Source organism: Lactiplantibacillus daowaiensis (assembly GCF_005405085.1).
In the GTDB taxonomy this organism is placed as follows: Bacteria; Bacillota; Bacilli; order Lactobacillales; family Lactobacillaceae; genus Lactiplantibacillus; species Lactiplantibacillus daowaiensis.
This window is the reverse complement of sequence record NZ_BJDJ01000004.1, coordinates 1-57671: the sequence shown is the minus strand read 5'-3', so window position 1 is coordinate 57671 and position 57671 is coordinate 1. Positions and strand designations below refer to the sequence as shown.

The following is a 57671-nucleotide window of genomic DNA, read 5'->3' as shown; positions in this document are numbered from 1 at the left end:
AAGTCATGATTATTACGAGTCGGCCTAAAACGGTGATCGATAGTGTTCAAAACCGGATTCGTCGGGGGGTCACGATCGTCCATAACGCTGAAGGTGCCTATAAACATGATGATAAGACCATCTTGTTTACGGTGATTACCCGTTATGAAATGTCAGAATTAACGGCTGCGATGGCTGAATCTGATCCACATGCATTTGTCAGCATATCAAATACAGTTAAAATTCTTGGTCATTTTTATGAGCCGGAGCCATAATTAAATCAGAATTGGGTCGTTGGGCAACCAGCGGCCCAATTTTAGATTAATCTTAAGCTTTTGGCCATCGCTCTAGGTGCTGAACTAAAGTATGCTATAATACATGGGTATATTTTGCTGAATAGAAGGGGCTGCCCGTGAAAAAAACGTTGTATATGTGGTTAGTTACCTTGGTCTCGTGGTGTTGTCATTTTAAAGCCACTGACCAGGTGATTTATTTAATGAGTTTTGCGGATAACTTGGACTTTATTCGGGCGCTGCAACAGCGCTTAGGTGCACGATTAGTCGTATATTACTTACCTGCAGCGCGTGCTGGGGCTGCGGTGCTAGCAGCCGATGGTGTGGCGGTTCAGCCATTTCATGACTCATTACGGTTTGCGGTTACTGGGATTCCGACGGTGACGCAAGCGGCAGTCGTGTATTGTGATAATTATTATGCGTTTTTAGGTGGGGTGACAATGTCACGTCATCAACGTATTATTCAAGTTTGGCATGCGGCTGGTGCGGTTAAAGCGTTTGGTTGGGGTGACCCACAAACAAGCCAGCGTGCGGCAGCTGATCAACGGCGATTCCAACGTGTTTATAATCATTTTACAGATTATGTGGTGGGATCTGAAAAGATGGGCCAAGTCTTTGCGGCTAGTTATCATGTTGATCGTAGTCGCATGCGCGTGTTAGGTTATCCCCGTTCAGATCGCTATCGTGATGCAACGTGGATCGACCAGACACGTGCGGCCATCTATCAAGCCCATCCAGATTGGCAGGATCGGCGCATCGTGTTGTATGCACCGACTTACCGTGAGGGTGTGACGTTTACATTGCCGACTGACTTTGGTCAACTAAAATTGGCCCCAGATCAGGTGCTAGTCTTGAAACTACATCCGCATTTACAAGCACAAACGGCGCAGTTGTTAGCCCAGTATCCAGACTTATTGACCACGGCAACAGACTTTAGTACTGATGAGCTATTAACGGTAACGGATACCTTGATTAGTGATTACTCATCTGTCATTTTTGACTATGCCCTCTTGCCAAATTGTCAAAAAATGGTATTCTATGTCTTTGACTGGCAAAACTATCAACAGCGTGTGGGACTACAACCTGATTTTGAGCAATGGGCGCCGGGCCCGTTAGTTCGGACTGTGACGGCTCTTAATCAGGCGTTAGCTCAACCGGCCACCGTGGCTTCGCGGCAAGCATTTAATGCATTGTGGAACGCCAAAAACGACGGTCAGGCGGTACAGCGCACTGTTGCATACTTTCACCAACAAAAACCATATCAGAATTAAGAGATAGGAAGTGGCTGAGCCTTGAAAGAGGTCGTAACGATTATTAAAGAACAATTCCAAAACTGGGGGATTATTTGGCGGATTTCCAATTATGAAGATCAAGCCAGTTATCAAAACCATTATTTGGGATTGGCTTGGGAATATTTATACCCGCTAATTCAAATTGCCATTTATTGGATCGTCTTCAGTGGTGGTTTTAAAAAAGGGAGTGACCTTGATGGGGTCTCTTACTTAATGTGGATGGTCATCGGGATTACCCCTTGGTTCTTCATGAATCGCGCTGTTTTAGATGGTTCCAAAGCAATTTATCAACGTGTCGGCATGGTTTCCAAAATGAAGTTCCCAGTATCAGTCTTACCATCGATTCGAATCGTTGGTAATTTGAATTCATTCTGGACGATGCTGGTCTTCTCAATCGCCTTAGGCTTCTTTAATGGCATCTATCCATCATTAGCTTGGTTACAATGGATTTATTACTTCTTTGCGATGATGTGCTTGATGTTTGCGTTAAGTACGTTTAATTCGACAGTTTCCGTCTTAGTGCGGGACTGGCAAATCTTGTTACAATCAATGATGCGGATGCTCTTTTATTTATCAGGTGTTTTGTTTAATTTCCAAACAACTGGTTTTCCCGCACCGTTTGTGCGACTATTAGAATTGAATCCGTTTTGGTACATTATTTCCGGTTTCCGGCAATCAATGTTTAACCAAGGCAGCGATTCCTACATGTGGAGTCGCCCACTATTGACGGTGATTTTCTGGGGCTTCGTGCTCTTAGTCTTACTAGTCGGGTCGCACTTACACTATAAGTTCCGGTCACGATTTGTTGATTTAATTTAAAAAGGGGTAACTTAATGGCTAGTATTAAACATCGTTTAATCATGGCAATTAAGATTCTCATTCGAGGTGGACTCATCGTGTTAAACGATGGGTTCATTTTGTTACCAGTCAAAAAACACAGCTTCGTCTTTGAGAGTTTTAATGGCAATGATATTAACGATAATCCGATGGCACTTTATCAAGCATTATTGCGCCAGCATCCTGAATACGCGGACCGCTGTTACTTCAATGTGAAGCCCAAGCAATATACGGTGTTACATGCGAAGTATCCAGAGATGCAATTGCTAAAACGATTCCATTTAAAATGGATCTGGGTCATGGCGCGCGCCGAATTCTGGGTCTTTAATTCACGCATGCCACGGTGGTGGCGCAAAAATGATCAAACGACTTATGTTCAAACGTGGCATGGGACCCCGTTAAAACATTTGGGGTTAGATATTGCAGATGTTGAGATTCCGGGGACCGATACGCAAACCTATCATCAAAAGTTTTTAGATGAGGCCCAGCGTTGGGATTATTTGATCGCGCCAAATCAATATTCACATGATATCTTTACCCATGCGTTTGGGTTTAGCAATCAATGGTTGGATACGGGATATCCGCGAAATGATCGGTTATATACGACAACCACTGAAGAAATTGCAACTTTGAAACAACAATTGTTAGGACGACAACCAGCAAATGTGATTTTGTATGCACCAACTTGGCGTGACGACGACTTTCAATATGTGGGTCGGTATAATTTTAAATTACCATTTGATTTGGCCACGTTTTTTGATCATGTGGCAGCTGATACGATCTTAGTTCTACGGCCACACTACTTGGTTAAAGATCATATTGATATTCGTGGCTTCGAAGATCGGGTCAAAATTCTGGCTGAGACGGATATCACCAATTTATACTTAATTAGTGATCTAATGATTACCGACTATTCATCAGTGATGTTTGATTTTGCCAATTTAAAGCGGCCACAGCTGTTTTATGCGTATGATTTAGAACATTATCGTGATCAATTGCGGGGCTTTTATTTTGATTACGAAGCTGAATTACCAGGACCATTAGTCACGACCGATACGGCTTTATATCAAGCCTTAGATGCGTATACAGCGGGACAATGGCAACCAACTTCGGCGACAGCGGCATTTTATGATCAATTCTGTCGTTGGGAAGATGGTCATGCCAGTGAAAAAGTCTTAAAACAAATTGGAATTGAGGGATGACGATGTTACGGTTAGGTTCACACGTTTCAATGAAAGCACCCAAGATGTTGTTAGGCTCGGCTGAAGAAGCCGTTAGCTATGGCGCCAATACGTTTATGGTTTATACCGGAGCGCCCCAAAATACTAAGCGTAAGCCGATTGATGAGTTAAATATTCCGGCGGCGCAAGCGGTGATGCAAGCCCATGATTTGCAACAAATCGTGGTCCATGCGCCATATATTGTGAACTTAGGCAATACCACGAAACCCGGTTACTTTGAATTTGCGACCGACTTCTTAGCGCATGAGATTCAACGGGCTGAAGCCGTAGGTGCGACACAATTGACTTTGCATCCGGGGGCTCACGTCGGTGCGGGCGCCGATGCAGCGATTGCGCAAATTATTAAAGGGTTGAATATGGTTATTCAACCAACACAAACGATTCAGATTGCGATTGAAACGATGGCCGGCAAAGGCACTGAAGTCGGACGCACATTTGAAGAAATTGCAGCCATGATTGATGGCGTCACTTATAATGAGAAGTTATCAGTCACGTTTGACACGTGTCACACTAGCGATGCGGGTTATGATATTAAAAATGATTTTGATGGTGTCCTGAATGAATTTGATCATGTGATTGGTTTGGACCGCTTAAAAGTGATTCACTTGAACGATTCTAAAAATCCACAAGGGGCTCACAAGGATCGGCATACGAATATTGGTTTAGGCACAATTGGGTTTGATACCTTGAATTATGTCGTCCATCATCCACAATTAGCTGATATTAGTAAAATTTTGGAAACGCCGTATATCGGTCCAGATAAAAAACATCAACAACCACCGTATAAGGTTGAAATTGCCATGCTAAAAGCGGGCGTCTTTAATCCCAATTTAGTTGCAGATGTTGAACAACAACGGTAAACCATAAAAAGCCAGCTGATGAAAGGTTGAATTTCATCAGCTGGCTTTTTATGTGAGACTAATTTAGTGATGCGCAGGTTCGTTGTAGCCTAAACTTTCAGTAATTAAAGTGGCTGTTTCTTCGATTGATTTGTTGGCAACGTTAATAACTAAACAACCGATCTTTTTGAAGATGTCGTTGGCATAGTCCAACTCAGCTTTGATTTCGTCGGTATTAGAGTACATTGTATCTGGGTCTAAACCGTATTGAATCATCCGTTGGCGCCGAATGGTGTTGAGCTTTTCAGGATCGTTAGTTAAGCCGAAGATCTTTTTCGGATCAACTTTCCAAATCTCATCAGGAATTTGTGCTTTCGGGACTAATGGCAAGTTTGCCACCTTGAGATTCCGATTAGCCAAGTACAACGATAATGGGGTCTTAGAGGTTCGTGATACCCCGAGTAAGACGACATCGGCTTCTAAAAAGCCAGTGGGGTTCTTACCATCATCATAAGTGACCGCAAATTCAATCGCATTAATACGATCAAAGTAGTTGGTATTTAAGTCATGCATCTTACCAGGTTTATTGGCCGGTTGTTTGTGGGTAATACCGGAGAATAAGTCTAACGTTGGTGTCATCACATCATTATAAGGTAAGTCGTTGTCACGACAGAAATTATTGACCGTTTGACTCAATTTGCGATCAACGAAAGTGTGATAAATGGTCGCATGTGCTTTTAACGCTTGCGACAAAATCGTTTGTAACAAGGATTCAGTACGGACAAAAGGAAAGCGTTGGTAAGTGACTTCTAGGTCGGCAAATTGTGCGGCACCAGCTTGTGCAACTGCATGGGCCGTTTCACCAACTGAATCAGATAAGATAAAAACTTTGATGGCTTGCATGTTAGACAACCTCATTTCAGTATCAATAGTGACTATAGTGTAGCATAGCGACCTAGTTATGAAAACGATTTATTCATGGTGAAAGGGGTGTTTGCGCGAATAATTTAAATTAAGTCAAAACTTTTGTTGACGCCGTTTTTCTATTTATGTATAATTTACTAGAACAGTTGTATTATGTAAGTATGCATAATTTGACGGTTACTTTTTAAGCTCGGAGGGAGGGAATTTTATATGGCAAAAACAGTCGTTCGTAAAAACGAATCTCTTGATGATGCTCTTCGTCGCTTTAAACGTACCGTTTCAAAAAGTGGTACTTTACAAGAATACCGCAAACGGGAATTCTACGAAAAACCAAGTGTTAAGAAGAAGTTAAAATCAGAAGCCGCTCGTAAGCGTAAGAACCGTCGTCGTTTCAAGTAATTAGTTTTTAAACTAAGACACTTGAAATGAAGGAGGGGTAACCAATGAGTTTAGTTGATACACTCAATGGTGATCTTAAAGCTGCGATGAAAGCACGCGATAAGCAAAGCCTTAGTGTTGTGCGGATGCTGAAGTCAGCTTTGATGAATGAAAAGATCAATGCTGGGCATGATTTAACGACTGAAGAAGAAGTGAGCGTGGTATCACGTGAACTGAAACAACGGCGCGAATCATTAGCAGAATTCGAAAACGCTAATCGGGAAGATTTAGTAACTGGTGTAAAAGCCGAAATTGCGATTGTTGAAAAGTACTTACCAAAACAACTGTCTGACGATGAAGTTAAACAGATCGTAGCGGATACGATTGAACAAGTCGGAGCAACCGGTAAAGGTGACTTCGGTAAAGTGATGGGTGCTGTAATGCCTAAGTTGAAAGGTCAAGCCGATGGCAAGCTGATCAACCAAACAGTTAAATCATTATTGAATTAACAGTTAACCAGGACATTTTGTCCTGGTTTTTTTTTGACACTAATTCTCGGTCCCAGTCAGTCGCTAAGCTGGTCGTGACGGGGCTTTTATGCTATGATTAGTTAACATCAAACCCACAATATGGCATTTATTTAACGTCTTATTTGTGGGGAACATTACTTTGGTAATGTTTCATAAATCTGTTAATAAAGGAGTCCATGTTTTTGACCGAAAACTCAAAATATGAACAGAAGTTTTTAATCGCAGATCCGGCACAATCAGTGGCGTTATTAGGCCCTGAAGACCAGTATATTGCGATGTTAGAAGACGGGTTGCACGTTAGTCTCCACGTATTTGGTGATCAAATTACGATTAGTGGCGACGACGAAGCAGCCGTTCATAAAACCCAAGCAGTGTTAGAAAATCTAGCACATTTAATTAAACAAAGCATTCAAGTTGGTGCCCCGGATGTGATTAGTGCGATTAAGATGGTCAATCGCGGCACTTTAGACTATTTTCAAGATTTATATGCAGAAACCTTAATTAAAGATAATCGGGGGCGTCCGATTCGGGTCAAAAACTTTGGTCAACGTCAATACGTACAAGCAGTCGGTAAAAGTGATATTACGTTTGGCATTGGCCCAGCTGGGACTGGGAAAACTTATCTAGCGGTTGTTATGGCGATTGCCGCACTAAAACGTGGTGATGTTGAGAAAATCATCTTAACCCGGCCAGCGGTTGAAGCTGGTGAAAGCTTAGGCTTCTTACCAGGGGATTTGAAAGAAAAGGTTGATCCATATCTACGACCAATCTATGACGCGTTATACGACATCTACGGTGCGGAGCATACGCAACGGTTAATGGACCGCGGGGTTATTGAAATTGCACCACTGGCTTATATGCGTGGTCGGACGTTAGATCATGCTTTCGTCATCTTAGATGAAGCCCAAAACACGACTAATGCACAAATGAAGATGTTCTTAACCCGACTGGGCTTTGGCGCTAAAATGATCGTGAATGGTGATATTTCGCAAATTGACTTACCACGCAATACGACGAGTGGGTTAATTCAAGCGGAGCGCATTTTGGATCATATTAGTAATATTTCGTTTGTGAAGTTTACTGCTGATGATGTGGTCAGAAATCCCGTCGTTGCGAAGATTATCACCGCATATGACGACGTGGAACAACGATAGACGGAGGCTGGCATGGATTTAGAATTGTTTGACCAAACCCAAGATGGTGCGCAAGCGAGTGATTTGCAATTAATTCGTGATTTAATTGTGTTAGCTGGTAAAGAATTACAATTGCGTGACGATACGGAAGTTTCGGTCACTTTGATGAATAATGATGATATTCAAAAAATTAATGAACAATATCGGGGCGTTGATCGACCAACTGATGTGATTAGTTTTGCGATGCACGATGATGACGATGATGATTTAATCGTGATGGATGATGAGTTAGCCGCCGAAATGCCTTTGAACTTAGGCGATATTATGATTTCGGTTGATAAGGTCGACGAACAGGCGCAATTTCTCCAGCACTCGCGAGAACGTGAACTTGGTTATTTAGTTGTTCACGGGTTCTTACATTTAAACGGCTACGACCACTTACAGCCGGCGGATGAAAAAGCGATGTTCCAGTTGCAAAGGAAGATTTTAGATGACTATGGACTCGCAAAATAAGCCCAAACACCCTCAAGTTGGTAAGAATCATTCATTTTGGCAGTCGTGGCAACACGCTTGGAATGGCTTAAAGACCGTCGTCAAAGAAGAACGTAATATGCAGACGCACTTGGTCTTAGGTGCCGTGGCGCTACTAGCAGGTTGGTATTTTCAATTAACGACGTCAGAATGGCTTTGGTTATGTTTGGCAATCTTTTTAGTGATGTTATGTGAAATCAACAATACCATTGCCGAGAACATTTGCGACTTGGTGACGGGACCACATTACCATCCCTTAGCAAAAAAGGTCAAAGATATTGCGGCCGGTGCCGTAGTCTTTGCGGCCGGCTTTGCTGTTTTAGTTGGCTTAATTTTATTTGTACCCAAGATTTGGCAAATTGTCTTAACTTGGTAAAAGAAAGGATAGTTACATGGCAGAAAACACAGCATTTCATTCAGGGTTCGTGGCGATTATCGGCCGGCCCAATGTTGGTAAATCAACGTTATTAAACCGGATTGTTGGTCAAAAAGTGGCCATCATGTCAGATAAAGCACAAACGACACGGAACCGAATTCAAGGGATTTATACGACTAGAGATACTCAAATGGTCTTTATCGATACCCCGGGGATTCATAAGCCACACAGTCGGTTAGGCGACTTTATGGTGAAGTCAGCGCTCTCAACTTTAGGTGAAGTGGATGCAGTCCTATTTATGATCAATGCCGATGAACGGCGTGGGGCTGGAGATAACTTTATCATCGATCGTTTGAAGAGTGTTAAGAAGCCGATTTACTTGGTCATTAATAAGATTGATCAGGTTCATCCAGATCATCTGTTAGAAATCATGGATCAATATAAGGATGCGCTACCATGGGCGGATGTTTATCCAATCTCCGCTTTGGAAGGTAATAACGTTGATGAATTGTTGACGACTCTGAAGGGTAAATTACCTGAAGGACCACAATATTACCCCGCTGACCAAATTACGGATCACCCGGAACGATTCATTATTTCTGAATTGATTCGTGAAAAAGTTTTAGAATTGACGCGCCAAGAAGTGCCACATTCAACCGCAGTCGTCATTGATTCGATTAAACGTCAAGATGAAGAAAAAATTCATATTCAAGCGACGATCATTATCGAACGGTCTTCACAAAAAGGGATTATCATCGGTAAAGGTGGTAGCATGTTGAAGAAAATTGGGTCGTTAGCCCGGCGCGATATTGAACATCTCTTGGGTGACAAAGTTTATTTGGAGCTTTGGGTCAAGGTTCAAGAAAATTGGAAAGATCGAGAAAATTTGTTGGCTAGTTACGGCTACCGGCAAGATGACTACTAGAAGCGTCAGGTGATCGCATGGCCCAACAAATGATTGCCAATTTTAATGGCATTTTATTGTATCGGCGTGATTATCGGGAACGCGATATGTTGATTAAGTTCCTGACAGCAGAATATGGTAAGAAGATGTTCTTCATTCGCGGCGCCCGCAAACGAGGGTTTAAAATGGCAGCTGAGTTATTGCCGTTTACCATGGGCGAATATGTTGGTGACTTACGTGATCAAGGGCTGTCTTATATTAACAGTGCCAAGTCAGTTCAATATTTTGAACAAATCAGTCAAGACATTGAACTCAATGCTTATGCCACGTACATCATGAATTTGATCGATGTGGCCTATCCAGATAATCAGCCGGTTGGTAGTTGGTATCAACAAATAACGAGTGCATTACAATTAATTGATCAACACGTAGCGCCGGCGCTAGTGGCCAACGTTGTTGAAATTCAATTGTTAGGGGCATTCGGTGTGGCACCGGAATTACGGTGGTGTGCGGTTTGTGGTCGGCAAGATTTACCGTTTGATTACTCGGAAAGCTATGGGGGGTTATTGTGCCAACAACATTGGCATCTTGATCCCCATCGATTGCATGCTAGTCAGGCCGCTATCTTTTATTTGCGTCAATTTTCAGTGCTGGATTTAGCGAAGGTCCATTCGATCAACGTTAAATCGACGACGGCAACGCAACTGCGCCGAATCTTAGATGAAATTTATGATAATTCGGTGGGGTTACATTTAAAGTCGAAACGCTTCATTGATCAGATGGGGAGTTGGTATCAACCGTTAAAACCCCGTTCAACTGATGTGACGCCAGAGTCAGGCATTGACAAACCCTAGGCAGTCAGCTATGATGATGAAGAACTGAATAGTTAAGTATTGATGAGAGAGAGTTACTAGGCAAACCCTTTAGTGAGACCATGGTGGTGGAAAATGGTTAGGTGACCTAGTGATTGGCGCTTTCGGAGCTTTTTACAATTAATCAAGCTGCTGAGGTTTTCTCAGAAGTAGGGTGGAACCGCGAAATCAATCGTCCCTATGTCGTTATGTTGTAACGGCAGGGGACTTTTTTTGTGCCGTGCTGTCCGATTCAGTCACTAATTTTTGGGAGGAAGAAAATGAGCAAAAAGTTATCAGTGCAAGAGATTATCTTAACCTTGCAAGAATTTTGGTCAGACCAAGGTTGTATGCTAATGCAATCTTACGATACGGAAAAAGGGGCCGGGACGATGAGTCCATATACCTTCTTACGGGCCATTGGACCAGAACCATGGAATGCGGCTTACGTTGAACCATCACGGCGGCCAGCTGATGGGCGTTATGGTGAAAACCCTAACCGGTTATATCAACATCATCAATTCCAAGTCGTGATGAAACCATCACCCGAAAATATCCAAGATTTATACTTACAAAGTTTACAAAAATTAGGTATTAATCCACTAGAACATGATATTCGCTTCGTTGAAGATAACTGGGAAAACCCATCCATGGGGTGTGCCGGTGTTGGTTGGGAAGTTTGGTTAGACGGGATGGAAATCAGTCAATTCACTTATTTCCAACAAGTCGGTGGTCTAGAAGTTGATCCGGTAACGTCTGAAATCACGTATGGCCTTGAACGCTTATCCTCATATATTCAAGATGTCAACTCAGTCTTTGACCTTGAATGGGGCGACGGTGTGAAGTACGGTGATATCTTCTTGGAACCTGAATTTGAAAATTCAAAGTATGCCTTTGAAGATAGCAATGAAGACTTATTGTTAATGTTGTTTGATGAATATGAAAAAGAAGCCAAACGACAAATTGAAAATGGTTTAGTCCATCCAGCGTATGACTATTGTTTGAAATGTAGTCATACCTTTAACTTGATGGATGCACGTGGGATGGTCTCAGTGACTGAACGGGCTGGTTACTTAGACCGAATTCGGAATATGGCAAAATCAATTGCCAAAGAATTCGTCGCACAACGTGAAAAACGGGGCTTCCCATTACTCAAACATGCACAGGAGGAAGCGAAATAATGGCTAAAACTTATTTACTCGAAATCGGGTTGGAAGAAATGCCGGCGCATGTCGTCACTCCTAGTATTTTGCAATTAAAAGAACGGTTGACGAAGTTCTTGCAAGAAGAACGCTTGGATTTTGACCAAATTAACTTATTCTCAACGCCACGGCGGTTAGCCGTTCAAATCGAAGGCTTGGCTGATAAGCAAGCTGATGTGAAAAAAGAAGTTCGGGGCCCAGCTAAAAAAATCGCGCAAGACGCTGATGGTAACTGGACTAAGGCAGCGATTGGTTTTTCTAAAGGTCAAGGGGCCTCAACCGATGATATCGTCTTTAAAGAAATCAAAGGAACTCCTTATGTCTTTGTCCAAACTTTTACGGCTGGTAAAACGGCCCAAGCTGTTTTAGCTGCTGGTATTAAAGACGTCATCACTAAGATGAACTTCCCAACGATGATGAAGTGGTCAACGTTTAGTTTCAAATATATTCGGCCAATTCGTTGGTTAGTGTCGTTATTAGATGATGAAATCGTCCCAATTCAAATCTTAGATGTTGAAGCTGGTCGGGTGAGCCGTGGCCATCGTTTCTTAGGGCATGATGTTGAAATCGCGACTGCTGCTGACTATGAAGCTGATTTGGCTAAGGAATTCGTTATTGCCGATGCGGCTAAACGAAAAGCGAAGATTCGCGATCAAATCGCGGCTTTAGCGCAAGAACATGATTGGCACATTGTCGTTAATGAAGACTTGTTGGAAGAAGTTAATAACTTAGTTGAATACCCAACCGCCTTTGCTGGGGACTTTGATACGAAATACTTGACGATCCCAGACGAAGTGTTGGTTACCTCAATGCGTGATCATCAACGTTTTTTCTATGTGACTGATGCGGATGATAACTTATTGCCACACTTTGTTTCAGTACGTAACGGTAATACTGAAAACTTACAAAATGTGGCGTTAGGGAATCAAAAGGTCTTAACGGCTCGTTTGGAAGATGCTGCTTTCTTCTATCATGAAGACCAACAACATTCGATTCAAGAATATGTGGAACGCTTAAAGAAAGTTAGCTTCCATGATAAGATCGGGACGATGTATGAGAAGATGCAACGGGTCATGTATATTGGTGACTTTTTAGCCAAGCGCTTTAACTTAAGCGAAACTGAAAAGAATCAATTGCATCGCGCTGCCCAAATCTACAAGTTCGACTTAGTCACCGGGATGGTTGGCGAATTCCCAGAACTCCAAGGGGTCATGGGTGAAAAGTATGCCGTCTTAAAGGGTGAAGATCCAGCCGTTGCCCAAGCGATTCGGGAACATTACATGCCAATCAGTGCCGATGGCGACTTACCAGCTTCAAAGGTCGGGGCAGTCTTAGCGTTAGCTGATAAGATTGATTCGATTACGAGTTTCTTTGCGGTTGGTTTAACGCCTAGTGGCTCAAATGATCCATTTGCTTTACGGCGTCAAGCCTTCGGGATGGTCCGCATTATTCGTAATCAAGGTTGGGACTTCCCAATTCGCGATTTCGAAAAGGATATCCAAGCTGAATTGGTCGCTCATGATGCGACCTTTGACCTAGACTTTGCCAAGCAAACGAAACCGGTCGCAGATTTCTTAACTGATCGGGTCAAGCAATGGTTCAGCAATCAAAAATTGCGCTATGACATTGTCGATACGGTCATTAGAGGGAGCCGTCAAGATATCCGGGAAATGTTCAAGGCTGCCGATGTATTGAACGCACAGCAAAACAATCCTGAATTCAAGGATACGATTGAAGCCTTTACCCGACTCTTACGGATTACAGCCAAAGCAGATATCGATATTGCAGATTTACAAGTTGATCCAAGCTTGTTTGAAAACGATGCAGAACAACATCTATATGATGCCGTGCAACAAGTGCAACAACAAATTACACCAACGATGAGCATGGATGACCGTTTCAAAGCCTTAGCTGGCTTACGGCCATTAATTGCGGATTACTTTGAACAAACGATGGTCATGAGTAAGGACGAAAAAGTCCGTGACAACCATTTGAAGCAACTCTTAATTATTGCTGATATGGTCAAGGTCATGGGTGATTTGAACCAATTAGTCGTGAAATAAGTTTGGCGGTAGTATAATCAAGAACAAGGTCCTTCTTTACGAAGTGACCTTGTTCTTTTTTGTTAAAAATTAAGACATACTTGACAAAAGTGTCTAATAATCGCAACTTATTGTTGCACACCTGTCAACCTTGTGATAAGATATATTTTGTAGAAATTCGCACGTTAATAGTCGCATCTCGTATTCGTGATGCGGCTTTTGAATGTTTAGCGAATTTTGGTGGATTTGTCAGTCGATTGACGTGAGAAATGGGGTGGCAAAGTGGCCAATTTGATTCCAGAAGAAAAAGTTGATCAAGTCCGGTCCGCAGTCAATATCGCGGACTTTATTGGCCAGTATGTCCAGTTAAAAAAAGCTGGTAAAAACCTATTTGGGCTATGTCCTTTCCATGAGGAACGGACGCCATCGTTTTCAGTTAATGAACAAAAACAAATTTTTCACTGTTTCAGTTGTGGTCGTGGTGGTAATGTCTTTTCCTTCATTATGGAATTGGAAAATCTTAGTTTCCCAGAAGCAGTGAGCAAGGTCGCTGATTTTGGCCATATTGACTTACCAGCAACTTATACGGCACAAGCACAACCGGCGAAGCCTAAAGATCAATTGCAAAGTGATTTGTTGGATCTTTATGCTGACAGCGCCAAGATGTATCAACATATTTTGGTCAATACCGAGTTGGGTGAATCGGCATTAGCTTATTTACATGAACGTGGGTTAGATGATCAAACCATTGCAACATTTGGAATTGGTTATGCGCCTAAAAACCAATTGTTATTGGATTTCTTTAAAGCCCATAAGACTGATTACCAATTGTTACGACAGTCGGGATTATTTATTGAAAATCAAGCTGGCGAGTTACGAGATCGGTTCGTTGATCGCGTCTTGTTTCCGATTAAAGATGCCAGTGGTCGCGTCATTGCTTTTTCCGGTCGCATTTTAACGAAGTCACCGGATGAACCCAAATATCTAAATAGTCCTGAAACTAAATTATTCAACAAACGCTCAGTGCTGTTTAACTTTGACTTGGCACGCGGTGCGATTCGCCAACGCAAAAGTGTGGTTTTATTTGAAGGCTTCATGGATGTGATTGCGGCTTATCGGGCCGGTATCCAAAATGGGGTCGCTTCAATGGGGACCAGTCTGACTAACGAGCAAATTTACATGTTGGAACGGGTGACCGACCAACTTTATATTTGTTATGATAGTGATATGCCCGGACAAAAGGCAACGGATCGAGCACTGAAGTTGTTAGGTGACAATAGTCGTTTAAACCTCGGTGTGATTCAGATGCCAGACGGGATGGACCCGGATGAATATTTGCGTGCTGCGGGTACTGAAAAGTTTGTGCAAGTCTTTGATGACGGCAAACAAACACCAACAGCCTTTGAAATGCAATATTTGCGGCATGACTTAAATTTGCAAAATACGCAGGATCAATTGACTTATTTGGCGGCCGTGTTAAAACAATTGGCCGGGTTATCGTCCAATGTGGAACAAGACCTATATTTAAATCAATTGGTCCAAGAATTCGGGTTAGATAAGGCAGATTTGCGGCAACAATTGCGGTCAGTGGTGGGCCAACAAACGGTTCACCGCCAGCCGACGCAAGCGGCACCGCCACGGTTATCGCCAGAAGCGGCGGGGCTCACCCCGCCACCGCCAAGCATTGATGGCACGCCGACTAATATGAACGCGGCGCCATTAAGTCGGGTCGAACGGGCGGAACGGCTGCTATTGTACCGACTGTTACATGATCACGATGTTTGGTTACGTGTGATGGCGTTGGCTGATTTTCATTTTGTGCATGATCAATATCAAAATATTTTAGCGGATGCCGAGGCCTATTTTAATACGCATAATCGGTTTGAATTGGCGATCTTTACGGACTTTATGACGGATGAGCACTTAAAACAAGTGGTGACCAGTTTAGAGTTCATGGATATTGCCAGTGAAACGTCAACCGAAGAAGTGGCGGATTTGGTGAATGTCATCATGAATCAACATCCCGTCGCTGAGCAAATTAATGGTAAGAAGACCGAATTAACCGCTGCTAAACAATTAGGTAATCAAGATTTAGTCCAACGGTTAACGTTGGAACTAATTGAATTATATCGACAACAACAGCAAGTAAAACAAGCTGACAACTTATAGGAGGCTACTCTTCATGGCAAAAGCAACAACTGATTATGATAAGGCCGTTAAAGCCTTAATTAAGAGTTACAAGAAAACTGGTAGCATTAAGTATGACGAATTATCAGATAAACTCGCCGCACCATACAAATTGGATGCTAACGGGATTGACAAGTTACTACAAAAGGTTGAAGATGCCGGTATCAGTGTCGTTGATGAAAACGGTGATCCTGATTCACGGGCCGTTAAGAGTGTTAAGACGGTCAGCAAGAAGGAATTAAAAGATGCTGGTTCTGCGACTGGGATCAAGATCAATGACCCAGTGCGGATGTACTTGAAAGAAATCGGTCGAGTTGACTTATTGACTGCCGATGAAGAAGTTGCATTGGCCTTGCGGATCGAACAAGGTGACGAAACTGCAAAACAAGAGTTGGCGGAAGCTAACTTGCGGTTGGTGGTTTCAATTGCGAAGCGGTATGTTGGTCGGGGCATGCAATTCTTGGACTTAATTCAAGAAGGTAACATGGGCTTGATGAAAGCCGTTGAAAAGTTTGATTACCGTAAAGGGTTTAAGTTCTCAACGTACGCCACTTGGTGGATTCGGCAAGCGATTACGCGGGCTATTGCGGACCAAGCGCGGACGATTCGGATTCCAGTACACATGGTTGAAACGATTAACAAGTTGATTCGGATTCAACGGCAATTACTCCAAGACTTAGGGCGTGAACCAACACCAGAAGAAATTGGGGCTGAAATGGATATGCCAACGGAAAAGGTTCGCGAAATCTTGAAGATTGCGCAAGAACCAGTTTCATTGGAAACGCCAATCGGTGAAGAAGATGACTCACATTTAGGTGACTTCATTGAAGACCAAGATGCGACGTCACCAGCCGATGCGGCGGCTTATGAATTATTGAAGGAACAATTGGAAGGCGTGCTCGATACATTAACTGATCGGGAAGAAAACGTCTTGCGGTTACGGTTTGGTTTAGATGATGGTCGGACCCGGACTTTGGAAGAAGTTGGTAAAGTCTTTGGGGTAACCCGGGAACGGATTCGTCAAATCGAAGCGAAAGCCTTACGGAAGTTGCGCCACCCATCACGGAGTAAGCAACTTAAAGATTTCTTAGAATAACAATCGTCAAAAAGCCTGTGTGATCAGTTAGAAGCTGGTCACACAGGCTTTTTTTTGGATCGATTTAAGGCTTTAGGTGGTTAAATGTAACGTCGTCCGCTGGCGTTGTTCGTAGCGCCAATAGGCAACCAGTAGCAAAATGATAATTAAGACTTGCATCGAAGATAAAACGAAATCAGTTAACCCATACGCTAAAATAATGGGTAATGTCATCCCAAAATACCGTAAGTTAGGCATTGGTTGATGTTGTTGCCAGCGCTTGGCCAGATGCCAGCCATTGGCGGCAATTAAAGCCACAAAACCCAGTCCCCCTAAAATGCCAAATGACGCCAGTAGCATGATAAAAATATCATGGGCGTGTGGGACATAGGTGCCGGTCAGTTTGAGGTATTGTTTGGCAAAGCCGAAATAGGTGACGCCAAACCAAGGGGCATTTTTAAATAAGGCGAGGCTGTTTTGCCAAATCGTTAAGCGTGACGACCAAGCTGTTCCCCAAGAATAACTACGGGGCAGTAAATTCAAGGCGATGGCGCTCATTAAAGCAGTGCTTAGGGTGGTCATGACACCGTAACGCCAATTTAAATGATAGCTGGTGCCGATGACCAATACTAACATTAAGATCAGCCCGGTTCGCGATTGCGTTTGATAGATGCCGATCATTAATAGGCTAGTTGTCAGCCAATCTAAGTAGCGTTGGTGGTGTGATGAACCGATGACGTTGGTTTGGTGACCGAATTGAGCTAAGAATAGGCCGAGTGCGATTAGGAGCAAGCAACAGGCGTCATTGGGATTATAGGCAGAACCGAATAGCCGGTCTTGATTAGCCGCATAGCCCCATAATAGGTCACCAGCTAAAAACTTGAGCCAAGTTGGCAGGTTGACCCATTGATTGAGCCAGTGGAAGATATTGCCACTAATGGTGATGTAGATGCCGAATTGAATAATAAATTGTCGAATCTGAGCCAATGTGAGCAGGTGGGCCGAGCGACGACATAACAGCCATAAGTTCATTAATACGATTAACATTAAACAAGATAAGATGTCACTGTGATAGTCATGGCGATTGAAGTTTAAAACGGTAATCCCCAGTAACAATAAGATGAAACATAAGACTTGGTCATGCCAGATCGATTTGGGGTGGCGAAATAGTTTGAGCCATTGCCAGCGGCTTAAGTACACGAGCCACCCAATGCCGATGGGTGGCAAAATGGCGAGGAGTTTTAAGCCAAGTAAAAATTGATCAGCCGTTAACTCGTGTTTTTTTAACATGTTTAACGCAAGCTTTCTCTCTAATTTTTAAAGTCATCTGTCCATTATGCCATGTTTTTGTCACCGGCCTGGAGTTCTTAAGCAAAACTTAGCTTTCTTCACCAGAACTTATGATTTAGTTGACTTAGCAACTAACACTTTCCAGTTGTTAATTTAAAAATAAACGGTTTTGAACGGTTAATCAGTTTCGCAACATGGTAAAATGAAACCAGTTACTTAATTTAATTTAAAAAGGGGTTATGTCGGTGGATGCCAAACATTTATCAAAACGATTAGCAACGGTGGGCGCCTTTGTGCCTGCGGGAGCCCGGGTGGCCGATATTGGCTCGGATCACGCCTATTTACCGGCGAATTTAGCGTTAAATCACCAAATCAGTTATGCAGTGGCGGGCGAGGTCGTTAAAGGCCCATTTGAAAATGCCCAACATGAAATTAAAAAATTAGCCTTAACTACGATCGTTCAGACACGTTTGGCCGATGGGTTAGCGGCGATTCAACCAGCTGATCAGATCGATACGATCACGATTGCTGGGATGGGTGGTCCATTGATTCGTCATATTTTAGCGACCGGTGAGGCTCAGTTGATCGGTGTTAAACGGTTGGTCTTACAACCAAATGTTGGTGCCGAAACGGTTCGCGATTGGTTGATGACGCATCAATTTAAATTGGTGGCCGAACGAATCTTGGCCGAAGATGGGCATACGTATGAAGTTTTAGTGGCTGACCGGACGACAACGGCGGTAACCTATTCAGCCGCTGAATTATTGTTTGGTCCATATTTATTAGCAGAAAAGTCACCGGTCTTTGTCGAAAAGTGGCAACATGAATTACAACGGGCCCAAGCGGCGGTCCAACAAATGCAGCAAGCGAAAGTCGCACCAACCGCCCATTTAGATGCGGCCCAAGCCAAAATTGCGTTAATCAAGGGAGTCTTGGAAGATGCTGGCAAGTGAGTTAATTGCTCGATTTGAAGAATTTGCACCATTGAAGTTGAAGTGGCACCATGATCCAACAGGGTTACAGATTGGTGATCCTAATCAAGAAATCCATAAAGTTTTAGTGACATTAGATGTGCGCCCAGAAGTTGTCGACGAAGCCATTGCGGTGGGCGCGGATATGATTTTTGCCCATCATCCCGTGATGTTTCGCCCCGCTGATAATTTAGACTATCAAGATCCACAAAAGGCCATGTATGGCAAGATTGCTGCCCATCATATCCTAGTGTATGCCGCACATACAAACTTGGATTGTGCGGATGGTGGCATGAATGATTGGCTCGCCCAAGCGTTGCGCTTGCAACAGGTGACCGGGTTAGTGCCTGGTTATCGAGAACCAGCTGTGCGCTTGACGGTGACCGTGCCAGCTGCCCAATCGGAACGGGTACAAGAATGTTTAACTAAGCGTCATCAGGCAACAGTCGATCGGTATGCCTTTAATTCGGGTGCCCAGTTTAGTGTTGACTTGTTGCAAGCTAACCTGAGTGGGGCACTTGCTGAAATTAAGACGCTCATTGGGAGTGATGCTTGGGATTACCAAGTCATGCCGTTACTAACTGGTGGCCATCAATATAGTATGGGCCGTATCGGCGACTTAGCAAAACCAATGACGGTGCAAGACTTTGCAGCCGAATGTAAACGCGTGTTTCACGTTGATGGCTTGCGGCTTGTGAGTCAGCATCCCGATCAATTGATCCAGCGGGTCGCAGTATTAGGTGGTGACGGTGGTAAGTTTTATCATGACGCCTTACAAAAAGGCGCCCAAGTCTACGTGACTGGTGATGTTTACTACCATACTGGCCATGATATGCTAGCGTCAGGGTTATCAGTAATTGACCCTGGTCATCATATTGAAAGTATTTGTAAACCCCACTTGACGCAATTGTTTAAACAGTGGCAAGTGGCCGAAGATTGGCCATTAAAAGTGGTAGCGTCACAACTTAATACAGATCCATTTACCTTTATTTAAAACCATATTTTGGAGGATGATTGACATGGCAAAATACCCACATTTAATTTCTGACTTTTTGAGTTTTGTAAAGATTAATAGTCGTTCGGATGAAAGTTCGACCACGATTCCATCATCACCACGCGAAACCGCGTTTTTAACCCAATTAATGACTAAATTAACGGCCTTAGGGTTAAGCGATGTTGAACAAGATGAACAAAGTGCTTACGTCTTTGCGACGGTACCAGCGAATACTGATGCGGATGTGAAAACATTAGGGTTCATTTCACATATTGATACCGCTGATTTTAATAGCGAAAATATTCAGCCACAAATCGTAGAAAACTATGATGGTCAATCGATTATCAAACTTGGTCAAAGTGGCTATGAACTTGATCCTAAGGTCTTCGGTAATCTAAAAAACTATGCCGGTCATACATTGATTACGACTGACGGGAACACATTATTAGGTGCCGATGATAAATCTGGGGTCGCTGAAATTATTAGTGCGGCCGAATACTTATTAGCTCATCCAGAAATCAAACACGGCAAGATTCGCTTGGCCTTTGGTCCAGATGAAGAAATCGGGACGGGGGCTGATCACTTCAACGTGCCAGCTTTTGGTGCGGATTGGGCGTATACCGTTGATGGTGGTCCATTAGGTGAATTGGAATATGAAACCTTCAATGCGGCCCAAGCTGTGGTAACGGTCGCTGGGGTTGATGTGCATCCAGGTGAAGCTACTGGGGTGATGGTTAACGCATTGCAATTAGCCGTTGAATTCCAAAGTGCCTTACCAGCACACGAAAATCCAGCCGAAACGAGTGGTCGCGAAGGCTTCTATCACTTATTAAGCTTGAATGGGACGGTCGACAATGCGAAGTTAGTTTATATCATTCGTGACCATGATCGTGCGAAGTTTGAAGACCGTAAAAAGACGTTCCAAGCGGCCGCTGATGCCATCAATGCGCGCTACGACGTTGAACGGGTCCATGTTGACATGAAAGATCAATATTACAACATGCGTGAAGTGATCGAAAAAGACATGACTGTTGTGGAATTGGCTAAACAAGCGATGCATGAATTAGATATTGAACCAAAAATCTTCCCAGTTCGTGGTGGGACTGATGGCTCTAAAATCTCATTTATGGGCTTACCAACACCGAACTTGTTTGCTGGTGGTGAAAACATGCACGGCCGATTTGAATTTGTTTCCGAACAAGTGATGGCTCGCGCCGTTGACGTAGTGCTTCAAATTGTGGCGGATAATCTCAAAGAAGCAAAATAATAGGCAAGACCGTCGATTCGTTATATAATGTAATGGTCAATAAAGGTCAAACTAAATTTGGCAGCTGACGAAGCTGCCTTTTTGCTACCATTTTTGAGGAGGTATCGGAGATGAATCCAGAACAATTTACAGAAAGTTTGCAACAAGCCTTAGCGGAGGCACAACAGATTGCCCAAACACGGCATCATCAAGAAATTGGGATTCCCCATTTATTTAAATTCTTAACGCAACCAGGTGAGTTAGTGCGGCAGATCTTCAGTGAAGCCGGTACTGACTTAGACCAATTACAAAGCGAACTTGATCGGGAACTCGATGATATTAGTACGGTGAGTGGTGCGAATGTGCAATATGGTCAAAGCTTTAGTAGCAGCTTAAACAGTTTAATGCAGACTGCTGAAGCCAAACGTAAGTCATTAGGCGATGATTTTTTAGCCACTGACACCTTGGCATTAGCATTGATGGACCAAAATGGTGATCAATTAACGAAATACTTGCAACAACATGGGACGACTGCTGGGCAAGTGAAAAATGCGGTCGACCGTATTCGTGGCGGTCAGCGGGTGACATCACGTAATCAAGAAGATCAATATCAAGCTTTGGAAAAATATGGGGTTGATTTGGTCAAAGCGGCGCGTCAGGGCAACCAAGATCCAGTGATTGGTCGGGATGAAGAAATTCTCGATGTGATTCGAATTTTATCGCGTAAAACGAAAAACAATCCGGTTCTGATTGGGGAACCCGGTGTTGGTAAAACGGCGATTGTGGAAGGTTTAGCCCAACGGATCGTCCGCGGTGATGTCCCAGAAAATTTAAAAAATAAAACTATTTTCTCACTAGATATGGGGGCTTTGATTGCTGGGGCCAAGTATCGTGGGGAATTTGAAGAACGGTTAAAAGCGGTCTTAAAAGAAATTAAAAAGAGCGACGGCCAAATTATTATGTTTATCGATGAAATTCATAATATTGTGGGTGCCGGTAAGACCGAAGGCAGTATGGACGCTGGTAATTTATTGAAGCCGATGTTGGCTCGTGGTGAATTGCATTTGATTGGGGCCACGACGCTTGATGAATATCGACAATATTTAGAAAAAGATAAAGCGCTCGAACGGCGGTTCCAACGAGTCTTAGTCGCTGAACCCTCCGTTGATGATACGATCAGTATCTTACGGGGCTTAAAAGAACGTTTTGAGATTCATCATGGCGTGCGCATTCATGATAATGCGTTAGTGGCAGCCGCTAAATTATCCGACCGCTACATTACGGACCATTTCTTACCGGATAAAGCGTTAGATTTAATCGATGAAGCTTCCGCTGAGATTCGCGTGGAAATGAACTCAAATCCGACTGAACTTGACCAAGTTAATCGCCAATTGATGCGGTTAGAAGTCGAAGAAGCGGCCTTAAAGAAGGAAACTGATGATGCGTCGATTAAACGGTTGGCTGATTTGCAACAAGAATTGGCCAGTGCTAAAGAAAAGCAACGGGCATTAGCTGAGCGCTGGAATAGCGAGAAGAAGAGTCTTAAAGCGTTAAGCGATAAAAAAGCGGCTTTGGATAAGGCTAAGCATGATTTAGAAACGGCTGAAAGTCAATATGATTTAGAAGCGGCTGCTAAGTTACAACATGGCACGATTCCCAAGCTGGCGGATGAACTCAAGCAAATGGAAGCAAACGATCATCATGATGACTGGTTGGTTGAAGAATCCGTAACCGCCGATCAAGTTGCCAATGTGGTGTCACGAATGACCGGGATTCCAGTGAATAAATTGGTCGCTGGCGAACGCGAAAAGTTATTGCATTTGGCCGACAACTTGCATCAACGGGTTGTGGGGCAAGATACGGCGGTCAATGCGGTGGCCGATGCGGTCTTACGGTCACGAGCAGGGTTACAAGACCCTAATCGACCATTAGGATCATTCATGTTTCTCGGTCCAACTGGGGTTGGGAAGACTGAATTAGCTAAGGCCTTAGCTGAGAATTTATTCGATGCTGACGATCACATGGTTCGGATCGATATGAGTGAGTATATGGAAAAAGAATCCGTTTCACGACTGGTCGGTGCGGCGCCAGGCTACATTGGCTATGAAGAAGGTGGCCAATTAACGGAAGCGGTGCGGCGAAATCCATATTCAATTGTCTTATTTGATGAAATTGAAAAGGCGCATCCAGATGTGTTCAACATCTTGTTGCAAGTGTTAGATGATGGTCGCTTAACTGATGGTCAAGGTCGCACGGTCGATTTTAAGAATACGATTTTGATCATGACGTCAAACTTAGGTTCAGAATTGTTGCTAGCAGGCATGGACGATCAAGGTCATTTGAGTGATGAGACACATCAACAAGTCATGCAATTGGTCCAAAGTCGCTTTAAACCGGAATTTTTGAACCGAATCGACGATATTATTATGTTCACGCCACTACAATTGAGTGCGATTGAACAAATTGTGGTGAAGTTGATTGATCGTTTGTCAGCTCGCTTGCAAGACCGTGAGATTACGTTGAAGATTTCGGCAGCTGCTAAACACTGGATCGCGCAACAAGGGTATGAACCGGCATATGGTGCGCGGCCGCTGCGGCGCTTTATTACCAATCATGTTGAAACCCCACTCGCCAAAGAAATTATCGCGGGTCGCGTGGCGCCAAAATCAACAGTTGAAATTAATTTGTTAGATGATCATTTGGTTTTTGAAAATCAAACCGCACAATCTAAATAAGCAAAATTTGCCCCGCTTTGAGTGCCTCGTGCACTCAGAGCGGGGCTTTTTATGGTCACTTACCGGTGAATTAATATCGTTTCGAACAGCCGTTTGCTATAATAAGAACAAAACCTAATTGAAAGGAGTTTCCTAATGGCATATATTCCGTTACAAGTTTTAAGCACCTTTAGCTTATTACAAAGTACGAGTACGGTGACTGAATTGGTACAACAGGCTAAGCAACAAGGCTACCCAGCACTAGCGTTGACTGATATCGACGTCATGTATGGCATCGTCGATTTTTATCATGCGTGTCGGCAAGCGGATTTGACGCCAATTTTGGGCATTACATTGAAATTAGCAAGTGATCGCTTAGCCGATCGTGATTTTAGCCTAGTGGTATTGGCAAAGGACTGGACTGGCTACCAAGCGTTGATGCAATTGTCGACGTTAAAACAGACTGCGACGAAAGATGATCCCTTGAAGTTGGCACAAGTACTGCCACATCTGGGACATTTAATTGTATTGACCCCGGCTAAGGATAGCGAACTAATTGCATTGCTGATGCAAGATCAGCCACAAGCCGCAACTGAATGGGTTAAGCAGGTTCAAACCGCAACTGACCCCGATAGCTTGTACTTGGGTGTCTCACTCGACCAAGCCCCAGCATTGCGGACGACATTAGTCGCCTTTGCTGACCAATTATCAGTGCCAGTGGTGGCGCTAGACCCAGTTGATTATGTGGCACCAACGGATTACTTTGCGGTATCGGTTTTACGTGCCATTGAAAATGGACAGCAAATCGAAAAAACGGAAGCTTTACGCGATGTGCAAGGCGGGCATTATTTACGAGCGCCGCAAGACTTGGCGGCAGCTTATGCTGAATTGAATTTGACACAAGCAGTGACGGCAACTGAAACGATTGCGGCCGCTTGCCAAGTGGAACTGGTCTTTCAAAAACCACAATTACCCGCATTTCCAACGCCAAATCAGCAACCAGCTAATCAATATTTACGGCAGTTGTGTGAACAAGGGCTTAAACAACGGTTAGCGGCGTTAGCTGACACAACCGATCCAGCGCCGTATCAGCAACGATTAGACCATGAACTAACGGTTATTGATCAAATGGGATTCGATGATTATTTCTTGATCGTTTGGGATGTGATGAACTATGCCCACAAATCAGCAATTACCACGGGACCTGGACGGGGTTCAGCGGCTGGCTCGCTGGTGGCGTATGTCCTACAGATTACGGATGTCGATCCGTTACAATATGGGTTACTGTTTGAACGCTTTTTAAATGATAAACGGGCGAACATGCCAGATATTGATTTGGATATTCCAGATAATCGACGTGAACAAGTTTTAACCTATGTTCATGATAAATATGGACATGATCGCGTGGCCCAGATCATCACGTTTGGGACGCTAGCGGCCAAGCAGGCATTGCGTGATGTTGGCCGCGTTTTTGGGTTGTCCACGTTTGAAATGAGTGACTGGAGTGCGGCGATTCCTAATCAGTTACACATTACGTTAGACCAAGCTTATCAAGGTTCACAGAAGTTACAAAATTTAGTGGCGGATTCAAGCAAGAATCAGTTACTATTCCAAACGGCGCGGCGCATTGAAGGCCTACCACGACATTATTCGACCCATGCAGCCGGGGTCGTTTTGAGTCAAGTACCATTGATCGAAATTGTGCCATTGCAGGCGGGCAGCGAAACCATGTTGATGACGCAATATACGAAAGATACGGTCGAAGCGGTCGGCTTACTAAAGATGGACTTCTTAGGTTTACGTAACTTGTCCTTAATGGCCAGTGCGCTACATTATGTTCAACGACAAACCGGCCATGATTTAGTCATTAACCAGATTGATTTGAACGATCCAGAGACGTTAAAACTGTTCCAAGCAGGTGATACAACGGGGGTCTTTCAATTTGAATCGGCTGGGATTCGGAACGTTTTGCGACGGTTACATCCGGATAATTTCGAGTTAGTCGCGGCGGTCAATGCGTTGTATCGGCCAGGACCGATGGAAAATATCGATCACTTTATTGCCCGTAAGCAAGGCACTGAACCGGTCACTTACCCTGATCAAGCGTTACAGCCAATTTTAGGACCAACTTATGGTATTTTGGTTTATCAAGAACAAGTCATGCAAGTGGCCGCAGTTATGGGGGGCTTTAGCTTAGGCGAAGCCGATTTGTTACGTCGTGCGATGAGTAAGAAGAAAAAAGCGGTCATTGACGAGATGCGACAAAAGTTTATTACTGGTGCCACTGCCAAACAATTTGCCCCGGCAGTTGCGACGCAGGTTTATCAATATATTGAACAATTCGCAAATTATGGCTTTAATCGCTCGCATGCGGTAGCCTATAGTAAAATGGCATTCGAATTAGCGTATTTAAAGGTACATTACCCCGGGGCCTTTTTCACGTCGTTAATGAATTCTATTTTAGGTAATGGCACCAAGTTAAAACAATATTTAGCCGAAGCTAAGCAACATCAAGTTAAAATCGTGCCGCCAGATATTAATCAAAGTGGGATGTACTTTGACTGGGATGGCCAAGCCATTACGTTTGGCTTGAGTTCGATTAAAGGGTTGCGGCGAGACTTTATTAAGAGTGTCTTAGATGAACGTCAAGCCAATGGACCGTTTAAGAATTTACAACAGTTTATGCAGCGGCTGGAACCGAAATGGTTAAAAGCTGAACTAATGACTGCTCTAATCTACGCTGGGGCCTTTGACCACTTTGGTTTGAACCGGGCGGAGCTATTAACTGGTGTGCCGGAATTAATGTCTAGTGCCGAGCTGGCTGGTAATAGTATGAGTTTGTTCGCATCGCTGGCACCAAAGATTAAAAAGCAACCAGAATTGCCGCTAGGTGAGCGATTAGCGAAGGAAGCCGAGTATCTTGGCGCGTATGTTTCGGGTCATCCAGTGGAGTCTTACAAATGGCTTGCCCAGCAACAAACGGTTTCATTAGTGAGTGCGCTCACTGCTGAGCAACGTGCCAAAATATTGGTCTATATTACTAAAGTTCGGGTAATCCGAACGAAACGTGGTCAACCGATGGCTTTTGCAACGGGGAGTGATTTATCTGGTGAGATTGATTTAACGATTTTTCCACAAACGTATCAACGATTACAAGCTGTTTTGCAACCGGAAACGATTGTCCTAATTAGTGGCAAAGTGGAACAGCAACGGAATTTACAAGTGATTGTCGACCAGTGGCAACTCGCGGACAGTTTCCCGGCACCAACTGGAAAATTATTTTTGCGTTTAACTGCTGAACAAACTAATGCGCAAATTCAAAAAGAAATTTTGACAACTTTGCGGCATTTTCCGGGACCAAACCCGGTTTTGATTTATTCAGCGGCGGCACACAAGACTGTTGAACTAAATTCACAGTATTGGGTAACCAATAATGCAAAAATGATTGGAGCGCTTACAACCTTGTTAGGTCGGGATAACGTCGTCATGAAAAGCGAAAACCCCTGATGTGACAGCGTTTTTAATCACATTTAATTTCAAAAAAGCACAGACAACTTTTATGAAAAGTGTTAGAATCACTTATGGAGTTACGAACTCAATTTATTGCCTGAGGTGAAAAAATGAAACGCATTGGTATTTTGACCAGTGGCGGCGACGCTCCTGGTATGAATGCGGCCGTTCGTGCGGTTGCTCGCAAAGCAATGGCCGAAGGGTTAGAAGCATACGGTATCAACTACGGCTTTGCCGGGTTAGTTGCTGGTGACATTCATAAATTAGTGGCTGCAGATTTAGATAACGTGATTAACGAAGGTGGGACTTTATTGTATTCCGCCCGTTATCCTGAATTTGCTCATGAAGAAGGTCAGTTGAAGGGTATCGAACAATTAAAACGTTTCGGTATCGATGCTTTAGTTGTTATTGGTGGCGACGGTTCTTATCATGGGGCCTTACGTTTAACTGAACATGGCTATAACACCATTGGTCTTCCCGGAACAATTGATAACGATATTCCATTTACTGATTTCACGATCGGTTTTGATACGGCAGTTAACACTGACGTTGAAGCTCTTGATCGGATTCATGATACGGCACTTAGTCATGACCGGACTTTCGTTGTGGAAGTTATGGGTCGTGGCGCTGGTGACGTTGCCATGTGGGCTGGCGTTTCAGCTGGTGCTGACGCCATCGTGATTCCTGAACTTGATTGGGATATGGAAACTATTGCCAACAAGATCAAGCGTAATCGTGCTAACGGCCATCGTTGCAACATTGTTGTTTTGGCTGAAGGTGTGATGAGCGCTGCTGAATTCGTTGAAAAGTTATCTGAATATGGTGACTTTGATGCCCGTGCCAACACAATTGGCCATATGCAACGGGGCGGCCGTCCAACTGCTAAAGACCGTGTTATGGCCAGCAAGATGGGCGCTTATGCCGTTGAACTCTTACTTAGCGGTAAGGGTGGCTTAGCCGTTGGGATTCAAAACAATCAATTAGTGACCCACAACATGTTGGATCTTTTCGATTCTAAGCATGAAGCGGAACTTTCATTAAGCAAGTTGAATGAAGAAATCTCATTCTAAGCTAACTGATTCGATTTACTATTACTTTGATAAAAATGACGTCAATGTCTTTTTATAAAAAACTTTCAAGGGAGAGATTTTTCTTATGAAGAAAACCAAGATTGTTTCAACACTTGGTCCTGCCAGCACCGATACTGACACTATTGTTAAATTAATCGAAGCCGGCGCAAATATTTTCCGCTTTAACTTCTCACATGGTGACCATGAAGAACATTTGGATCGTTTAAACAAGGTCCACGAAGCTGAAAAGATTACGGGTAAGACCGTTGGTATCATGCTTGATACTAAGGGTGCTGAAATTCGGACGACTGTTCAAAAGAACGGTAAGTCAGAATACAAGATCGGCGACAAAGTACGTATTTCAATGGACGCATCTTTAGATACGACCAAAGAAAAAATTGCCGTTACTTACGATGGTCTTTTTGATGACGTCCATGTTGGTGGCCACGTCCTCTTCGATGATGGTTTGTTAGACATGAAGATCGATGAAAAAGACGAAGCTAACCGCGAATTGGTTACGACGGTACAAAATGCCGGTGTCTTGGGCTCACGTAAGGGTACTAACGCTCCTGGCGTTTCAATCAACTTACCTGGGATCACTGAAAAAGACTCAAGCGATATTCGCTTTGGTTTGGATCATGAAATCAACTACATCGCTGCTTCCTTCGTACGTAAACCACAAGATGTTTTAGACATCCGTGAATTACTTGAAGAAAAGCACATGGAACACGTTCAAATCTTCCCTAAGATCGAATCACAAGAAGGTATCGACAACATCGATGAAATTCTTAAGGTTTGTGATGGCTTGATGGTTGCTCGTGGTGACATGGGTGTTGAAATTCCTGCTGAAAATGTACCATTGGTACAAAAGAGCTTAATCCGTAAATGTAATGCATTAGGCATGCCTGTCATTACTGCTACGCAAATGCTTGATTCAATGCAAGAAAACCCACGTCCTACTCGTGCCGAAGCTTCTGACGTTGCCAACGCTGTCTTTGACGGTACTGACGCAACGATGCTTTCTGGTGAAAGTGCTAATGGTCTTTACCCTGTTGAATCTGTTGCCATGATGGCTAAGATCGACGAAAAGGCTGAAAACACTTTGGCTGAAAACGGTAACTTACAATTAAACCGTTTCGACAAGACTAGTGTGACTGAAACAATCGGTATTGCGATTGCTCGGGCTGCTAAGAACTTAGGTATCAAGACGATCGTTGCTGCGACTGAATCTGGCTACACTGCTAAGATGATTTCGAAGTACCGTCCAAATGCTGATATCTTAGCAATCACTTTTGACGAACGGACTCAACGTGGTTTGATGGTTAACTGGGGTGTTCAACCAATCATCGCTGACAAGCCTGAAACCACTGATGACATGTTTGATTTAGCTGCTTCTAAAGCCGTTGAACTTGGCTTTGCTAAGGAAGGCGACTTAATCTTGATCACTGCCGGTGTGCCAGTTGGCGAACGCGGTACAACTAACATCATGAAGATCCAATTAATTGGTTCTAAGTTAGCTGATGGTCAAGGTGTCGGTGACGAAACTGTTATCGGTAAAGCAGTTATCGCAACTTCTGCACAAGAAGCTATCGACAAGGCCGTTGAAGGTGGCGTCTTAGTTACTAAGACCACTGACAAAGACTACTTGCCAGCTATCGAAAAATCAAGCGCTTTGGTTGTTGAAAACGGTGGGTTAACTTCACATGCAGCCGTAGTTGGTATCTCAATGGGGATTCCAGTTATCGTTGGTGTTAAGGATGCAACTTCCGTTGTTGCTGATGGTCAATTAATCACTGTCGACTCACGTCGTGGGATTGTTTACCGCGGTGCATCAAACGCTTTATAAAATCAAATTTAATTTGATGATGAAAAGTCGTCGCGTTTGCGACGGCTTTTTATATACATAGGATTAAGCGTGTAGCCTGAATAAAATCGGGTGGAACCTCGCTATCGAGCACGTTTTCAGTTACAATTAATATCACGAGAGGTGTCGTATGGAAAGTTGGCTATTTTTAGGTGCAATCTTAGTGGTCGCTTGGTTAGGGAAAAATCAGTCCTTACAAATTGCCACGGTGGTTGTGTTAATTATTAAATTGATTCCGAACACGAGTAAGTTGTTGACCACGATTGGTCAAAAAGGAATTAACTGGGGCGTCACGGTGATTACGGTGGCAATCCTAATTCCGATTGCGACTGGTCAAATCGGCTTTCGTGATTTGTGGCATGCGTTTAAATCACCGGTTGGTTGGATTGCCGTTGCCTGTGGGGTGTTGGTATCAGTATTGTCATTTCATGGGGTGGGCTTGCTATCAGCATCACCAGAAATTACGGTGGCACTGGTCTTCGGGACCATCATGGGCGTTGTCTTACTAAAAGGCATCGCTGCTGGGCCCATTATTGCCGCTGGTATCACCTATTGCATTATTCAAGTCTTGCATTTAAGTTTGCAATGATATTAAGGAGCTAATGATAAAGATGGAAAGTATTATTGGAACGGTCGTCACGGCCAAAGTTACAGATGAAAACGATGACGCCTATTTTGTTCAAGTTGAAGGCGAGACTTTATGGGTCGACAAGATGGAACCAGAAAAGCCATTACATATTGGTGGTTTGTATGAAGGGTTTGTCTACGAAAATGAAGATCATCACTTACAGCTAACACGTTTTGTCCCTGAAATTTCTTTTGAACATTATGTTTGGGGGACCGTCGTTCGGACCCGGCATGATTTAGGCGTCTTTGTTGATGTTGGTTTACCAAACAAGGATTTAGTTGTTTCATTGGATGAATTACCAACAATTAGTCGCTTGTGGCCGAAAAAAGATGACCGTTTACTGGTTAAATTAACTCGTGACAATAAGCAACGCTTATGGGGCACGTTGGCTGATCAAAGTGTCTTCGCTGAAATGGCTAAACCATATGACCGGGCCGGGCTTAAAAATGCCGATACGATGGCAACGGTCTTCCGGTTGAAAATGGCGGGTACTTCCGTGATTACCGATGATGGCTATTTGGGCTTCGTTCATCCTTCTGAACGTGATCAAGAACCACGTTTGGGTCAACATGTGAAAGCACGGGTTATCGGTCACTTACGTGATGGTGAATTGAACTTGTCCTTAAAGCCCCGTGGTTATGAAGAAATTGGCGATGATGCGCAAATGTTATTAGCAGCGTTGCAACACCAAGCCAATCATACGTTGCCATTCTGGGATAAGAGTGATCCTGAAGATATTCGGACTTACTTTGGGATTAGTAAATCACAGTTCAAGCGGGCCGTTGGTAATTTGTTAAAGAACCGGTTAATTAGTCAACAACCTGGTGAAATCAAATTGATTGAAGCTGACACTGATGACGAAACCAACGATTAATCAAGCTATGCAGGATCAACTCGCGGATTACTTGCACTTTTTGCGGGTCGAGCGGGGGTTGGTCACTAATAGTATTAAAAGTTATCGGCAAGATTTAACTGAATTTTGTGGTTATTTAAGCACGCAAAAATTGACGACGTTTACCCAAGTTGATCGCTACGTCATCTTAAACTACTTACAAGTTTTAGATGAAGGCGGTAAATCGCGTAATACGATTATCCACACGGTATCAAGTTTGCGGAAGTTTTTTCAATATTTGGCGCAACGGCATCAAATCGACAGTGATCCGATGCTGAAAATCGACACGCCTAAACGTGCCCAACATTTGCCACAAGTTTTATCGGCACATGAAGTGGAACGCTTATTGGCGGTGCCGAAGTTAGAGACACCATTAGGCCTACGTGATCGCGCGTTATTAGAAGTGATGTATGCAACGGGTCTGCGAGTCAGTGAAACGATTAATCTAACGTTAGATGATTTGCATCTGGACTTGGGGTTGATTCAAACGATTGGGAAGGGCGATAAAGAACGTATCATTCCAATCGGGGATGTGGCGATTGACTTTGTTGAACAGTATTTAAAAACCGCCCGGCCCAAGCTGGCGAGTCCTAAACGGCGCAATGATTACATTTTTTTAAATAATCATGGCGGTCAGTTAACCCGCCAAGGGGTTTGGAAGAACTTGAAGGCCGAAGTAAAAGCCGCGGGGATTGAAAAAAACGTTACCCCACATACGTTGCGCCATTCGTTTGCGACGCATATTTTAGAGAATGGTGCTGACTTACGGGTCGTTCAAGAATTACTAGGGCATGCTGATATATCAACGACCCAGATTTATACGCATATTACGAAGAAACGCTTGGCGGAAGTTTATCAAAAATTTCATCCCCGGGCGTAGTCGAGGAGGATTGAGATGTTAGTCAAATATCGCAAGGATTATGAAAAAGTCGCGATGGGCTTATTATCGTTTATTCCTGATTTTAAAGATTTAAGTCACTTGAAAACTGAAATGCAATGGTATCAAGCGACCGATGATCACCAACTGTTACTGTGGCGTAAAGCCGACGGTGATTTTAGTGGGGTAATCGGGATTGAAATTGGTTCGGACTTCGTGTTAGTCCGCCACGACTCGTTATCACCGGAAGATCGAACAACGGCTAATCAAGGTCAGATGCTAGATGAATTAGCGACGTTATATCCAACAAAGCGGGTGATGGGTACGCTAGAAATGGCCCCAATTATTGGTGAATGGGAGCGAAACCGTGACAAACAACGAACAACCAATCACAATTAAGATTTCAGAATTTGAGGGTCCCCTCGATTTACTTTTGCATTTGATTCGGCAAAACAAGATGGATATTTATGATATCCCGATTGCTGCCATCACGCAGCAGTATTTGGACTACTTACATTCGATGCAACAGTTACAATTAGATATTGCTGGGGATTATTTGGTTATGGCAGCGACATTAATGACGATTAAAAGTCGTTATTTATTGCCGCAGCCGGCAACCGAACCCGATGATGATGAGGCTGACAGCGATGATCCAAGAGATTCGTTGGTGGCAGAATTGCTGGCCTATAAAGTGTATCAAGAGGCCGCTGGTGAGTTGCGGGTTAAAGAACAAGCGCGTCACCAACACTTTACCCGTGAGGCGGCATCAGTGCCGACTGAACTACCAGTACCGACGTTAACTGCAGGTATTACCGTGGCTGATTTACAAGCAGCTTTTCGACAATTAGTGGCCAAACGTCGACGGGCGCGGCCGTTAATTAAGACGGTCACTGCTGATCCCATCAGTATTGAAGATCGGATGCACCAAATTACAACTCAGTTACAACAACGCCCTCAAGGCACTGATTTTGCGTTGCTATTTACAGCGGATGCCAGTGACGAGATGCTCGTCACGACATTTATGGCCGTGTTAGAATTAACGAAACAAGCCCAGTTAAAATTGACGCAAACTGATCCGATGGGGCCGTTACACTTATATTTACGACAGGATGAGCACGATGACGAACATTGAACAAATTGAAGCCTTGTTATTTGTGGCGGGCGACGAAGGCATTACTGTAGCTGAAATCGAACATGCGACAGGGTTTGCCAAACCAGCGATTAATACGTTGTTGACCGATTTGGCGGCGAAGTATGAGCAGGATAGTGACAGTGCGTTGATGATCTTATCGACGGCCAGTACGTATCGGTTGGCGACTAAAGCGGCCGTTGCGCCAGTCTTGAAGAAATACTTTGAAGCACCGTTAACGACGAATTTGTCACAGGCTTCGTTAGAAGTTTTGGCGATTATTGCGTATCGGCAACCATTGACCCGAATTGAGATCGATGAGATTCGTGGGGTTCAAAGTGGGTCAACGATTCAAAAATTAGTTTTGCGGCAATTAGTGACCGAAACGGGGCGCTTGAATGAGCCCGGCCGGCCGATTTTGTATGGGACGACGGAATTGTTTTTAGATTATTTTGGCTTAAAAGCATTAGACGACTTACCGGCCATTGATTTAGATGCATTGACCGATACGGAACATCCGGCACCAGAAACGGATCTCTTTTTAACCGCCTTTCAAGATAAATTAACGGGTGCAGACACAAAATCAGATAGTGAGGAATAACAATGGCAGAACGATTACAAAAAGTTATGGCCGAAGCAGGGGTGGCTTCACGGCGTAAGTCTGAAGTTTTGATTACTTCAGGTCACGTCAAAGTCAACGGTAAAACGGTCACGACGCTTGGTGTCAAAGTTGAACCAAGTGACCAAATTGAAGTTGATGGTTTACCAGTGATGGCCGAAAAATTGGTCTATTATTTATTTTACAAACCACGTGGTGTGGTGACGACCGTGCATGATGAAAAGGGTCGTAAAACAGTTTTAGACTTCTTTGAAGATGTTCCAGAACGGATCTATCCAGTCGGTCGTTTAGATTATGATACGTCAGGACTCTTAATTATGACGAATGATGGTGCCTTAGCGAACCGGTTAACGCATCCAAAGTATGAAGTCAAAAAGACTTATTTGGCTAAAGTTGAAGGGGTGCCAACCAATGCTGATTTAAAGCAATTGCGGTTGGGGGTCGAAATTGATGGGCGCACAACCGCGCCAGCCAAGTCCAACTTGTTGGATAGCGACCACAAGAAAAACAATGCCTTGGTTCAATTGACGATTCATGAAGGACATAATCATCAAGTTAAGAAGATGCTGGCAGCCGTCGGTCACCCCGTTACGAAGTTAAAACGGGAACGATACGGTATCTTAGACTTGCAAAGTTTGCAGCCTGGGGAGTATCGTAAGTTAAAGCCAATTGAAATTAGTAAACTAAAGGGCGAAAGATAGCGCTTGCATTGTTGATGGAAATTGGTTAAGATGTAGTTGTAAAAAATTTTATATTGGTTCATCTTCAGGGCAGGGTGTAATTCCCGACCGGCGGTTAAAGCCCGCGACCTATGCAACATATAGTGATTTGGTGTAATTCCAAAGCCGACAGTTAAAGTCTGGTATAAAGAAGATCGAGCTTATTTGACATGAACTTGCAAATAACTCGCCCTGATGAAACGGAAGCGTTTTCAGGACGAGTTTTTTTGATGGCTTATGGCAATGCGGTTCATAATGAAGATGACCCATAGGAGGGTGCGTTATGCAACAAACGACGTTACGCCGACTAGTGGGCATTGCCTTACTCGGCGCATGTGCATATGTGTTAATGTTACTGGAATTTCCAATCATCCCTATTGCTTCATGGATGAAGATTGATTTCTCGGATATTCCGATTTTGATTGGGCTATTTTTATTCGGTATGGGTGGTGCGTTTACCATCACTATTTTGAAATTAGTCTTATACTTAGCGATGCGAGGCTTTGCACTACCAGACTTGATTGGTTCACTAGCCAGCTTTATGGGCTCAGCAGTCTTGATCTTGGCATTTGGCTTAGTCTTACGGTACTACCATGGTAATGAAAAATGGCGGATGCCAATTGCAATCGGGATTGCGACGATCGGTCTGGCGGTCATTGAATCGTTAGCCAATTTAACATTTGTGTTGCCATTCTATATGCAAGTCATGGGAATGAAGCTGGGCTTTTCATTAAATTACTTAGTCTTAGTTGCCGTTGTACCATTCAACTTGATCAAAGGGTTACTGGTCGGCAATGTGTTCTGGTTAGTTTATAACCGGTTAGCCAAGTGGTTAAGTAAGCAAAATCAATTATTGAGTCGCGTCTCACACTAAATCAGCGCAATTTACGGAGTTTGGCTTAAAGGCCAAGCTCTTTTTGTTTCCCATTGATTTGACTGACCTAGGCTTTCATTCGCGTCGGGGTGCTGAACATGCTATGCTAATGTTAACTATTTTTTGAAGGGACGTGGCAGCGTGTTTGCCGATTATTTACTCTTACTGTTTGCAACCGAGCCACGACGTGCCAAAGCCATCTATAATGTCTGTCGGGGCCGACGAACAGTGTCGACGTTATTTGCTGGTTTAACTTATCAGCAATTAGCTTGGCTCGACAGTTGGCATGGGGTGCCGCTAGCGAAATTTGAAGCGGCGGCCCAAACGTTGATTGCGGCTGGTTGGCTACAGGCGCCAACTGATGGTTACTTGGCACTGACGGCAGCCGGTCAAGCGCAACAAGCCGAGCTACAGCAGCGACTATATCAACCAGTTGCTTGGCAGCAATTCCGGCAAGCCGATGTGCGCCGCTTTACAGCGTTGAGCCAATTGGCGTTACAAGTTGTGTCAGAATATAGCCATCAAACGAAGCGTTATTATCCCGTTACGACGGATCCTGGTGTCCAAGCAACGGTTAAACGCTGGTTTCGCCAGTGGCGCAAGCCGATGATCGTGACGCAAGTCGTTACCGAACTACATGCATTTTTAGCAACCTTAGCACCAACACAAGCGACTATTTTTATGAATAGTGTGACGGGCTATGACTTTCCAGGGCAAACGGATCAACAACTGGCAACTGCATTTAAGCGGACACCAGTCGAGATATTAGTGATGCGTAAGGATTTGAGTTGCCAATTAGTTGCGTGGTTACGTCAACAGCCAACCGGACCACTAGCGGCTTTGGTTAAGCCACTTGTGAAGGCAAATCCCGTTAGTACCAGTGCTTGGCAGACTTACCAAGCGTTTCAGCAAACGGCAGATTTGTCGCAGATTGCAACTCAGCGCCGATTAAAGCTAAGCACGGTGCGTGAGCATTTGTTGGAAACGGCGATTCTAACGCCAGGATTTCCTTTTGAGACGATTTTGACGCCTGAGCTGCTCGCCCCCTTAACTGCGGTGTTTGGTGAGTCAGCATCAGTGGCAACGTGGCGGTTTGAGCAAGTCCAATCGGTTGCGCCGACACTAGATTTTTTTTGCTTCCGGTTATATCAAATAATGAGGTGTCAACGTGCAACAGCGTGAGATTTATCAGTTATTAAAACAAAAATATGGCTTTGACGAATTCCGACCGGGCCAGTATGAGGTTATTGCAGCGTTACTAACGCACCAAGATGTTTTGGCTGTTTTACCGACGGGGACCGGGAAGTCCTTGATTTACCAGTTCGTGGGAACGGTGATGCCTGGACTGGTCGTGGTCGTATCACCGCTGATTTCACTCATGCAAGACCAAGTCGCCCGGTTAAACTATCAAGGTGAAAAGGCAGTGGCCGCTTTAACGTCACAAGTGGATTTTGGCACGCGGCAAGCGACCCTCAACCATCTTGCACAAGTGAAGTTTTTATTTGTGTCACCAGAGATGCTGAAGCAGACCGCCGTATTAACCGCATTACAGACGGTCAAGATCGCCTTATTTGTCGTTGATGAAGCTCATTGTATCTCGACTTGGGGGCCAGACTTTCGGCCGGACTATTTAGGGTTAGGCCAGTTAAAACAACAATTAGGCCAACCGTTGACCTTGATGTTGACTGCCACGGCGACGGCGCAAGTCCGGCAAGATATCGTGACCCAACTACAAGTCCCAACGGCCAAACAAGTCGTGTACTCGGTTAATCGCCCTAATATTTATTTGGCCGTTGAACAAGTGAGCAATGAAGCCGCGAAGCGTGAACGGCTACAGCAACTAGTAACGACCGTGGCGACGCCGGCAATTGTTTATTTTAGTTCGAAAAAACAAACTGATTTGATTGCTGAGTGGTTGCGACAAACGACCGGACTTCGGGTCGCAGCATATCATGCTGGCTTATCGGCTGAAGATCGCTTCAAGATTCAACAACAGTTTATGACTGGCCAATTAGATGTGATTTGCGCCACGTCCGCTTTTGGCATGGGTATTAATAAAGCGGATATCCGCATGGTCGTTCATTATCATCTCCCGACGACGTTAGCGGACTATGTGCAAGAAATTGGTCGCGCGGGTCGTGATGGTCAACAATCACTAGCCATGTTGTTGTATGCGCCCGGAGATGAGCAACTCGTCCGCAATTTGAATGAGTTGACCGCTGCTAGTACGACACAAATCCAAAATGACTATCAACGGTTTCAACATCAGCAAACCCCACCAGATGAATTGGCCGCCGTTTTACAGTTTTATTGGGAACATCAGTATTCGGTGGCTCAAGTTGAGGCGTTGTTTACGGAGCGGCAACAGCAAAAACAACGTGAATTACAGCAATTATTAGCTTATGTGCAGACGACAACTTGTCGGCGGGCAACATTGTTAGCTCACTTTGGTGAACCCAAGCCGTCGCATACGGCGACATGTTGTCAAAGTGCGGGGAGCAGTTTACCCCTTGAAACGTTAGGGTTGCAAGCGGCAACAAAAGTTGAACAGACACCAATTACTAGCTGGGAAACCTTGCTAGACCAGTTGTTTTTACAAAAAATTTAAAGAAATTGATTAGGCGTTATGTTACAATATTTGATGAAAGTTTTTTGAGGAGGAACCCCCTATGAGTCAAAAAAATGATAATGAAAAGTCTCAAAATGATAAACCCTGGGACAAAACTTTTGAAGACGATCGGGATGACTCGGGCAATTTATCGCGAACTCAAAAACGTAAACAAGATAGTAGTAATTCCACGTTAACCACGGTTTTAGTGGTTTTAATTTTGTTGCTCGCTTTAGCACCAATTGGCTATTTCTTGGTGCGGAAAAATTCGCTCAATAATAACCCGCAGACTGAACAAGTCGCTAGCTCTAGTTCTAAGAAGAAAGCGTCTAGTTCAGCCGTCGCCAAAGCCTCTTCAAAAGCCGCTGCCAAAAAAAGCCAGTCGGTGGCAGCCGCAAAAAAAGCGAAGGCTAAAAGTAAAAGTAGCAGTTTAGCCGCCGCAAGTTCGACATCTAAGGCTAATTCAACCACAACGAGCAGCACTAGTGCTGATGAAACCAGTAGCTCGGCGAGTACGTCAAGTAGCAGTAGCAGCAGTAGTTCGTCATCAGCTTCTGGGACGAAGTATGTGACGGTTGAAGCTGGCCAAGGGGTCTACCGGGTTGCAACTAACGCGGGGATCTCAGTTGATAAACTGTTGGAATTAAATGGGTTATCATCAGATTCGACGATTTCGGCTGGTCAACGGTTACGTGTCCGTTAAAAACGCGATTTTTGGATTGTGAGGGTAATGGTTAAATGGCTAAGCAAGGGTTACAAGTTGCCATCGATGGACCAGCTTCAGCTGGTAAAAGCACCGTGGCAAAATTAGTCGCCAAACGCTTCGGTTATATTTATGTGGACACTGGTGCCATGTATCGAGCCGTAACGTATTGGGCAATGCAACAACACGTTGAATTGACCGATGAAGCCGCCGTGGCCAAGCTAATGCAAACATTAACGATTAGCTTTAAGCCAGGTGAACCTGATCAGTTAGTTTTTGCTAACGATCAAGACATCACGATGGCAATCCGGCAACCGGATGTGACGAATAACGTCTCAACGATTGCCGCATTGCCAAAAGTACGTGAAATCTTAACCGACCAACAACGGCAAATTGCCACTGCTGGTGGGGTGGTCATGGATGGTCGTGACATTGGCACGACGGTCTTGCCACAAGCTGAAGTCAAGGTTTTCTTAATCGCTTCAGCAGCGGAACGGGCTAAACGCCGCTACGCTGAAAATATTAAAAAGGGTATCGACACGCCCTTGGCGCAGCTTCAAGCTGAAATCGAATTACGAGATCATAAAGATTCTACTCGTAAAGTGTCACCGCTGACTCAGGCAGCCGATGCGGTCTTGGTCGATACGACGCCAATGTCGATCGAACAAGTAGTAGATACCATTGCCGAAATTATAAAAAAACAAAGTTCAACAATCTAATTGCATTACTTAATGCTTTTAGCTAGCTTTTCATTGCGTTTTCAGCTATGATATAGGTTAGAGTTATTGTTGACAGGAGGAAATTTGCATGAGTGAAAACGAAAACAGTCAAAATGGGAAAAATGAACTTTTAGACGCTTTAAACAGCGTTGAAGAAGTTAACGTCGGTGATGTAGTTAAGGGTGAAGTCTTAGCTATCGACGACGACAAACAAGTTATTGTTGGGATCCAAGGTACCGGTGTTGAAGGGGTCGTTCCTTTTAAAGAACTCTCAACACAACGGGTTGAAGATGTCAATGAAGCCGCTAAAGTTGGCGACGTATTAGACTTGGTTGTCATTTCTCGGATTGGCAACGACAAAGAAAACGGCAGTTACTTACTGTCACATCGTCGGTTAGAAGCTCGCAAAGTTTGGGACGACGTTGAAAAAGAATACGAAGCAGGGCATACGATCAAAGCTCCCGTTACGCAAGTTGTTAAAGGCGGCTTAGTCGTTGATGCTGGCGTTCGTGGTTTCATCCCGGCCTCTATGATTGATGATCATTACGTTGAAGACTTGAATGCTTACAAGGGTCAAGAACTTGAACTTAAGATTATTGAAATCGAACCTAGCGAAAACCGGTTGATCTTGTCACACCGTGCCGTTGTTGAAAAGCAACGTGAAGCACAACGTGAAGAAGCATTACAAACCTTACAAGCTGGCGAAGTTGTCAGTGGTAAAGTTGCACGTTTGACTAACTTCGGGGCCTTTGTTGACCTTGGCGGTATCGATGGGTTGGTTCACGTTTCTGAAATTTCATACGACCGGGTTGAAAAGCCTGCTGACGTCTTGAAAGTTGGCCAAGAAGTTAAGGTTAAGATCTTATCTGTTGATGCTGACCGTGAACGGGTTTCATTGTCAATCAAGGCAACGTTACCAGAACCATGGGATGGTATCGAAGAAAAAGCCCCTCAAGGCGCTGTACTTGATGGGAAAGTTAAACGTTTGACGAGCTTTGGGGCCTTCGTTGAAGTCTTCCCTGGCGTTGAAGGTTTAGTTCATATTTCACAAATTTCACACCAACACATTGCGACACCTAATGATGTCTTAAAAGTTGGTCAAGAAATCAAAGTTAAGGTTTTGGATGTTCGTCCAGACGAAAAGCGTTTAGCTTTATCAATCAAAGCCTTAGAAGAAAAGCCACAATCAGCTGAAGGCGAAGAAGAAAACCACAGCAACAACAACCGTGGGAACAATCGTCGTAACAACAACCGTTCAAACCGTTCCGCAAGCGAACGTTCAACGGCTAATGCCCCAGAAGAATCAACTGGGTTCACTTTAGGTGATTTGATCGGTAACGAATTAAAAAATGCCGAAAAAAATGATGACGAAAACTAATCATCGTTAAGTAAAAAATACCCTTCAAGCTTGCCTTGAAGGATATTTTTTTATGTAAAGGAGGAATTTGAATGCCAAAACCAGTTGTCGCAATCGTTGGCCGGCCAAACGTCGGTAAATCGACCATTTTTAACCGGATCGCCGGTGACCGAATTTCAATCGTTGAAGATACGCCTGGGGTGACTCGGGACCGGATCTACGCGAACAGTGAATGGTTAGGACAAAAATTTAGTATGATCGATACCGGGGGGATTGATATTGATGACGCCCCGTTTATCAAGCAAATTACCGAACAAGCCGAGATTGCGATCGATGAAGCCGATGTGATCGTTTATATCGTGAGCGCTAAAGAAGGCGTGACCGATGCGGATGAACATGTGGCTCAAATCTTGTATCGCTCAGATAAACCGGTTGTTTTAGCGGTTAATAAAGTCGACAATCCTGAATTACGGTCTGAAATTTATGATTTCTATTCCTTAGGCTTTGGCGATCCCTATCCAATTTCAGGGGCGCATGGGCTAGGTTTAGGTGATTTGTTAGATGCTGTGATCAAGAACTTCCCGGATAAGACGGGTGAAGATGAACCTGGTACGATTCGCTTTAGCTTGATTGGCCGCCCAAACGTTGGGAAATCATCGATTGTTAATGCGCTGTTAGGTGAAGACCGGGTTATCGTCTCTAACGTTGCTGGGACGACGCGGGATGCCATTGACACGAAGTTTACGGATGCTGATGGCAACCGCTTTGTCATGGTCGATACAGCCGGGATTCGAAAAAAAGGTAAGGTTTACGAAAACACTGAACGCTATAGTGTGATGCGGGCCTTAAAAGCCATTGATAATAGTGATGTGGCCTTGTTTGTCATTAACGCGGATGAAGGTGTTCGTGAACAAGATAAGCGGGTAGCAGGTTATGCCCATGAAGCTGGGAAAGCCATTGTGATTGTGGTTAATAAGTGGGATTTGGTCAAAAAAGATAATAAGACGATGCAAGAATTTGAAGCGTATGTGCGCGATGAATTCGTTTACTTGAGCTATGCACCAATTATCTTTGTTTCCGCTAAGACGTCACAACGCTTAGCCCAGTTGCCAGCTTTGATTCAAAAGGTCAATACGAACCATTCACGTCGAATCCAATCATCAGTCTTAAATGACGTTATTATGGACGCGATTGCGATGAATCCAACGCCAAGTGATAACGGGAAGCGGCTCCGGGTCTACTATGCAACGCAAGTGGCCATTCAGCCGCCAACCTTTGTGGTCTTTGTTAATGACCCTGATATGATGCATTTTTCGTATGAACGTTTCTTAGAAAATCAAATCCGCAATGCCTTTGATTTTACTGGGACACCAATTCATATGATCGAACGGCGTCGAAAGTAGCCGAAACGGCGTAAAACCGGCATTTTAGCATAAGCACGAAAAGTTGTAAACGATTAATGCTTAATTTTGATATTTTACGCAAAAACCCTAAAAAAGCTTGCTATTACGGCATTCCTATGCTATCTTTGATGAAGAAATGATGCTTGTCATCGTTTCTCTCATTTTTGGACCACTCAAAAATGATCATCTGGATGTACGTACAAAATTACATACATCTTCACTCTGTAAAGGGGAGGTGAATCAAACATGGCAAACAAAGCTGAATTGGTTAACAACGTTGCTGCTGCAACTAACTTAACTAAGAAAGACGCAACCGCTGCAGTTGACGCAGTCTTTGCATCAATCCAAGAAACTCTTGCAAAGGGTGAAAAAGTTCAACTGATCGGATTTGGTAACTTCGAAGTACGTGAACGTGCCGCTCGTAAGGGCCGCAACCCACAAACTGGTCAAGAAATCCAAATTCCTGCAAGCAAAGTACCTGCATTTAAGCCAGGGAAAGCTTTAAAGGACGCAGTTAAATAATTACCTTAAAGTGTAAGCTTTAAGCCAGTATAACAACCGTTATACTGGCTTTTTTGTTGTCATTTGCGTTATGATAGTAAGTCGAGTGACACGACTATATCGCTAAAAGGATGGGTGTTATGACTTATTCAGAAAAAATGTTAGCCGCGCTTTCAAACGGGCAACTAGAAACGGCTAAGAAACATTATGCGTGGGCATTACGTAAAGATGATGATGATACGCTCTATAGTTTAGCTGAAGAACTGTATGGGTTGGGCTTTTTAAAGCAAGCCACCCGAATCTATAAAAAATTACTTGCTAAATATCCTGATGAGGATAATTTACGAACGAGTTTAGCTGATATTGCGATCGATGAAGACGATACCGATTTAGCAATGGATTATCTGCATCAAGTTAAACCCGATTCACCGGCTTACGTGCAAGCTTTATTGGTAGAAGCTGACTTATATCAAACACAAGAATTGTTTGAAGTCAGTGAACAGAAATTGGTTGAAGCGTACCAAATCGCACCGGATGAACCGGTGGTTGAATTTGCATTGGCTGAATTTTACTTTTTGATTCGGAACTATAATAAAGCGATTCGCTTTTATTTAGATTTAATCAAAAAGGGCCAATTGGAGATCTCTAAAGTGAACTTGGTTGAACGGCTCGGGGTTTCATATGCGGAAGCCGGTCGCTTTGAACAAGCCGTTGGGTATTTAGAACAGATCAAACCAGCAAAACTAACGCCAGATAGTCAATTTGAACTTGGGTTTACCTATTTACAATTAGATGAACCGCGGAAGGCAATTGATACGTTGAATAAGTTACGTGAGCAAGATTCGCAATATGCGACTGTTTATCCGTACTTAGCAGAAGCCCATGTGAAATTAAATGAGCTAGATCAAGCCTTATTGACGCTGCAAGAAGGTTTAGCGGTTGATCAGTATAATGAACAGCTTTACTTGCAAACGGCGCGTATCGCGCTTAAATTGGACGATCGCGACTTAGCTGAGAAGTACTTGCGTGAAGGGTTGAGTATCGATCCAGATAATTTAACCACGGTCTTGGAATTATCTAACTTATTAGTCCAACAAGAACGTTATCAAGATAATATTGATTTGTTGGATCAGTACTTACAAAGCAATGAGTTTGACCCCCAATTTTATTGGAACTTAGCGGTCTCAAATGATCGGTTAGATCATGTCAAAGCCGCCCGTGATAACTATCTAGCGGCTTATCCGTTCTTTGAGCACAACGAAGACTTCTTAAAACCAGCAATTTACTTCTTCCGTGAAGCCGGGATGGCTGATGAAACCGTGGCAGCTTTACGGAACTATCTCGTGATTGAACCAGATGATGGTGAAATGGTGGCAATGCTAGAAGATTTCGAAGATCAAGGCTACTAGATGATTGTAAATGCTTCCAACTTTGATAAAATATAAGTTAATTAATATTTTATTTGGAGGGGAATCGTTTGAAAGTCGCTTTAATTGCATCGGATTTAGATGGCACTTTTTTGCGCGATGATCATCAGTTTGATCGCGCTCGGTTTCAAGCGCAATTGAATCAAATCAACGCCAATGGGCAACATTTTGTGGTTGCTAGTGGCAATCAGTTGCAGCATTGTATCGATGTCTTTGACCAGATTGATGGTGAAATGACCTATGTCGCTGAAAACGGGGGCTTAGTCATCGACAAAAATGGGCATGTTTTATATGAAAGTGTGCTGACCCCACCAGTTTTGACCGATTTATTACGGGCTGTTGCGACTGAACCGGCATTGGCCGGTGCTGGAATGTCGTTGTCGGGTAAAAACGGCGCGTACATTCGGCCAGTTGATGATAATGCCTTAATGCGGTATTTCTTGAGTGATATTCATGTGGTGTCTGATTTAACGACCGTTGATGATCACATCTATAAAGCAACGTTTAGTTGGGAAGATCGCGATATTAATGATCAAGCGGTGTTACTCAATACGTTGTTTGCCGGTCGCTTGCGTGCGACGGTTAGCGGTGGTCATGGCTTAGATGTGATCAACCCGAATGTCAACAAAGCAGCGGGCTTAGCTTATTTGCAACAACATTGGCAGATCCCAGCTAGTCAAACAGCGGTATTTGGCGACAATCGTAATGACTTGGAAATGTTGCATGAAGCGGACTACAGCTTTGCGATGCGGAATGCGTCAGCACCGGTTAAGGCGGCAGCAACGTATCAAACGGCTTTAGATAATAATCACGATGGCGTCTTGCAAGAAATTGATCGTTTAATTGATTAAATAACTGAGTTTGGGACAAACTCCCAAACTCTTTTTGCATCTCCGAATGTTTATAGCCGAAACGTGGGACAAAAGGCTGCTCCCTCCGCTTAGCTACGAAAGACGAACGATTGAAAGTACACAATCACTCGTCTTCCTAGGCTATGCTCGGTAGCAAAACGCCTTTTGTCCCACTCTCGTTTTTTTTAGATTTTAGGAACCGAACCCTGCCGCATTTCGCAGCAGTCTGCTAAAATGAATAAGATAACAAAATTGATGTACCTTAATGAATCTTGAGGAGGAATTATATTTTGGCAAATGTAAAAGTAATGGTGGCTGGCTATCACGGTCGGATGGGTAGCACAGCAGCTCAAATGGTGATCGATACACCTGAATTTGATTTAGTAGGGGTCTATGATGCCCGCGGTGCAGATACTAACTTGAGTGAAACCACCCAATTCAAGGATCAAGACGTGCCAGCATTCCACGATTTAGACCAAATCAAAACGGATGCAACGGTATGGATCGACTTTACGATTCCAACGGCCGTTTATGAAAACGCCAAGTTTGCCCTTAATCACGGCATTTCACCAGTCATTGGGACTACTGGGATGACTGATGACCAAGTCGCTGATTTACAAGCACTAGCGAAAACCAAACAAGTTGGGGGCTTAATTGCGCCTAACTTTGGTATCAGTGCGGTCTTGTTAATGCAATTTGCTCAACAAGCGGCTAAATATTTCCCAGATGTTGAAATTATTGAAATGCATCATGATGATAAAATCGATTCACCAAGTGGGACGGCTATCAGTACGGCTAAAAAGATCGCTGAAGTGCGCAAGCCTAAGCCACAAGGCAATCCTGATGCAACTGAAACGTTGCCTGGTGCACGGGGTGCTGAATATGAAGGGATGCGGATTCATGCCGTTCGCTTACCTGGTTTAGTGGCTCATGAAGAAGTGATGTTTGGTGGTCCTGGTGAAGGTTTAACGATTCGCCAAGACTCTTTTGACCGGATCTCATTTATGACGGGGGTCAAAGTTGCGGTTGAAAAGATCAATCAATATCATGAATTAATGGTTGGTTTGGAAAACTTATTATGATCTTAAACGCATTACCAACGGAATTTCAGCAAGCTAAACCGATTATTGACACGATTGAAGCAGCCGGCTATGAGGCTTACTTTGTCGGTGGCAGTGTCCGTGATACGATTTTAGGGAAACCAATTCACGATGTCGATATTGCGACGAGTGCCTTTCCAGCTGAAGTTAAAGGATTGTTTAAACGAACGGTCGATACTGGTATCGAACATGGGACGGTGATGATTTTAGATCACGGTCAAGGTTATGAAACCACGACCTTTCGGACGGAATCTGGCTATCAAGATTTTCGGCGGCCAGATCAAGTCACGTTTGTTCGCTCGTTAAAAGAAGACTTAAAGCGGCGGGATTTTACGATCAATGCTTTAGCAATGCGTGCTGACGGTGAAGTCATTGATTTATTTGATGGCTTAGCTGACTTACAGGCTGGGGTCTTACGCGCGGTCGGTGTGGCGGAAGATCGATTTCATGAAGACGCGTTACGAATGATGCGGGCAGTACGGTTTGCGAGCCAACTAGGGTTTACGATTGAAGCCGATACCCAACAAGCCATCACCGATAATGCGGCGTTATTGACCAAGATCGCCGTTGAACGGACGCGGGTTGAATGGGAAAAGTTGTTAATGGGACAACAACCGGTGCGTGGGTTGCAAGCGTTAGTCGCAACTGACTTATATCGTTATATGCCACAAATGGCGGCACAACACGCAATGTTGACCCAACTGATTGCACTACCAGCTTGGCATTTACCGACGATTGAAAGCACTTGGACGTTGCTAGCGTGGTTAATGAAGTTGCCAGATGGCGCGGCAATTCGCCAGTTACTGAAAGCTTGGAAGACGAGCAATGAGTTGATCGACCATGTCGTGGCGGCCTGGACGGCGTTAAACGCGTTGCAACAACATGGTGAGCTTCAACCCATGGCACTGTTTAAGACCGGCTTAGCCGCGCTCACAACGGCGAATACGGTGGCGACAATCCTTGGCTTTGGTCAACCACAAGCTAAGTTGACGGCGGCTTATACCGCGTTGCCAATCCAAGATAAGCGCGACTTAGCTTTAAATGGTGGCGATTTGATCAAGCAAAAGATCGTCACACCGGGACCGCAAATGGGTCAAATCTTGGCTCAATTATTGACGGCAGTCGTGACTGGTCAAGTGGCTAACGAACCGCAAGCTTTGACTGAGTTAGCACGGATGGTAGCGGATACAAAAAACGATTGATATTTTCTATAAATCTGTTACGATTAAATTGAAACTAATTCAATGAGGTGATCGAAAATGGATAGAGCACTAGAAGCATTAAAGTTTTATTTCCGAAATGGCGATACGTGGGTCGTTAACCATAAGGATATTTCCGACCTTTGGATTGGCCGGGTAACGACTAGTTATGGCCGTATTAAAGGCGGTAAGATGACGGTCATTCACCCTTGCAAATCTTTCAAGGCTGAATTTGAACCAGATGCCGATGCAGTTGATCCAAACACGACTCATTTATCCACAGTTACAAGTGGGATTTTTGAACGGGTAACGCATTACCAAGATATTGAAAAGATTGATATTTTATTTGGCGATGACCGTGGTAGTGAACAAATCTACTTACCATTCAAGGCTAAAGACGTGGATGGATTAGATAATGTTTACCAAAGCAGTTCACTTTCTAGCGATGGCTTATTACATTTAGTTGTTGATGCTGAAAAGACTGTGTTAGATGTTTACGGTGATCAAAAATAAGTGATCGTTTTAAGAGGATGTTGACGCGATGACGTCAGCATTCTTTTTTTATACGACGAAAAGCTTTCCGCCAGTCGCTGGGCGTGGATGTGGTAAGATATAATGTGAATGTAAACAAGTTAAAGGGTGGATAGCAAGTTATGCAAACATTAAGAGCAGAAAATCTGACCCGTACTTACGGTGAGAAAACGTTATTTAACGATATTTCGTTTATTGTAAATGAACACGACCGCATCGGCGTGATTGGCGTCAACGGATCGGGAAAAACGAATTTATTAGACGTTTTGGCAGGAGTTACCGCGCCCGAAGCCGGTGAATTGATTAAACCAAAGAATTATGAAATCGGTTATTTAACGCAACAACCTGCTTTAAACGAAGAATTAACGGTGATCGATGCCGTTTTAGCTGGGAGTCAGCAAGTCTTTCGGACGATTCGTCATTATGAACAGACCTTAGCGGCTTATGCTGAAAAGCCAGAAGATCCAGCGACACAACGGGCTTATAGCGATGCCGAGACTAAGATGAACCAAGAAGATGCTTGGAACGCTGAAAGTGATGTCAAAACGATTTTGACGCAATTACACATCACTGACTTAAACCAAAAAGTTAAAACGTTATCTGGGGGTCAACGCAAACGGGTTGGGTTAGCCCAAGTGTTGATTCAATCACCCGATTTATTATTATTGGATGAACCGACCAACCACTTGGACTTTGATTCGATCGAATGGCTAGAAACATACTTGGCCGCCTACAAGGGTGCCTTGATCGTCGTGACTCATGATCGGTACTTCTTAGATCAAGTTGCCAATCAAATGTTTGAACTCTCATTTGGGGAACTGTATAAATATACGGGTAATTATCAAGATTATGTTCAAGCTAAGGCCGAACGGGTAGCGCGTGATATTACGGCAGAACATAAGCAACAACAGTTGTATAAAAAAGAACTGGCTTGGATGCGTGCGGGGGCTCCGGCACGGAGCACGAAACAACAAGGGCGCATCAATCGCTTTAATGATTTAAAAGGCAATCTGAATACGTTACAAGTTGACCATGATGTTGATATTTCACTGGGACAACAGCGATTGGGTAAGAAAGTCATTGAACTAAAAGCAGCCAATTTGACGTTTGACAGCCAACCGATTTTAACCGACTTTTCGATGCTGATCCAAGCTAATGACCGTATCGGGATCACTGGGTTAAATGGCGCCGGTAAATCAAGTTTATTGAACGTGATTGCTGGTAAACTCCCACTAGATAGTGGGACGGTCACAATTGGTGAGACGGTCAAAATGGCTTATTACACGCAGCAAACTGAACCGATTCCGGGTGACAAACGGATCATCAATTATTTACAAGATGTCGGTGAAACGGTCTTAAATAAACAAGGTGAACATGTTTCCGTGACCGAATTACTAGAAGAATTCCTCTTCCCACGGTCGATGCACGGCACCTTGATTCGCAAGTTATCCGGTGGGGAAAAACGGCGGTTATATTTGTTGAAGTTATTAATGCAACAGCCGAATGTCTTATTACTTGATGAACCAACGAATGATTTAGACATTGGGACGTTGACCGTCTTAGAAAACTATTTGGACAACTTTGTCGGGACTGTCATTACGGTCTCACATGACCGGTATTTCTTGGATAAAGTTGGGACTAAATTATTGATCTTTAATGGTAACGGTCAGATTGAACGTTATGCTGGCCGTTTCTCAAGTTATTTAAAAGACCAAAAAGATGCTGCTAAACCAACGGCCACTAAGCCGCAAGCGAAAGCAAAAGCGCCAGCAGCTGAGGCTGAAACTAAGTCCCAGACCAAAGCAAAGGTTAAGCTGACGTATGCTGAACAACTCGAATATGACAAGATCGAAGGCGTGATTGAAGCGCTCGATACGCATAAAGGTGAGATCGAACAAGCGATGGCTGATAATGCTAGTGATTATGGTAAGTTAGCTGATTTGCAAAAAGAATTGACCAAAACTGAAACTGAAATTGACGAAAAGATGAATCGTTGGGATTATTTAAGTCAATACGCAGAAGCTTAGATTCGGAAAGGAATTTGCCAATGTTAGAAGATAGTTATTTACAATTAGCGCGGGATATTTTAGACCATGGTACCTATAAAGATGATCGGACCGGAACTGGGACGTATAGTCTGTTTGGCTATCAGATGCGCTTTGATCTCGCCAAGGGGTTTCCATTATTAACCACTAAAAAAGTGCCCTTTGGTTTGATTAAGAGTGAATTATTGTGGTTCTTACATGGTGATACCAATATTCAATATTTGCTGCAACATCATAACCATATTTGGGATGAATGGGCGTTTAAAAACTGGGTCAATAGCGCTGATTACACGGGCCCAGATATGACCAACTTTGAACATCGACGCTTAGATGATCCTGATTTTAAGCCCGTCTATCAAGCTCAGATGCAAGCGTTTGACGACCAAGTCTTAAATGACGATGCGTTTGCGGCTAAGTTTGGCAATTTAGGGGATGTTTACGGGGCGCAATGGCGTCATTGGCAAACGCGTCAAGGTGATACCATTGACCAAATTGCTAATGTCATTGACATGATTAAAAAGACGCCCGATTCACGGCGATTGATCGTGTCAGCATGGAATCCTGAAGATGTGCCCAGTATGGCCTTACCACCATGTCACACGTTATTTCAATTTTATGTGGCGGATGGTAAGTTGAGCTGTCAATTGTATCAACGGTCTGGTGATGTCTTTTTAGGTGTGCCGTTCAATATTGCCAGCTATGCGTTACTGACTCATTTGATTGCCCAAGAAACGGGCTTACAAGTCGGTGAATTCGTGCATACGCTTGGGGATGCCCATATTTATACGAACCATATCGAGCAAATCAAAACACAATTGACCCGGCAACCTAAGCCAGCCCCACAATTAGTTTTAAGTGGTGCCCATCAAAGTATTTTCGATTATCAAATGAGCGATATTAAATTGACAGGGTATGAGCCAGCCCCAGCGATTAAAGCGCCGGTGGCCATTTAGGGGGATTGCAATGATTGCGTTAATTTGGGCACAGGATCAAAACGGTTTGATTGGTGCGAATGGCCAATTACCATGGCATCTTTCTGCTGACTTAAAACGTTTCAAACGGTTGACGTTAAATCATCCGGTGGTCATGGGACGCAAAACATTTGCCGGTTTTAAGCGGCCATTGCCACATCGTCAAAATATTGTGTTGTCCCGTCAAACCCAACTCGCGTTGCCAACTGATGTGCAACACTGGACGAGTCTAGCTGAATTAACGGCTTATACAACCGCGCATCCGGATGAGGTGGTATTTGTCATTGGCGGTGCGCAAGTGTTTGCCGCGGTATTGCCGTACGCAGATCGTTTGTATCGCACACAAATCAACGGGACGTTTACCGGTGACACTTGGATGCCGGCAATCGACTATTCCGAATGGCAATTAACGGCGCAAACGCCAGGGGTCAGTGATGCCGACCCAGCAGTAACCTATAGTTTTGATGACTTTACTCGCCGAAAAATCGGGAAGTAACAGTGAAACTAAAGCACTTTTCTGCTATACTGAAAGCATTAATTTATTGTAAGGGTTAGGTAAACTTTACAAGATAAGAAAGCGTGGCAAAGTATGACGAAAATCAAGATTGTGACCGATTCTTCGGCTAATTTAACCGATGCCGAGGTTCAAAAATACGATATTACCGTGATTCCGTTGTCCGTCATGATCGATGGCACAATTTATATTGAAGATGAAACGATTACGCGTGATGAATTCATTGAAAAGATGGCCAGCGCGAAGTCGTTACCAAAAACGAGTCAACCTGCATTGGGTACGTTTATTGAAACTTTTGACAAGCTCGGTGCCGATGGGTCAAGTGTGGTTTGCATCAACATGCTTGAAGCGATCTCCGGGACAGTGCACACGGCTGAACAAGCCGCTTCGATTACGAAAACGGACGTGACCGTGATCGATGCACGGACAACTGATCGGGCAATGGCCTTTCAAGTGGTGACGGCGGCAAAGTTGGCCCAAGCTGGTGCCGATAAAGACGCAGTTGTCGCTGCGGTTCATGACACACAAGCCCATACCAAATTGTTTATGGGTGTGATGACCTTAAATAACTTAGTTGCTGGCGGCCGCATCAGTCGTTTAACTGGGGCAATCAGTACATTACTCAACGTCAAAATCGCCTTAGAAGTTGATGATGGGACCCTTGATGTGAAGATGAAGGGTCGCGGGGTCAAAGCGATTAATAAATTCTTTGATAAAATTATTGAAGATATCATTCAAACGCCTAACGTGGTTGAGGTTGCTATTTCACACGTTGGTGCCACTGAACGTGTAGAAGCGTATAAGGAACGCCTACAAGCGGCTTTGCCAAGCTTGAAGGTCAGTGTTCAACCAACCGTGCCGATTATTGCGACCCATGGTGGTCCCGGCGCCTTTGCCGTGGAATATCATACACAAGCACAATAATTCAAAAAGGGGTTCGGGCGCGGTTGCGACCGCCCCTTTTTAATATCAAGGTTAAATTATGAGAAAGGTTGTGCAAATGGCATGCATAAACTATGGGAAACCGTTAAAGTAGTGGTAATTGTGGCGATTATCGCTGGCGGGGTCTATTGGGGGCTCAATCATGTGCTCCATCCAAGTACGACAAGTCGCGAGACCACAAGTTCTAAAACAACGAGTACAGCGAAAAAAACTGCCCATAAAAGTAAAGTGAGTTTGGTGGCGGTTGGAGATTCGTTAACTGAAGGCGTCGGTGATGAAGCTGAAGGTGGCTATGTCGGTCAAATTAAAGACTTGCTGACTAAGAAACAAAATTTGAAAGTGACAACGACGAATGCCGGTAAATCTGGTGATCGGAGTGACCAAATTTTAGCCCGCATCAATAAGTCAAAAGCCTTACAACGTAAAATTGCCGCGGCCGATGTTTTGACGGTGACCGTTGGCGGTAATGATTTATTGCAAACTTTGGAAGGCGCTATTACGTCGAACAATACAGCTAAGAACAATAGTACCGTTGCCAAGGCTCAAACGACATATGCAGCTAAGTTGACGAAACTATTCGATAAGTTACGGCAATTAAATCCGAAGGCCTCACTATTTGTCTTTAGTATTTATAACCCGATTTTTGTCAATTTCCCTAATGTCACGGCGATTACCAAGTACGTGAGTCAGTGGAATGACCAGACGCAAACGACGCTTAGTCATTATCAACGGGCTTACTTCATGGACATCAACACCGTGATGTCGCATGGTCAATATAAGACCGCTGCTCAAATCGCCAAGTTGAAAAAAGAATCAGATAGTACGTCACTAACGAATTTAACCAATACGAGTCAAATTACAGCGGCCGTGGCGGCTAAGTCTAAAGACAATGACTTGATTTCAAATAGTGATAACTTCCATCCTAATAAACGGGGCTATCATATTTTCAGTCACAAGCTCTATCAAACAATGATGGCACATGATAATTGGCTCTTAAAAAAATAAAGGGGATTGCTAAATGCGTGAACAACAGCGTCAACAAAAGGCGGCAAAAGCTACCACGAAACCAAAACAACCGCAGGGCCCCTTAAATATTTGGAAATGGATCGCAATTGTTTTGATTGCGTTAATCTTAGGCCTTGGGGTGTATGTCGGGAGCCAAGTCTTCCGGTCACCAAGTGAAACCACGACAGTGACGAGTAGTAGTTCAAACGATGCCGCAAGTGTGCCGATTACCATGAATCGGCAACAGTTAAATGCGTTAGCATCATATTACTTAAATGACTTCCAAAAAGGACAATCATTGAAGTACCGGTTTGTCGTCCGTTCGGATGCGGCTTACTTACTAGGGACGACCAAAGTCTTAGGTCAAAATGTGTCGTTTGTCATTACGTTGCAACCAAGCGTAATCTCAAATGGGAATATCTCATTGAAGGCGACACGCTTATCAGTCGGGACAATGTCGATTCCAATTAGCTTTGTGATCAATTACATCAACAATAACTACAAGATTCCAAAGTGGGTCACTTTAAATGCGAAGACAAAGACGGTCAACTTGTATTTGAACAAGATCGTCGGCAAACATGAAATGCGGTATAGCGTGAATAAACTAGATTTGAAGAACAACAAGTTCAGTTTTGAAATGCATATTCCAAAGAGTAGTAGTAATTAACGGATAAAGTGAGGGGTGTAGATGCATAAAACGTTTTATCAATATTTGATGACCCAACGCAATCCTGATAGTACTGAATCAGTCGCCGAATTTGCGAATAATGCCTTTTTCGACCAAGCTTTTCCGAAGCAAAGTCAGGATTTTGATGAGGTGTCACAATATTTAGAATTAAATGCTGGTTACTTGCCATCCATGACGATTTTTGACGATGCTTGGCAACAATATTTGGCCAGTGAAGCTTAGGCTAATTTAGCGAGGAAAGAGGATTTTGACGGATGCCAGAAGAACCAACGGACAAAGCAACAACACCAACCGATGAATCGGCAAAACAAGCTGATCCGAATGTGAATCCCCATTTGAAGAAGCAACGGCCAAAACGCCGTGTGGGGTTATGGACGTACATCATTTCGATCATCGTCGCCTTAGGAATTGGTATCGGGGGCACGTATTGGGTCTTAGGCCGCGCAGTGACGCAACAAATCAGTAGTATGCAACAAACGAGCACGGCGATGAAGAAGATTCAATCCGTCTATGCCACGATTAGTGAGAACTATTATAAGCCGGTCAATGCCAACAAGTTGGCAAATGGCGCCATCAATGGGATGGTCAATTCATTAGGCGATAAGTTCTCTGAATATATGGATAAGAGTGAAACCGAAAGTTTGAATGATACGATCGACAGTTCCTTCTCAGGGATTGGCGCGCAAGTTCAAAAGTCCGGGAATTACATTCAGATCATCTCACCAATCGCTGGGACGCCGGCTAAAAAAGCTGGTTTAAAGCCAAAGGATATTATCAAAAAGGTCAATGGTAAATCAATTGCTGGTAAGACCTTGACGCAAGCAGTCAATCTGATGCGCGGCAAAGTTGGCACGACGGTCGAACTAGAAGTTGAACGCGCTGGTAAGACCTTTACGGTAACGTTAAAACGGGCCAAGATTCCGGTCACAACGGTTAATTATAAAATGGTCGGTGGTAAGAAGAAGATTGGTTATATCACGGTTTCAACGTTCTCGACTAATACCGCTAAAGAATTCAAGACCGCTTTAAAAGCCTTGGATAAAAAAGGCGCTAAAAAGCTGATTATTGATATGCGTGGTAATCCTGGTGGTTTGATGACCGCAGCTTTGAAGATGGCGTCAATGTTCTTGAAGAATGGTAAGACCATCATGCAAGTACAGACGCGTGGTTCTCAAGCTGAAAAGTATGTCGCCGGTAAGAAGTATGATGGTGGCTATAAAGTGACGACGCCAACGACGGTCTTAATTGATGGTGGGAGTGCGTCAGCTGCTGAAATCTTCTCAGCGGCCTTGCATCAATCAGCGGGCATTAAGTTGATCGGGTCACAATCCTATGGGAAAGGGACCGTCCAAACGGTCACGTCCTTTAGTGATAAGACTGAAATGAAGATCACCGTTGCCAAATGGTTAACGCCAAATGGGACTTGGATCAACAAGAAGGGCTTGACACCAACGGTTAAGGCCAGTGAACCAAGTTATGCTAGCTTAACTGCTTTGAGCAAAACGAGTGATTTAAAAGCTGGTAAGGTTAATACTGATGTGAAGACGTTGCAACAGTACTTGAAAGCGTTAGGTTACTTTAAAGGCAGTGCCAATGGTTACTTTGGCAGTACTACAACGAGTGCCGTTAAAGCGTATCAAAAGCATGCGAAGTTAACGGCCAATGGTCGAGTTAACAAGCAGACCTTAGCGAAGATTGAAACGCAATTAGCACAAAAAATTAGTGATAATGACAATGCTTATAACACGGCATTGAAACTTGCTGAAAAGTAAGCGTGAGAAAGTCTGGAATTTCGGTTCCAGGCTTTTTTATTTTTAGTCGTTGAAAGCGCTTTTGCTTAGCCATATTATCTAAGTATGGATGTAATTGACTCATCTATGTGATTTTATATCTAGGGGGAATACTGATATGGATGATAGTGAAGAAAAGGTTAGAAAGTGGTTACTGTCTTTTGATGGGGACAAGGAAGATGGTAGGGATGCACCTTGGGAGTATGATTTCAAAAAAAGTTTGGTAAAAGAAGATGAGAATAAAAACAAATCACATTTATGGTTGGAACTTGCTTATAGGTATACGAATGAACTTAAAAATGAAGATTGTGATAAAGTGGTCTTTCCAATATATCATGTTTTAGGATGGCAAAATGATAAGGGCGATAATGTTCGTGGTGATACGATGAATTCATTTATGACTTCGTTTACATCGATGATTTCAATTAGAGGTGTTTTTGGGCAAAGAAATAAAGAGATTTGGGAAACAAGGTTTAACGGCGTTCCTGACTTAAAAAAAGCAATAAGTGCGTGGTTGAAAATGATGATACTGCTAAAATAAAAAACTTTCTTACCGCTAATGATGACCTCTATGAAAAAATGGAGAAATTTGCACAACTTACCCATGCTATTGGCAATTTTACGGTGATGCCTGTTTGGATGAATCAGGGTAGAGGCATGAGTGGACGAATTAAAGATTATTGGGATTTGACATTAAGAGATTCTCAAAAGTTCCTAACTTCATTTGATCAAGGGGATGAAGTTTGGAATAAAATGATTGAAAAATACAAGTTACAACCCTTTATTGATGAGAAGCATGAAGTTAAGGAGCTATGGTCGGGGCATTTTGACGCTGGAAGAGTTATGCCTCAAACATTGGCGCAAGTTGCTGACTTTTATGATAATGCTAACTTATTAATTGTTACTAGAGGAAAACTAATAACTAAACAACTTTGCGAAAATTTAAACCTAACTGATTTAAGCTTTTACAAAGAGTTAGTTGATAATACCCATCTACTTAGCGATGCCACGACAAGGTACCGGGGAAAAGCCAACCGTTTTTACGTCATTTAAAGTCAAAAAAGCTTATTTTACGCCAATATCGGTGCAAAATAAGCTATAGCATTAGGATTATTATGATAAGTTTTAACCAATCTAAGTGCCACCTTGACTGACCTAATAACGATTAGCAGCGATAACAACTTAAAAAAACTTTATGAAAACACCCAACTGATTTTGCAAAATCAATTGGCTCTATGATATTTGGTGTTGATGGATAAAATCCATCGACGCCTTTTTTGTAAAACAAACTAAAAAGGGCATACTG

Annotated in this window: 55 protein-coding genes and 1 riboswitch (1 of these 56 running past the window's edge); of the genes, 53 read left to right on the top strand and 2 right to left on the bottom strand. The window is 43.6% G+C overall.

Annotation, left to right across the window (positions count from 1 at the left end):
• The 5 genes from FFM75_RS03905 to FFM75_RS03885 all read left to right on the top strand — a co-directional run.
• On the top strand, positions 1-254 hold the 3' portion of the coding sequence (locus FFM75_RS03905; protein WP_137627886.1) for a YitT family protein. The gene continues 622 nt to the left of window position 1, outside the view; 254 of the gene's 876 nt are visible here — the last part of the coding sequence; its start codon lies off the left edge, out of view; its stop codon occupies positions 252-254.
• 155 nt (positions 255-409) lie between these two features.
• Positions 410-1543, top strand: coding sequence for a CDP-glycerol glycerophosphotransferase family protein (locus FFM75_RS03900; RefSeq protein ID WP_137627973.1), 1134 nt, complete (start codon positions 410-412; stop codon positions 1541-1543).
• A gap of 21 nt (positions 1544-1564) precedes the next feature.
• Entirely contained in the window at positions 1565-2383 is an 819-nt protein-coding gene (locus FFM75_RS03895) for an ABC transporter permease (protein WP_137627885.1), read from the top strand.
• Between the two features lie 14 nt (positions 2384-2397).
• The gene (locus FFM75_RS03890; protein ID WP_137627884.1) at positions 2398-3603 is read left to right on the top strand and encodes a CDP-glycerol glycerophosphotransferase family protein; all 1206 of its coding nucleotides are present in this window, start codon (positions 2398-2400) and stop codon (positions 3601-3603) included.
• A 2-nt stretch (positions 3604-3605) separates the two neighbouring features.
• Positions 3606-4502 (top strand): deoxyribonuclease IV, encoded by an 897-nt coding sequence (locus FFM75_RS03885; protein WP_137627883.1) that lies wholly within the window; start codon positions 3606-3608, stop codon positions 4500-4502.
• A 63-nt stretch (positions 4503-4565) separates the two neighbouring features.
• Here the strand turns inward: FFM75_RS03885 and FFM75_RS03880 are convergent, their stop codons facing one another.
• Complete coding sequence (locus FFM75_RS03880; protein WP_137627882.1) at positions 4566-5384, bottom strand: pyruvate, water dikinase regulatory protein; 819 nt, start codon at positions 5382-5384, stop codon at positions 4566-4568.
• A gap of 231 nt (positions 5385-5615) precedes the next feature.
• Here FFM75_RS03880 and rpsU point away from each other — a divergent pair, with 231 nt between their 5' ends.
• The 11 genes from rpsU (at position 5616) to rpoD (ending at position 16635) form a co-directional block, all read left to right on the top strand.
• Positions 5616-5804, top strand: a complete 189-nt coding sequence (rpsU, locus tag FFM75_RS03875; RefSeq protein ID WP_003638914.1) for a 30S ribosomal protein S21 — start codon at positions 5616-5618, stop codon at positions 5802-5804.
• Between the two features lie 44 nt (positions 5805-5848).
• On the top strand, positions 5849-6292 hold the full coding sequence (locus tag FFM75_RS03870) for a GatB/YqeY domain-containing protein (protein WP_137627881.1): 444 nt from the start codon (positions 5849-5851) through the stop codon (positions 6290-6292).
• Positions 6293-6489: 197 nt separating this feature from the next.
• Positions 6490-7467, top strand: a complete 978-nt coding sequence (locus FFM75_RS03865; protein ID WP_137627880.1) for a PhoH family protein — start codon at positions 6490-6492, stop codon at positions 7465-7467.
• A 12-nt stretch (positions 7468-7479) separates the two neighbouring features.
• Positions 7480-7959 (top strand): rRNA maturation RNase YbeY, encoded by a 480-nt coding sequence (ybeY, locus tag FFM75_RS03860; RefSeq protein ID WP_137627879.1) that lies wholly within the window; start codon positions 7480-7482, stop codon positions 7957-7959.
• On the top strand, positions 7943-8353 hold the full coding sequence (locus FFM75_RS03855; protein ID WP_137627972.1) for a diacylglycerol kinase family protein: 411 nt from the start codon (positions 7943-7945) through the stop codon (positions 8351-8353). Before ybeY ends, FFM75_RS03855 begins: the two co-directional genes overlap by 17 nt.
• Before the next feature lie 16 nt (positions 8354-8369).
• Positions 8370-9278: a GTPase Era gene (gene era / locus FFM75_RS03850; protein WP_137627878.1), complete on the top strand. Its 909-nt coding sequence runs from the start codon at positions 8370-8372 to the stop codon at positions 9276-9278.
• A 29-nt stretch (positions 9279-9307) separates the two neighbouring features.
• Entirely contained in the window at positions 9308-10111 is an 804-nt protein-coding gene (gene recO, locus FFM75_RS03845; protein ID WP_137627971.1) for a DNA repair protein RecO, read from the top strand.
• 278 nt (positions 10112-10389) lie between these two features.
• Positions 10390-11289 carry a glycine--tRNA ligase subunit alpha gene (gene glyQ / locus FFM75_RS03840; RefSeq protein ID WP_137627877.1) on the top strand — a complete coding sequence of 300 codons (900 nt, stop codon included), beginning with the start codon at positions 10390-10392 and terminating at the stop codon, positions 11287-11289.
• Positions 11289-13373: a glycine--tRNA ligase subunit beta gene (glyS, locus tag FFM75_RS03835; protein ID WP_137627876.1), complete on the top strand. Its 2085-nt coding sequence runs from the start codon at positions 11289-11291 to the stop codon at positions 13371-13373. The genes glyQ and glyS overlap by 1 nt, the downstream gene beginning before the upstream one ends.
• A gap of 261 nt (positions 13374-13634) precedes the next feature.
• The gene (dnaG, locus tag FFM75_RS03830) at positions 13635-15521 is read left to right on the top strand and encodes a DNA primase (RefSeq protein ID WP_137627875.1); all 1887 of its coding nucleotides are present in this window, start codon (positions 13635-13637) and stop codon (positions 15519-15521) included.
• Between the two features lie 13 nt (positions 15522-15534).
• Entirely contained in the window at positions 15535-16635 is a 1101-nt protein-coding gene (rpoD, locus tag FFM75_RS03825; protein WP_137627874.1) for an RNA polymerase sigma factor RpoD, read from the top strand.
• Between the two features lie 72 nt (positions 16636-16707).
• Here the strand turns inward: rpoD and FFM75_RS03820 are convergent, their stop codons facing one another.
• Entirely contained in the window at positions 16708-17904 is a 1197-nt protein-coding gene (locus tag FFM75_RS03820; protein WP_137627873.1) for an O-antigen ligase family protein, read from the bottom strand.
• Between the two features lie 245 nt (positions 17905-18149).
• Between FFM75_RS03820 and FFM75_RS03815 the strand changes: the two genes are divergently transcribed.
• The 37 genes from FFM75_RS03815 (at position 18150) to FFM75_RS03630 (ending at position 57418) form a co-directional block, all read left to right on the top strand.
• Positions 18150-18857 carry a tRNA (adenine(22)-N(1))-methyltransferase gene (locus FFM75_RS03815; protein WP_137627872.1) on the top strand — a complete coding sequence of 236 codons (708 nt, stop codon included), beginning with the start codon at positions 18150-18152 and terminating at the stop codon, positions 18855-18857.
• A complete protein-coding gene (locus tag FFM75_RS03810; protein WP_137627871.1) occupies positions 18844-19869 on the top strand; it encodes a Nif3-like dinuclear metal center hexameric protein in 1026 nt (341 codons plus the stop codon). Before FFM75_RS03815 ends, FFM75_RS03810 begins: the two co-directional genes overlap by 14 nt.
• Before the next feature lie 25 nt (positions 19870-19894).
• Entirely contained in the window at positions 19895-21136 is a 1242-nt protein-coding gene (pepT, locus tag FFM75_RS03805; protein ID WP_137627870.1) for a peptidase T, read from the top strand.
• Between the two features lie 110 nt (positions 21137-21246).
• Entirely contained in the window at positions 21247-23850 is a 2604-nt protein-coding gene (gene clpB / locus FFM75_RS03800; protein WP_137627869.1) for an ATP-dependent chaperone ClpB, read from the top strand.
• Between the two features lie 135 nt (positions 23851-23985).
• Positions 23986-27336 (top strand): DNA polymerase III subunit alpha, encoded by a 3351-nt coding sequence (gene dnaE / locus FFM75_RS03795; RefSeq protein WP_137627868.1) that lies wholly within the window; start codon positions 23986-23988, stop codon positions 27334-27336.
• A gap of 113 nt (positions 27337-27449) precedes the next feature.
• A complete protein-coding gene (gene pfkA, locus FFM75_RS03790) occupies positions 27450-28409 on the top strand; it encodes a 6-phosphofructokinase (RefSeq protein WP_137627867.1) in 960 nt (319 codons plus the stop codon).
• An 85-nt stretch (positions 28410-28494) separates the two neighbouring features.
• A complete protein-coding gene (pyk, locus tag FFM75_RS03785; protein WP_137627866.1) occupies positions 28495-30255 on the top strand; it encodes a pyruvate kinase in 1761 nt (586 codons plus the stop codon).
• Between the two features lie 148 nt (positions 30256-30403).
• Positions 30404-30862 carry a DUF441 domain-containing protein gene (locus FFM75_RS03780; protein ID WP_137627865.1) on the top strand — a complete coding sequence of 153 codons (459 nt, stop codon included), beginning with the start codon at positions 30404-30406 and terminating at the stop codon, positions 30860-30862.
• Positions 30863-30884: 22 nt separating this feature from the next.
• Entirely contained in the window at positions 30885-31775 is an 891-nt protein-coding gene (locus FFM75_RS03775; RefSeq protein ID WP_137627864.1) for a CvfB family protein, read from the top strand.
• A 7-nt stretch (positions 31776-31782) separates the two neighbouring features.
• Positions 31783-32673, top strand: coding sequence for a site-specific tyrosine recombinase XerD (gene xerD, locus FFM75_RS03770; RefSeq protein ID WP_137627970.1), 891 nt, complete (start codon positions 31783-31785; stop codon positions 32671-32673).
• 15 nt (positions 32674-32688) lie between these two features.
• Positions 32689-33069, top strand: a complete 381-nt coding sequence (locus tag FFM75_RS03765) for an N-acetyltransferase (RefSeq protein WP_137627863.1) — start codon at positions 32689-32691, stop codon at positions 33067-33069.
• A complete protein-coding gene (locus tag FFM75_RS03760; protein WP_137627862.1) occupies positions 33038-33802 on the top strand; it encodes a segregation and condensation protein A in 765 nt (254 codons plus the stop codon). The genes FFM75_RS03765 and FFM75_RS03760 overlap by 32 nt, the downstream gene beginning before the upstream one ends.
• Complete coding sequence (gene scpB, locus FFM75_RS03755; RefSeq protein WP_137627861.1) at positions 33789-34400, top strand: SMC-Scp complex subunit ScpB; 612 nt, start codon at positions 33789-33791, stop codon at positions 34398-34400. Before FFM75_RS03760 ends, scpB begins: the two co-directional genes overlap by 14 nt.
• A 2-nt stretch (positions 34401-34402) precedes the next feature.
• Positions 34403-35119, top strand: coding sequence for a pseudouridine synthase (locus tag FFM75_RS03750; protein WP_137627860.1), 717 nt, complete (start codon positions 34403-34405; stop codon positions 35117-35119).
• Positions 35120-35175: 56 nt separating this feature from the next.
• Positions 35176-35297, top strand: a riboswitch (FMN riboswitch).
• Positions 35298-35420: 123 nt separating this feature from the next.
• Complete coding sequence (locus FFM75_RS03745) at positions 35421-36011, top strand: ECF transporter S component (RefSeq protein WP_137627859.1); 591 nt, start codon at positions 35421-35423, stop codon at positions 36009-36011.
• A gap of 141 nt (positions 36012-36152) precedes the next feature.
• Positions 36153-37193: a YpbB family protein gene (locus FFM75_RS03740; protein ID WP_137627858.1), complete on the top strand. Its 1041-nt coding sequence runs from the start codon at positions 36153-36155 to the stop codon at positions 37191-37193.
• Positions 37180-38619: a RecQ family ATP-dependent DNA helicase gene (locus FFM75_RS03735; protein WP_137627857.1), complete on the top strand. Its 1440-nt coding sequence runs from the start codon at positions 37180-37182 to the stop codon at positions 38617-38619. Before FFM75_RS03740 ends, FFM75_RS03735 begins: the two co-directional genes overlap by 14 nt.
• A 61-nt stretch (positions 38620-38680) precedes the next feature.
• Positions 38681-39322 carry a LysM peptidoglycan-binding domain-containing protein gene (locus FFM75_RS03730; protein ID WP_137627856.1) on the top strand — a complete coding sequence of 214 codons (642 nt, stop codon included), beginning with the start codon at positions 38681-38683 and terminating at the stop codon, positions 39320-39322.
• Positions 39323-39357: 35 nt separating this feature from the next.
• Entirely contained in the window at positions 39358-40041 is a 684-nt protein-coding gene (gene cmk / locus FFM75_RS03725) for a (d)CMP kinase (protein ID WP_137627855.1), read from the top strand.
• A gap of 88 nt (positions 40042-40129) precedes the next feature.
• Positions 40130-41419: a 30S ribosomal protein S1 gene (gene rpsA / locus FFM75_RS03720; protein ID WP_137627854.1), complete on the top strand. Its 1290-nt coding sequence runs from the start codon at positions 40130-40132 to the stop codon at positions 41417-41419.
• A gap of 71 nt (positions 41420-41490) precedes the next feature.
• Entirely contained in the window at positions 41491-42801 is a 1311-nt protein-coding gene (gene der, locus FFM75_RS03715) for a ribosome biogenesis GTPase Der (RefSeq protein ID WP_137627853.1), read from the top strand.
• A 246-nt stretch (positions 42802-43047) separates the two neighbouring features.
• On the top strand, positions 43048-43323 hold the full coding sequence (locus FFM75_RS03705) for an HU family DNA-binding protein (RefSeq protein ID WP_130843361.1): 276 nt from the start codon (positions 43048-43050) through the stop codon (positions 43321-43323).
• 119 nt (positions 43324-43442) lie between these two features.
• Entirely contained in the window at positions 43443-44711 is a 1269-nt protein-coding gene (locus FFM75_RS03700; RefSeq protein ID WP_137627852.1) for a tetratricopeptide repeat protein, read from the top strand.
• Positions 44712-44779: 68 nt separating this feature from the next.
• Positions 44780-45580 (top strand): Cof-type HAD-IIB family hydrolase, encoded by an 801-nt coding sequence (locus FFM75_RS03695; RefSeq protein WP_137627851.1) that lies wholly within the window; start codon positions 44780-44782, stop codon positions 45578-45580.
• Between the two features lie 308 nt (positions 45581-45888).
• On the top strand, positions 45889-46662 hold the full coding sequence (dapB, locus tag FFM75_RS03690; RefSeq protein WP_137627969.1) for a 4-hydroxy-tetrahydrodipicolinate reductase: 774 nt from the start codon (positions 45889-45891) through the stop codon (positions 46660-46662).
• Complete coding sequence (locus FFM75_RS03685) at positions 46659-47882, top strand: CCA tRNA nucleotidyltransferase (protein ID WP_137627850.1); 1224 nt, start codon at positions 46659-46661, stop codon at positions 47880-47882. Before dapB ends, FFM75_RS03685 begins: the two co-directional genes overlap by 4 nt.
• A 57-nt stretch (positions 47883-47939) precedes the next feature.
• Positions 47940-48392 carry a hypothetical protein gene (locus FFM75_RS03680; protein WP_137627849.1) on the top strand — a complete coding sequence of 151 codons (453 nt, stop codon included), beginning with the start codon at positions 47940-47942 and terminating at the stop codon, positions 48390-48392.
• A gap of 140 nt (positions 48393-48532) precedes the next feature.
• Positions 48533-50437 (top strand): ABC-F family ATP-binding cassette domain-containing protein, encoded by a 1905-nt coding sequence (locus tag FFM75_RS03675; RefSeq protein ID WP_137627848.1) that lies wholly within the window; start codon positions 48533-48535, stop codon positions 50435-50437.
• A gap of 20 nt (positions 50438-50457) precedes the next feature.
• On the top strand, positions 50458-51408 hold the full coding sequence (locus tag FFM75_RS03670) for a thymidylate synthase (protein WP_137627847.1): 951 nt from the start codon (positions 50458-50460) through the stop codon (positions 51406-51408).
• A 10-nt stretch (positions 51409-51418) separates the two neighbouring features.
• Complete coding sequence (locus FFM75_RS03665; RefSeq protein ID WP_137627846.1) at positions 51419-51922, top strand: dihydrofolate reductase; 504 nt, start codon at positions 51419-51421, stop codon at positions 51920-51922.
• A 93-nt stretch (positions 51923-52015) separates the two neighbouring features.
• Positions 52016-52864: a DegV family protein gene (locus FFM75_RS03660; protein ID WP_137627845.1), complete on the top strand. Its 849-nt coding sequence runs from the start codon at positions 52016-52018 to the stop codon at positions 52862-52864.
• Positions 52865-52945: 81 nt separating this feature from the next.
• A complete protein-coding gene (locus FFM75_RS03655) occupies positions 52946-53887 on the top strand; it encodes an SGNH/GDSL hydrolase family protein (RefSeq protein WP_137627844.1) in 942 nt (313 codons plus the stop codon).
• Positions 53888-53900: 13 nt separating this feature from the next.
• Positions 53901-54554: a YpmS family protein gene (locus FFM75_RS03650; protein ID WP_137627843.1), complete on the top strand. Its 654-nt coding sequence runs from the start codon at positions 53901-53903 to the stop codon at positions 54552-54554.
• Positions 54555-54575: 21 nt separating this feature from the next.
• On the top strand, positions 54576-54797 hold the full coding sequence (locus FFM75_RS03645) for a YozE family protein (protein ID WP_137627842.1): 222 nt from the start codon (positions 54576-54578) through the stop codon (positions 54795-54797).
• A 32-nt stretch (positions 54798-54829) separates the two neighbouring features.
• On the top strand, positions 54830-56347 hold the full coding sequence (locus FFM75_RS03640) for a S41 family peptidase (protein WP_137627841.1): 1518 nt from the start codon (positions 54830-54832) through the stop codon (positions 56345-56347).
• A 136-nt stretch (positions 56348-56483) separates the two neighbouring features.
• Positions 56484-56906, top strand: coding sequence for a hypothetical protein (locus FFM75_RS03635; RefSeq protein ID WP_137627840.1), 423 nt, complete (start codon positions 56484-56486; stop codon positions 56904-56906).
• A complete protein-coding gene (locus tag FFM75_RS03630; RefSeq protein ID WP_137627839.1) occupies positions 56876-57418 on the top strand; it encodes a hypothetical protein in 543 nt (180 codons plus the stop codon). Before FFM75_RS03635 ends, FFM75_RS03630 begins: the two co-directional genes overlap by 31 nt.
• Positions 57419-57671: the final 253 nt, after the last annotated feature.

What these genes read in the sequence shown, in the direction of transcription:
- FFM75_RS03900 (WP_137627973.1), top strand. Translation starts at nt 410, where the DNA reads ATGTGGTTAGTTACCTTGGTCTCGTGGTGTTGTCATTTTAAAGCCACT.
- FFM75_RS03890 (WP_137627884.1), top strand. Translation starts at nt 2,398, where the DNA reads ATGGCTAGTATTAAACATCGTTTAATCATGGCAATTAAGATTCTCATT.
- FFM75_RS03885 (WP_137627883.1), top strand. Translation starts at nt 3,606, where the DNA reads ATGTTACGGTTAGGTTCACACGTTTCAATGAAAGCACCCAAGATGTTG.
- FFM75_RS03880 (WP_137627882.1), bottom strand. Translation starts at nt 5,384, where the DNA reads ATGCAAGCCATCAAAGTTTTTATCTTATCTGATTCAGTTGGTGAAACG.
- rpsU (WP_003638914.1), top strand. Translation starts at nt 5,616, where the DNA reads ATGGCAAAAACAGTCGTTCGTAAAAACGAATCTCTTGATGATGCTCTT.
- FFM75_RS03870 (WP_137627881.1), top strand. Translation starts at nt 5,849, where the DNA reads ATGAGTTTAGTTGATACACTCAATGGTGATCTTAAAGCTGCGATGAAA.
- FFM75_RS03865 (WP_137627880.1), top strand. Translation starts at nt 6,490, where the DNA reads ATGTTTTTGACCGAAAACTCAAAATATGAACAGAAGTTTTTAATCGCA.
- ybeY (WP_137627879.1), top strand. Translation starts at nt 7,480, where the DNA reads ATGGATTTAGAATTGTTTGACCAAACCCAAGATGGTGCGCAAGCGAGT.
- FFM75_RS03855 (WP_137627972.1), top strand. Translation starts at nt 7,943, where the DNA reads ATGGACTCGCAAAATAAGCCCAAACACCCTCAAGTTGGTAAGAATCAT.
- era (WP_137627878.1), top strand. Translation starts at nt 8,370, where the DNA reads ATGGCAGAAAACACAGCATTTCATTCAGGGTTCGTGGCGATTATCGGC.
- recO (WP_137627971.1), top strand. Translation starts at nt 9,308, where the DNA reads ATGATTGCCAATTTTAATGGCATTTTATTGTATCGGCGTGATTATCGG.
- glyQ (WP_137627877.1), top strand. Translation starts at nt 10,390, where the DNA reads ATGAGCAAAAAGTTATCAGTGCAAGAGATTATCTTAACCTTGCAAGAA.
- glyS (WP_137627876.1), top strand. Translation starts at nt 11,289, where the DNA reads ATGGCTAAAACTTATTTACTCGAAATCGGGTTGGAAGAAATGCCGGCG.
- rpoD (WP_137627874.1), top strand. Translation starts at nt 15,535, where the DNA reads ATGGCAAAAGCAACAACTGATTATGATAAGGCCGTTAAAGCCTTAATT.
- FFM75_RS03820 (WP_137627873.1), bottom strand. Translation starts at nt 17,904, where the DNA reads ATGTTAAAAAAACACGAGTTAACGGCTGATCAATTTTTACTTGGCTTA.
- FFM75_RS03810 (WP_137627871.1), top strand. Translation starts at nt 18,844, where the DNA reads ATGCTGGCAAGTGAGTTAATTGCTCGATTTGAAGAATTTGCACCATTG.
- pepT (WP_137627870.1), top strand. Translation starts at nt 19,895, where the DNA reads ATGGCAAAATACCCACATTTAATTTCTGACTTTTTGAGTTTTGTAAAG.
- clpB (WP_137627869.1), top strand. Translation starts at nt 21,247, where the DNA reads ATGAATCCAGAACAATTTACAGAAAGTTTGCAACAAGCCTTAGCGGAG.
- dnaE (WP_137627868.1), top strand. Translation starts at nt 23,986, where the DNA reads ATGGCATATATTCCGTTACAAGTTTTAAGCACCTTTAGCTTATTACAA.
- pfkA (WP_137627867.1), top strand. Translation starts at nt 27,450, where the DNA reads ATGAAACGCATTGGTATTTTGACCAGTGGCGGCGACGCTCCTGGTATG.
- pyk (WP_137627866.1), top strand. Translation starts at nt 28,495, where the DNA reads ATGAAGAAAACCAAGATTGTTTCAACACTTGGTCCTGCCAGCACCGAT.
- FFM75_RS03780 (WP_137627865.1), top strand. Translation starts at nt 30,404, where the DNA reads ATGGAAAGTTGGCTATTTTTAGGTGCAATCTTAGTGGTCGCTTGGTTA.
- FFM75_RS03775 (WP_137627864.1), top strand. Translation starts at nt 30,885, where the DNA reads ATGGAAAGTATTATTGGAACGGTCGTCACGGCCAAAGTTACAGATGAA.
- xerD (WP_137627970.1), top strand. Translation starts at nt 31,783, where the DNA reads ATGCAGGATCAACTCGCGGATTACTTGCACTTTTTGCGGGTCGAGCGG.
- FFM75_RS03765 (WP_137627863.1), top strand. Translation starts at nt 32,689, where the DNA reads ATGTTAGTCAAATATCGCAAGGATTATGAAAAAGTCGCGATGGGCTTA.
- scpB (WP_137627861.1), top strand. Translation starts at nt 33,789, where the DNA reads ATGACGAACATTGAACAAATTGAAGCCTTGTTATTTGTGGCGGGCGAC.
- FFM75_RS03750 (WP_137627860.1), top strand. Translation starts at nt 34,403, where the DNA reads ATGGCAGAACGATTACAAAAAGTTATGGCCGAAGCAGGGGTGGCTTCA.
- FFM75_RS03745 (WP_137627859.1), top strand. Translation starts at nt 35,421, where the DNA reads ATGCAACAAACGACGTTACGCCGACTAGTGGGCATTGCCTTACTCGGC.
- FFM75_RS03730 (WP_137627856.1), top strand. Translation starts at nt 38,681, where the DNA reads ATGAGTCAAAAAAATGATAATGAAAAGTCTCAAAATGATAAACCCTGG.
- cmk (WP_137627855.1), top strand. Translation starts at nt 39,358, where the DNA reads ATGGCTAAGCAAGGGTTACAAGTTGCCATCGATGGACCAGCTTCAGCT.
- rpsA (WP_137627854.1), top strand. Translation starts at nt 40,130, where the DNA reads ATGAGTGAAAACGAAAACAGTCAAAATGGGAAAAATGAACTTTTAGAC.
- der (WP_137627853.1), top strand. Translation starts at nt 41,491, where the DNA reads ATGCCAAAACCAGTTGTCGCAATCGTTGGCCGGCCAAACGTCGGTAAA.
- FFM75_RS03705 (WP_130843361.1), top strand. Translation starts at nt 43,048, where the DNA reads ATGGCAAACAAAGCTGAATTGGTTAACAACGTTGCTGCTGCAACTAAC.
- FFM75_RS03700 (WP_137627852.1), top strand. Translation starts at nt 43,443, where the DNA reads ATGACTTATTCAGAAAAAATGTTAGCCGCGCTTTCAAACGGGCAACTA.
- dapB (WP_137627969.1), top strand. Translation starts at nt 45,889, where the DNA reads ATGGTGGCTGGCTATCACGGTCGGATGGGTAGCACAGCAGCTCAAATG.
- FFM75_RS03685 (WP_137627850.1), top strand. Translation starts at nt 46,659, where the DNA reads ATGATCTTAAACGCATTACCAACGGAATTTCAGCAAGCTAAACCGATT.
- FFM75_RS03680 (WP_137627849.1), top strand. Translation starts at nt 47,940, where the DNA reads ATGGATAGAGCACTAGAAGCATTAAAGTTTTATTTCCGAAATGGCGAT.
- FFM75_RS03675 (WP_137627848.1), top strand. Translation starts at nt 48,533, where the DNA reads ATGCAAACATTAAGAGCAGAAAATCTGACCCGTACTTACGGTGAGAAA.
- FFM75_RS03670 (WP_137627847.1), top strand. Translation starts at nt 50,458, where the DNA reads ATGTTAGAAGATAGTTATTTACAATTAGCGCGGGATATTTTAGACCAT.
- FFM75_RS03665 (WP_137627846.1), top strand. Translation starts at nt 51,419, where the DNA reads ATGATTGCGTTAATTTGGGCACAGGATCAAAACGGTTTGATTGGTGCG.
- FFM75_RS03660 (WP_137627845.1), top strand. Translation starts at nt 52,016, where the DNA reads ATGACGAAAATCAAGATTGTGACCGATTCTTCGGCTAATTTAACCGAT.
- FFM75_RS03655 (WP_137627844.1), top strand. Translation starts at nt 52,946, where the DNA reads ATGCATAAACTATGGGAAACCGTTAAAGTAGTGGTAATTGTGGCGATT.
- FFM75_RS03650 (WP_137627843.1), top strand. Translation starts at nt 53,901, where the DNA reads ATGCGTGAACAACAGCGTCAACAAAAGGCGGCAAAAGCTACCACGAAA.
- FFM75_RS03645 (WP_137627842.1), top strand. Translation starts at nt 54,576, where the DNA reads ATGCATAAAACGTTTTATCAATATTTGATGACCCAACGCAATCCTGAT.
- FFM75_RS03640 (WP_137627841.1), top strand. Translation starts at nt 54,830, where the DNA reads ATGCCAGAAGAACCAACGGACAAAGCAACAACACCAACCGATGAATCG.
- FFM75_RS03635 (WP_137627840.1), top strand. Translation starts at nt 56,484, where the DNA reads ATGGATGATAGTGAAGAAAAGGTTAGAAAGTGGTTACTGTCTTTTGAT.